57 protein-coding genes (1 of these 57 running past the window's edge) are annotated in these 57,671 nt (G+C 41.3%); 33 read left to right on the top strand and 24 right to left on the bottom strand.

Features of this window, described 5'->3' with window-relative positions; all coding sequences use genetic code 11:
* Nucleotides 1–512: the 3' portion of a gamma carbonic anhydrase family protein gene (locus tag PSH54_RS18955; protein ID WP_029773008.1), read on the top strand. Its footprint begins 25 nt before the window's first position; the window shows 512 of its 537 coding nt (coding positions 26–537); its start codon lies off the left edge, out of view; its stop codon occupies nucleotides 510–512.
* Here PSH54_RS18955 and PSH54_RS18950 read toward each other — a convergent pair.
* Together PSH54_RS18950 and aroE are read right to left on the bottom strand one after the other, a co-directional pair.
* Complete coding sequence (locus PSH54_RS18950) at nucleotides 495–755, bottom strand: DUF1488 domain-containing protein (RefSeq protein WP_024031321.1); 261 nt, start codon at nucleotides 753–755, stop codon at nucleotides 495–497. The two genes, PSH54_RS18955 and PSH54_RS18950, sit on opposite strands and share 18 nt — an antisense overlap.
* On the bottom strand, nucleotides 752–1,576 hold the full coding sequence (gene aroE / locus PSH54_RS18945; RefSeq protein WP_273588041.1) for a shikimate dehydrogenase: 825 nt from the start codon (nucleotides 1,574–1,576) through the stop codon (nucleotides 752–754). The genes PSH54_RS18950 and aroE overlap by 4 nt, the downstream gene beginning before the upstream one ends.
* A gap of 53 nt (nucleotides 1,577–1,629) precedes the next feature.
* Here aroE and PSH54_RS18940 point away from each other — a divergent pair, with 53 nt between their 5' ends.
* Nucleotides 1,630–2,088 (top strand): group II truncated hemoglobin, encoded by a 459-nt coding sequence (locus PSH54_RS18940; protein WP_273606836.1) that lies wholly within the window; start codon nucleotides 1,630–1,632, stop codon nucleotides 2,086–2,088.
* 93 nt (nucleotides 2,089–2,181) lie between these two features.
* Here the strand turns inward: PSH54_RS18940 and hemF are convergent, their stop codons facing one another.
* The 6 genes from hemF to PSH54_RS18910 form a co-directional block, all read right to left on the bottom strand.
* Entirely contained in the window at nucleotides 2,182–3,132 is a 951-nt protein-coding gene (gene hemF, locus PSH54_RS18935) for an oxygen-dependent coproporphyrinogen oxidase (protein WP_273606835.1), read from the bottom strand.
* A gap of 1 nt (nucleotide 3,133) precedes the next feature.
* Complete coding sequence (locus PSH54_RS18930; RefSeq protein WP_054983829.1) at nucleotides 3,134–3,697, bottom strand: L-threonylcarbamoyladenylate synthase; 564 nt, start codon at nucleotides 3,695–3,697, stop codon at nucleotides 3,134–3,136.
* Between the two features lie 21 nt (nucleotides 3,698–3,718).
* Nucleotides 3,719–4,294, bottom strand: a complete 576-nt coding sequence (locus PSH54_RS18925) for a DNA topoisomerase family protein (RefSeq protein ID WP_024032146.1) — start codon at nucleotides 4,292–4,294, stop codon at nucleotides 3,719–3,721.
* A gap of 97 nt (nucleotides 4,295–4,391) precedes the next feature.
* A complete protein-coding gene (locus PSH54_RS18920) occupies nucleotides 4,392–4,865 on the bottom strand; it encodes a DUF494 family protein (protein WP_029773004.1) in 474 nt (157 codons plus the stop codon).
* A gap of 1 nt (nucleotide 4,866) precedes the next feature.
* Entirely contained in the window at nucleotides 4,867–5,958 is a 1,092-nt protein-coding gene (gene dprA, locus PSH54_RS18915; RefSeq protein WP_004588035.1) for a DNA-processing protein DprA, read from the bottom strand.
* Nucleotides 5,959–5,989: 31 nt separating this feature from the next.
* The gene (locus PSH54_RS18910; RefSeq protein WP_004588036.1) at nucleotides 5,990–7,111 is read right to left on the bottom strand and encodes a LysM peptidoglycan-binding domain-containing protein; all 1,122 of its coding nucleotides are present in this window, start codon (nucleotides 7,109–7,111) and stop codon (nucleotides 5,990–5,992) included.
* A gap of 119 nt (nucleotides 7,112–7,230) precedes the next feature.
* Between PSH54_RS18910 and def the strand changes: the two genes are divergently transcribed.
* The 4 genes from def to trkA all read left to right on the top strand — a co-directional run bounded on the left by def (nucleotide 7,231) and on the right by trkA (nucleotide 11,452).
* Nucleotides 7,231–7,737 (top strand): peptide deformylase, encoded by a 507-nt coding sequence (gene def, locus PSH54_RS18905; RefSeq protein WP_004588037.1) that lies wholly within the window; start codon nucleotides 7,231–7,233, stop codon nucleotides 7,735–7,737.
* A 21-nt stretch (nucleotides 7,738–7,758) separates the two neighbouring features.
* The gene (gene fmt, locus PSH54_RS18900; RefSeq protein WP_273606834.1) at nucleotides 7,759–8,712 is read left to right on the top strand and encodes a methionyl-tRNA formyltransferase; all 954 of its coding nucleotides are present in this window, start codon (nucleotides 7,759–7,761) and stop codon (nucleotides 8,710–8,712) included.
* Entirely contained in the window at nucleotides 8,705–10,000 is a 1,296-nt protein-coding gene (rsmB, locus tag PSH54_RS18895; RefSeq protein ID WP_004588039.1) for a 16S rRNA (cytosine(967)-C(5))-methyltransferase RsmB, read from the top strand. The genes fmt and rsmB overlap by 8 nt, the downstream gene beginning before the upstream one ends.
* 75 nt (nucleotides 10,001–10,075) lie before the next feature.
* A complete protein-coding gene (gene trkA / locus PSH54_RS18890) occupies nucleotides 10,076–11,452 on the top strand; it encodes a Trk system potassium transporter TrkA (RefSeq protein ID WP_004588040.1) in 1,377 nt (458 codons plus the stop codon).
* 85 nt (nucleotides 11,453–11,537) lie between these two features.
* Here the strand turns inward: trkA and PSH54_RS18885 are convergent, their stop codons facing one another.
* The 8 genes from PSH54_RS18885 to PSH54_RS18850 form a co-directional block, all read right to left on the bottom strand.
* A complete protein-coding gene (locus PSH54_RS18885; RefSeq protein WP_004588041.1) occupies nucleotides 11,538–11,753 on the bottom strand; it encodes an EF-hand domain-containing protein in 216 nt (71 codons plus the stop codon).
* A 177-nt stretch (nucleotides 11,754–11,930) separates the two neighbouring features.
* Complete coding sequence (locus PSH54_RS18880) at nucleotides 11,931–12,143, bottom strand: calmodulin-like protein (RefSeq protein ID WP_004588042.1); 213 nt, start codon at nucleotides 12,141–12,143, stop codon at nucleotides 11,931–11,933.
* Between the two features lie 129 nt (nucleotides 12,144–12,272).
* Nucleotides 12,273–12,485, bottom strand: coding sequence for an EF-hand domain-containing protein (locus PSH54_RS18875; RefSeq protein WP_004588043.1), 213 nt, complete (start codon nucleotides 12,483–12,485; stop codon nucleotides 12,273–12,275).
* A gap of 463 nt (nucleotides 12,486–12,948) precedes the next feature.
* Nucleotides 12,949–13,611: a PilZ domain-containing protein gene (locus PSH54_RS18870; RefSeq protein WP_024032142.1), complete on the bottom strand. Its 663-nt coding sequence runs from the start codon at nucleotides 13,609–13,611 to the stop codon at nucleotides 12,949–12,951.
* Between the two features lie 29 nt (nucleotides 13,612–13,640).
* Entirely contained in the window at nucleotides 13,641–15,092 is a 1,452-nt protein-coding gene (locus tag PSH54_RS18865) for a TrkH family potassium uptake protein (protein WP_273606833.1), read from the bottom strand.
* Between the two features lie 50 nt (nucleotides 15,093–15,142).
* Nucleotides 15,143–15,757, bottom strand: a complete 615-nt coding sequence (locus PSH54_RS18860; protein WP_024032141.1) for a YigZ family protein — start codon at nucleotides 15,755–15,757, stop codon at nucleotides 15,143–15,145.
* Between the two features lie 86 nt (nucleotides 15,758–15,843).
* A complete protein-coding gene (gene pepQ, locus PSH54_RS18855) occupies nucleotides 15,844–17,166 on the bottom strand; it encodes a Xaa-Pro dipeptidase (RefSeq protein ID WP_273606832.1) in 1,323 nt (440 codons plus the stop codon).
* 184 nt (nucleotides 17,167–17,350) lie between these two features.
* On the bottom strand, nucleotides 17,351–19,237 hold the full coding sequence (locus PSH54_RS18850; RefSeq protein ID WP_273606831.1) for a transglycosylase SLT domain-containing protein: 1,887 nt from the start codon (nucleotides 19,235–19,237) through the stop codon (nucleotides 17,351–17,353).
* Between the two features lie 295 nt (nucleotides 19,238–19,532).
* Here PSH54_RS18850 and fadB point away from each other — a divergent pair, with 295 nt between their 5' ends.
* The 3 genes from fadB (at nucleotide 19,533) to tusA (ending at nucleotide 23,355) form a co-directional block, all read left to right on the top strand.
* Nucleotides 19,533–21,692 carry a fatty acid oxidation complex subunit alpha FadB gene (gene fadB, locus PSH54_RS18845; protein WP_273606830.1) on the top strand — a complete coding sequence of 720 codons (2,160 nt, stop codon included), beginning with the start codon at nucleotides 19,533–19,535 and terminating at the stop codon, nucleotides 21,690–21,692.
* A 4-nt stretch (nucleotides 21,693–21,696) separates the two neighbouring features.
* Nucleotides 21,697–22,866, top strand: coding sequence for an acetyl-CoA C-acyltransferase FadA (gene fadA / locus PSH54_RS18840; RefSeq protein ID WP_004588050.1), 1,170 nt, complete (start codon nucleotides 21,697–21,699; stop codon nucleotides 22,864–22,866).
* Between the two features lie 249 nt (nucleotides 22,867–23,115).
* Nucleotides 23,116–23,355, top strand: a complete 240-nt coding sequence (gene tusA, locus PSH54_RS18835) for a sulfurtransferase TusA (protein WP_273606829.1) — start codon at nucleotides 23,116–23,118, stop codon at nucleotides 23,353–23,355.
* 122 nt (nucleotides 23,356–23,477) lie between these two features.
* Here tusA and PSH54_RS18830 read toward each other — a convergent pair whose 3' ends face one another.
* From PSH54_RS18830 to dnaA, 8 genes are all read right to left on the bottom strand, one after another.
* The gene (locus PSH54_RS18830; protein WP_248452300.1) at nucleotides 23,478–24,002 is read right to left on the bottom strand and encodes an REP-associated tyrosine transposase; all 525 of its coding nucleotides are present in this window, start codon (nucleotides 24,000–24,002) and stop codon (nucleotides 23,478–23,480) included.
* A gap of 647 nt (nucleotides 24,003–24,649) precedes the next feature.
* Complete coding sequence (locus PSH54_RS18825; protein WP_273606828.1) at nucleotides 24,650–25,099, bottom strand: hypothetical protein; 450 nt, start codon at nucleotides 25,097–25,099, stop codon at nucleotides 24,650–24,652.
* Nucleotides 25,100–25,171: 72 nt separating this feature from the next.
* Nucleotides 25,172–27,241: a glycine--tRNA ligase subunit beta gene (glyS, locus tag PSH54_RS18820; protein ID WP_273606827.1), complete on the bottom strand. Its 2,070-nt coding sequence runs from the start codon at nucleotides 27,239–27,241 to the stop codon at nucleotides 25,172–25,174.
* A gap of 2 nt (nucleotides 27,242–27,243) precedes the next feature.
* Nucleotides 27,244–28,146, bottom strand: coding sequence for a glycine--tRNA ligase subunit alpha (gene glyQ, locus PSH54_RS18815; protein ID WP_273606826.1), 903 nt, complete (start codon nucleotides 28,144–28,146; stop codon nucleotides 27,244–27,246).
* Nucleotides 28,147–28,286: 140 nt separating this feature from the next.
* A complete protein-coding gene (gyrB, locus tag PSH54_RS18810; RefSeq protein ID WP_096040911.1) occupies nucleotides 28,287–30,713 on the bottom strand; it encodes a DNA topoisomerase (ATP-hydrolyzing) subunit B in 2,427 nt (808 codons plus the stop codon).
* Between the two features lie 12 nt (nucleotides 30,714–30,725).
* Entirely contained in the window at nucleotides 30,726–31,820 is a 1,095-nt protein-coding gene (gene recF / locus PSH54_RS18805) for a DNA replication/repair protein RecF (protein ID WP_024032132.1), read from the bottom strand.
* Nucleotides 31,821–31,834: 14 nt separating this feature from the next.
* The gene (gene dnaN / locus PSH54_RS18800; RefSeq protein WP_029772814.1) at nucleotides 31,835–32,938 is read right to left on the bottom strand and encodes a DNA polymerase III subunit beta; all 1,104 of its coding nucleotides are present in this window, start codon (nucleotides 32,936–32,938) and stop codon (nucleotides 31,835–31,837) included.
* Between the two features lie 13 nt (nucleotides 32,939–32,951).
* Nucleotides 32,952–34,343 (bottom strand): chromosomal replication initiator protein DnaA, encoded by a 1,392-nt coding sequence (gene dnaA / locus PSH54_RS18795; protein WP_004588059.1) that lies wholly within the window; start codon nucleotides 34,341–34,343, stop codon nucleotides 32,952–32,954.
* 616 nt (nucleotides 34,344–34,959) lie between these two features.
* Here dnaA and rpmH point away from each other — a divergent pair.
* The 24 genes from rpmH (at nucleotide 34,960) to PSH54_RS18675 (ending at nucleotide 57,395) form a co-directional block, all read left to right on the top strand.
* Nucleotides 34,960–35,094, top strand: coding sequence for a 50S ribosomal protein L34 (rpmH, locus tag PSH54_RS18790; protein ID WP_004335215.1), 135 nt, complete (start codon nucleotides 34,960–34,962; stop codon nucleotides 35,092–35,094).
* A gap of 7 nt (nucleotides 35,095–35,101) precedes the next feature.
* Nucleotides 35,102–35,527: a ribonuclease P protein component gene (gene rnpA / locus PSH54_RS18785; protein WP_029772813.1), complete on the top strand. Its 426-nt coding sequence runs from the start codon at nucleotides 35,102–35,104 to the stop codon at nucleotides 35,525–35,527.
* A 125-nt stretch (nucleotides 35,528–35,652) separates the two neighbouring features.
* Nucleotides 35,653–35,928 (top strand): membrane protein insertion efficiency factor YidD, encoded by a 276-nt coding sequence (gene yidD, locus PSH54_RS18780; RefSeq protein WP_004588061.1) that lies wholly within the window; start codon nucleotides 35,653–35,655, stop codon nucleotides 35,926–35,928.
* Between the two features lie 8 nt (nucleotides 35,929–35,936).
* A complete protein-coding gene (gene yidC / locus PSH54_RS18775; RefSeq protein WP_024032130.1) occupies nucleotides 35,937–37,571 on the top strand; it encodes a membrane protein insertase YidC in 1,635 nt (544 codons plus the stop codon).
* Nucleotides 37,572–37,706: 135 nt separating this feature from the next.
* Nucleotides 37,707–39,071: a tRNA uridine-5-carboxymethylaminomethyl(34) synthesis GTPase MnmE gene (gene mnmE / locus PSH54_RS18770; protein ID WP_004588063.1), complete on the top strand. Its 1,365-nt coding sequence runs from the start codon at nucleotides 37,707–37,709 to the stop codon at nucleotides 39,069–39,071.
* 901 nt (nucleotides 39,072–39,972) lie between these two features.
* Nucleotides 39,973–40,422, top strand: a complete 450-nt coding sequence (gene mioC / locus PSH54_RS18765; protein ID WP_024032128.1) for an FMN-binding protein MioC — start codon at nucleotides 39,973–39,975, stop codon at nucleotides 40,420–40,422.
* 426 nt (nucleotides 40,423–40,848) lie between these two features.
* Complete coding sequence (gene mnmG / locus PSH54_RS18760) at nucleotides 40,849–42,738, top strand: tRNA uridine-5-carboxymethylaminomethyl(34) synthesis enzyme MnmG (protein WP_054983815.1); 1,890 nt, start codon at nucleotides 40,849–40,851, stop codon at nucleotides 42,736–42,738.
* A 15-nt stretch (nucleotides 42,739–42,753) separates the two neighbouring features.
* Nucleotides 42,754–43,374: a 16S rRNA (guanine(527)-N(7))-methyltransferase RsmG gene (gene rsmG / locus PSH54_RS18755; RefSeq protein ID WP_004588066.1), complete on the top strand. Its 621-nt coding sequence runs from the start codon at nucleotides 42,754–42,756 to the stop codon at nucleotides 43,372–43,374.
* A gap of 14 nt (nucleotides 43,375–43,388) precedes the next feature.
* Entirely contained in the window at nucleotides 43,389–44,174 is a 786-nt protein-coding gene (locus tag PSH54_RS18750; RefSeq protein ID WP_004588067.1) for a ParA family protein, read from the top strand.
* Between the two features lie 20 nt (nucleotides 44,175–44,194).
* Nucleotides 44,195–45,121: a ParB/RepB/Spo0J family partition protein gene (locus tag PSH54_RS18745; RefSeq protein WP_004588068.1), complete on the top strand. Its 927-nt coding sequence runs from the start codon at nucleotides 44,195–44,197 to the stop codon at nucleotides 45,119–45,121.
* 142 nt (nucleotides 45,122–45,263) lie between these two features.
* Nucleotides 45,264–45,644, top strand: coding sequence for an ATP synthase subunit I (locus tag PSH54_RS18740; RefSeq protein ID WP_024032126.1), 381 nt, complete (start codon nucleotides 45,264–45,266; stop codon nucleotides 45,642–45,644).
* A gap of 15 nt (nucleotides 45,645–45,659) precedes the next feature.
* On the top strand, nucleotides 45,660–46,517 hold the full coding sequence (gene atpB / locus PSH54_RS18735; protein WP_004588070.1) for a F0F1 ATP synthase subunit A: 858 nt from the start codon (nucleotides 45,660–45,662) through the stop codon (nucleotides 46,515–46,517).
* Between the two features lie 51 nt (nucleotides 46,518–46,568).
* The gene (gene atpE, locus PSH54_RS18730) at nucleotides 46,569–46,802 is read left to right on the top strand and encodes a F0F1 ATP synthase subunit C (RefSeq protein WP_138683981.1); all 234 of its coding nucleotides are present in this window, start codon (nucleotides 46,569–46,571) and stop codon (nucleotides 46,800–46,802) included.
* Between the two features lie 42 nt (nucleotides 46,803–46,844).
* The gene (gene atpF / locus PSH54_RS18725) at nucleotides 46,845–47,315 is read left to right on the top strand and encodes a F0F1 ATP synthase subunit B (RefSeq protein WP_004588072.1); all 471 of its coding nucleotides are present in this window, start codon (nucleotides 46,845–46,847) and stop codon (nucleotides 47,313–47,315) included.
* Between the two features lie 16 nt (nucleotides 47,316–47,331).
* Complete coding sequence (gene atpH, locus PSH54_RS18720; RefSeq protein ID WP_004588073.1) at nucleotides 47,332–47,865, top strand: F0F1 ATP synthase subunit delta; 534 nt, start codon at nucleotides 47,332–47,334, stop codon at nucleotides 47,863–47,865.
* A 14-nt stretch (nucleotides 47,866–47,879) separates the two neighbouring features.
* On the top strand, nucleotides 47,880–49,421 hold the full coding sequence (gene atpA, locus PSH54_RS18715) for a F0F1 ATP synthase subunit alpha (protein ID WP_004588074.1): 1,542 nt from the start codon (nucleotides 47,880–47,882) through the stop codon (nucleotides 49,419–49,421).
* Nucleotides 49,422–49,481: 60 nt separating this feature from the next.
* Nucleotides 49,482–50,342 carry a F0F1 ATP synthase subunit gamma gene (gene atpG / locus PSH54_RS18710; RefSeq protein WP_004588075.1) on the top strand — a complete coding sequence of 287 codons (861 nt, stop codon included), beginning with the start codon at nucleotides 49,482–49,484 and terminating at the stop codon, nucleotides 50,340–50,342.
* Nucleotides 50,343–50,375: 33 nt separating this feature from the next.
* Nucleotides 50,376–51,761 (top strand): F0F1 ATP synthase subunit beta, encoded by a 1,386-nt coding sequence (gene atpD, locus PSH54_RS18705; RefSeq protein WP_004588076.1) that lies wholly within the window; start codon nucleotides 50,376–50,378, stop codon nucleotides 51,759–51,761.
* 13 nt (nucleotides 51,762–51,774) lie between these two features.
* Complete coding sequence (locus PSH54_RS18700; protein ID WP_004588077.1) at nucleotides 51,775–52,197, top strand: F0F1 ATP synthase subunit epsilon; 423 nt, start codon at nucleotides 51,775–51,777, stop codon at nucleotides 52,195–52,197.
* Nucleotides 52,198–52,445: 248 nt separating this feature from the next.
* Nucleotides 52,446–53,804 carry a bifunctional UDP-N-acetylglucosamine diphosphorylase/glucosamine-1-phosphate N-acetyltransferase GlmU gene (glmU, locus tag PSH54_RS18695; protein WP_273606825.1) on the top strand — a complete coding sequence of 453 codons (1,359 nt, stop codon included), beginning with the start codon at nucleotides 52,446–52,448 and terminating at the stop codon, nucleotides 53,802–53,804.
* Nucleotides 53,805–53,925: 121 nt separating this feature from the next.
* Nucleotides 53,926–54,375 carry a hypothetical protein gene (locus PSH54_RS18690; RefSeq protein ID WP_273606824.1) on the top strand — a complete coding sequence of 150 codons (450 nt, stop codon included), beginning with the start codon at nucleotides 53,926–53,928 and terminating at the stop codon, nucleotides 54,373–54,375.
* Nucleotides 54,281–54,856, top strand: coding sequence for a hypothetical protein (locus PSH54_RS18685; protein WP_273606823.1), 576 nt, complete (start codon nucleotides 54,281–54,283; stop codon nucleotides 54,854–54,856). The genes PSH54_RS18690 and PSH54_RS18685 overlap by 95 nt, the downstream gene beginning before the upstream one ends.
* The gene (locus PSH54_RS18680) at nucleotides 54,853–55,431 is read left to right on the top strand and encodes a DUF1240 domain-containing protein (protein WP_273606822.1); all 579 of its coding nucleotides are present in this window, start codon (nucleotides 54,853–54,855) and stop codon (nucleotides 55,429–55,431) included. The genes PSH54_RS18685 and PSH54_RS18680 overlap by 4 nt, the downstream gene beginning before the upstream one ends.
* 170 nt (nucleotides 55,432–55,601) lie before the next feature.
* Nucleotides 55,602–57,395, top strand: coding sequence for a choice-of-anchor I family protein (locus PSH54_RS18675; protein WP_273606821.1), 1,794 nt, complete (start codon nucleotides 55,602–55,604; stop codon nucleotides 57,393–57,395).
* The last annotated feature ends 276 nt before the right edge of the window (nucleotides 57,396–57,671 follow it).

Raw genomic sequence — 57,671 nt, 5'->3', positions numbered from 1 at the left:
TGACTCCTTCTTTTAATTCGTCTGTTTATGTTGATGAGTCGTCTGTTTTGGTAGGAGATATTACGATTGGTGACCACTGTAGCGTATGGCCTTTAGTGGCAGCGCGAGGAGATGTTAACTATATACGTATTGGTGAACGTACAAATATACAAGACGGTAGTGTTCTTCATTTATCACGCGCGACTAAAAGTAACCCAGATGGTTACCCACTTATTATTGGTGATGATGTGACAGTAGGACACAAGGTGATGCTGCATGGATGTACGCTTGGAAATCGTATACTTGTCGGTATGGGCGCTATTGTAATGGATAATGTAATAGTAGAGGACGACGTTATTATTGGTGGGGGTTCATTAGTGCCGCCAAATAAACGATTGGAGTCTGGTTATTTATATGTTGGTAGTCCAGTAAAGCAAGCCCGCCCATTAACAGAGCAAGAGCTTGCCTTTTTAAAAGTATCGGCAGATAACTATGTGCAATTAAAAGACGAGTATTTAGCAGAGATCAACTAGATTCACTTCTATCTGCCCTGCCGAGTTATAACTTTCATCTTCTATAAGTTGCTCGGCACATTCTTCGTAATCGAACCGATATTTATCAAAATGCTGCGTTGCGTGGCTTTCATCTTGAAGCCCTAGCTTTCGTAAATCTATAATACACTCCACCAGCATCCCTGTTACTTGTGCAAAAAAGACTAGTTGGTGGGAAGGTTCTCTAAACTCGAGTCTATCTATAAACTGTATGGCTTGATTCATTTAAGCATGCCTTGTTTTAGTGCTTTAACAACAGGAAGTATGGCGGGCATTTTATTACGCCATACATAATATGCCTGTGCGGCTTGGCCTACTAACATACCACTGCCATCTAACAGCTTAGCGTGGTTATTATGCTCTGCAACCCAGTTCATAAATACGGTATTTTGCTGGGAGTAAAACATATCGTATGCCACCGTGCACTGACTTAGGTGTTTTTCGTCAAGTGCTGGTAACTCGTTGTTCATACTGCTAGAGGTAGAATTTACAATAAGTGAGTAATTGCTTACTGGTAATGTATCAAACCCATAGCCTGTTACCTTGCCATATTCAGCAAATAGTTGCGCTAAGTCTTGCGCTTTTTTTGCCGTGCGATTAACAATCGTTATTTCAGCTGGGTTACGCTCAAGTAGCGGTAGTATTACTCCTCTTGCTGCGCCACCAGCACCAATAATTAAAATACGCTTATTGGTAATTGTCACTTCATTGGCAAGTAAATCATTAACAAAGCCCACGCCATCGGTGTTATCGCCTAATAAAGTGCCATCATCGCGTTTTTTAAGTGTATTAACTGCACCAACAATTTTAGCAAGTGGGGTGAGTTCATCAGCCATGGCATACGCTTGCTCTTTAAATGGCATAGTAACGTTGGCACCTATCCCGCCTTGCTCAAAAAAGGTGGTTACTGTTTTTTCAAAGTGATCGATAGGTGCTAATATTGCGCGGTAGTCGATTTGCTCGCCCAAAGATACAGCAAATTGTTTATGTATCGCGGGGGATTTTGAATGTTTGATTGGATTTCCAAAAACCGCATATTTGTCCATTTTAAAGCAACCTCTTTGCAGTTGTACACTGCCTATTAACGATGATAAGTAATATGATTAAACGACTTTTTTCAAAATCTAAACCAGCTCCTGAGCAACCAGCGCCCACTCCTGAGCAACCAGCGCCCACTCCTGAGAAAACACCGTATGAAATTATTGGTGGAGAAGCAGGTACCCGTGCTATTGCTAATAGATTCTACGACATAATGGCCAGCGATGAATACGCCAAACCATTATATGATATGCATCCTCTGCCATTAGATAGAATTCGCCAAGTATTTTTTGAGTTTTTATCAGGTTGGTTAGGCGGCCCTAACCTATTTACTGAAAAACATGGCCAACCTATGCTGCGCAAACGCCATATGCCTTTTACTATAAATAAAGACCTGCGCGATCAGTGGATGTATTGCATGAATAAAACCCTCGATATAGAAGTAGACAACCCCCTACTGCGCCAAGGGTTAAAGCAATCTTTTGGACAACTTGCCACCCATATGATTAATGAGCACTAATTGTAACTACTTAGTAAAAAGGCGCTGTTAAGCGCCTTTTGTTAGGGTTTGTTGACCTTTGCGGATTAAACAGCCCCTATCTTAATTTAATATTTATAACTGCCACTCTCTGGCTATCAAATCAGTAGGTTTAGTGCTTAGCCACTCTTGTGGACGTAAATAGTATTGATACAAATTAGCCTCTGCGCTGTCGGGCGCGGGCTTATAATTGTATTCCCAACGCGCCAGTGGCGGCATCGACATTAATATAGACTCTGTGCGCCCACCGCTTTGTAAGCCAAATAGAGTACCTCTATCCCACACAAGGTTAAATTCTACGTAACGACCGCGGCGATACAATTGAAAGTCGCGCTGCTGTTGCGTGTATTCGTCATTTTTACGACGCTCAATAATAGGTAAGTACGCATCTAAAAAGCCATTACCAACCGATTGCATAAATGCAAAGCTCTGCTCAAACCCTAGCTCGTTTAAGTCATCAAAAAATAAGCCGCCTACACCGCGTGTTTCGTCGCGATGCTTTAGGTAAAAATATTCATCACACCACGTTTTGTATTTTGGATACACTTGTTCACCAAATGGTGCACAAATGTCGTGTGCGACTTGGTGCCAATGCTGTACATCTTCAAAAACGGGGTAAAAAGGCGTTAAGTCAAACCCTCCGCCAAACCACCAAATAGGCTCTTCGCCTTTTTTTTCAGCTATAAAAAAGCGCACATTGGCATGACTTGTAGGAACATGTGGGTTTTTTGGATGAATAACTAATGAAACGCCACATGCATGGAAGCTTCGCCCTGCAAGCTCAGGCCTATGAGCGGTCGCAGAGCCCGGCATAGATGCACCAAACACATGCGAGTAGTTAACGCCGCCTTGCTCTATTACATTACCGTTAGTGGTAACACGCGTACGCCCGCCACCGCCTTCGGCACGTTGCCAGCTATCTTCTACAAATTTTGCATTGCCATCGGCCTGCTCTAAACCTTGGCAAATGGTGTCTTGCAAAGCCATAAAATACGCTTTTACTTGTTCTAATAATTCGCTTTGCATATTAACCTCTAAATACTTTGCCGGTCATGGCATCTTTAATTGTGCTTGGCTGCGTGTTGCCCCCTAAGGGCTCATCAATGTAACAGCCTACCTTATCTGCAAATTGCTGCTTGGCTTGTTCAATACTTGTTACGGTTGGCTGTCCGGTTAAATTAGCACTAGTGGAGACAAGAGGCTTGCCTAATTGCTGGCATAAGCGCTTAACACTTGGATGATCAGTAACCCGTACTGCAATCGTATCAAACTGCCCTGTTAACCATTTAGGCGTATTTTTAGCTGCAGGCATTACCCAGGTAATAGCACCGGGCCAACTAGAAAAAATATCAGCGCGCTTGTCCATTGGCAGCTTTACATCGTCAACATACTTTAATAACTGGCCGTAGTTATCGGCGATTAAAATAAGGCCCTTTTCAACGGGACGCTGTTTTATTTTTAGCAACTTCTCAACAGCTTGCTGATTATCTGGATCACACCCTAAACCATAGACAGCTTCAGTAGGATATAAAATAACTTCACCTTGCTCTAAGCAAGATATAGCCGTAGGCAATGTAGAAAGGTCTGACAAAATATGCTCCAGAAATTTATATTAATCAGTAGTGGTAAGTTTATGCAGGCAACTTTTTTGTGGGCACTGTAGCACAGTACCATTGGCCATTTTTTTCTCAATAACAAGCGGCCAATCGCACTTAGGGCATGGCTTGGCTATGGGTTTGTTATTTAGAGTATATTTACAGCTTGGGTAACAATCGCATGAGTAAAACGTTTTACCAAATTTATTGCTGCGTGCAACTAGCTGCCCTTTTTTGCATTTAGGACACCCAGGTAATACATCATCGTTATTATTAGGTTCGTCATCGTGGGCGATATAATGACACTCAGGGTACCCTGTACACCCAATAAACATACCATAACGGCCGTTTTTAACCACCAGCGGTTTTGTGCACTGTGGGCAGGCAGAATCTTCAAGCACCTTTATTTCGTTGCTGTCGTGATGCGCTAATGGGCGAATAAAGTCGCATTTAGGGTAACTCGCACAACCCAAAAAAGGACCTGTTTTAGAGTTACGGATCACTAATTCAGAACCACATTGCGGGCAGACTTCGTATTCTTTTTCTAAGGCGTGTTTATCCGCCGAGAAAAGCGAATGGTCGATTTTACTCATGAGGTTCCTAATGGGTTGCTGAATTTTCGCCTAATATACCCAAACCACTTAAAGATACAAGCTGTGCATATATGTTTAAGTGGTTTGGCATACAATTTTAATGTAGAAGTTCGGTGGGTTCGTCAAATATAAGGTCTTCCATCTGCTCGTAAGCCTCTTCTGAGCCAGGTACGTTAAATAACACCATAAGCACCACCCACTTTAAGTCGTCGAGCGAAATATAGGGTTTATCTAATGCGGCAAGGCGGTCCATAACCATTTCACGGGTTACACTGTTAACCACCCTTATTTGCTCTAAAAACATCAAAAAGCCACGGCATTCAACGTTTAACATTTTGCATTCGCTATCGGTAAAAATACGCATTGCTTGGTGAGGCTTTGTAATTAAGTAGGGCGACTCGTCGCTGCGTTGTAAATCGGCCAATTGTTCAAGCCAGTTTAACGCTTTATAAATTTCGGTCTTATTAAAGCCCGCGCGAAGTAATTCATCGGTAAGCTCGTTTTCTTCAATATAAATATCGGCTTCACTGTGAATGTAGTTTTCAAAAAGATACATGAGAATATCAAACATATTACCTTCCTGTGCTTAGCTTTATATACCCGTCTAACACTCGCTCTATTTCGTCGTCTAACTCTAAGTCGAGCAACCTTGCCAGCACTTTATCAATTGGCCACTTGGCGCGACGTACAATTTCATCAACACTGGTTACCTCATACCCTATACTATTTAACACCTCACACTGTGACTGTTTATTTACAGGCTCCTCTTTATTATATAGACCGCTTTGATAAGAAAAGCTCACCTCATCTAAAATATCTGTTACATTTTCGACTAACTTAGCGCCCTGCTTTATTAAAAAGTGACTCGCTTGCGATAATGGGTTTTTAATAGAGCCTGGTACTGCAAACACTTCTTTATTTTGTTCAATAGCGTAACGTACCGTGATCAATGAACCGCTTTTAATTTCAGCCTCTACAATAACCACGCCTAAAGACAGACCAGATATAATACGGTTTCTGCGTGGAAAGTTATGCGCATTAGCGGCGGTACCCGGTAAAAACTCGCTTATTAATAAGCCATGCTCTAATACTTGGTCTGTTAATAATTTATGGCGTTTGGGGTAGTAAATATCAACCCCTGTCCCTAATACACCAATTGTTTTGCCATTATTGGCCAATGCGCCCTTGTGCGCGGCACCATCAATTCCCCGCGCCATGCCCGAGGTAACGGTAATACCAGCTAAAGTAAGCTGATAAGCAAGCTCTGAGGCTATTTCGAGCCCCGTAGGGGTCGCGTTTCTACTGCCAACAATGGCCACTTGCGGGCTAGATAACAGCGATATATCACCTTTACAAAATAACAGTAAAGGGGCACTGGCTATGTGTTTTAGCTCGTTTGGGTATAGCGCATCAAAAATACACACCACTGTAATATTAAGCTGCTGTATTTGTTGCTCGTAATGGTTTACTTGCTGCCAATTGGTATTGAGTAAGTTGCAGGCTTGGTTTTGGGTAAGGCCAAGCTGTTGTAATTCACTTTGGTTTAAATCAAATAATGATTCGAGGGGGTGAGTATGTGATAAGGCTAACAGTGTTTTAATACCTAAGCCTTTACACATATAAAAGGCAAGCCAGTGGGCTAGCTTGCCAGATGACTGATCCATGCTCTCTCCTAGAGCACCGACTCGCTACAACTTAATGAATTACTACACTATCTCCAACGCGAATTGGGTGCTGATTTTTTGTTATTAATGCATAACTCACTTTGTCATACACTTTAAATACAATTAACTCACCCACTTTTTCGTGTGGCATTGTCCATGTTGTGGTGTCTTCATCTGGCTCGCTGCCAAATAATTCACCTGCATCAGATAAAAGCTTTTCAAATTTGCTCGAATCCTCTGGATAACGCGGTCCTCGAGGGCCATCAATAACGGTGGGTGATTGGCGTTCTAAATCGAGGATATGACCAACTTCAATTTGTTGCTCAGCACCTAAGTTTAGCACCACTACATCCATTGTGCTGAATTCTCTTACTTGGCGCGGCGAGTCAATAACACTGCCGGATACACTTTGCTTAGGACGATGCATATTAAAGTACGCTGGTAACATTTGCCCTTGCATAGCAGGGAGTAAAAAATCGCCTTGTTGTATTTCTTGTTTAACTGACTCAACCCGTAAAGACGATGGTACGCCATTGCTTTCATCGCCCGTTCTAAATGCACGAGCCATACCGACATAAGTAGCGCGAGTGGCTAGCTCTTCACCAGTTTGTGTGTCTATGTAAGGTTCGCCTTTGTGATAAATAGCATACGCTTTATGTACTTTTAAATCGCCCTTAACGTATAAAATATGCCCGAGAGTTTGCGTTTTAGTATTTTCGTTTGCCCCTAAAATATACGGCTTATCATCTATGTCATCGCTGTTAATTGCTTGCTCATAACTTAAATAAGGTTTAATTATTTCAAGTGGCAAAGTGGTGATGGCGTTATTACCTTTTGGTGTAATACGCCCTTGCGGCGATAACTTTCTGTACGCTTTATTAATCACCAAACGCGGGTTACCGTCGGCGTCGTACACTAACGCGAGTGCATCGCCTGGGTAAATTAGATGCGGGTTATCTATTTGCGGGTTCATTTGCCACAACTCTGGCCACAGCCATGGTTCTTCTAAATAAATGCCGGAAATATCCCAAAGGGTATCGCCTTTTTTTACAACATATTGTTTTGGAGCATCTTTTTTTATTTGTAAAACATCAGCGACTGCAGGAAAAGCAGTACTTAGTGCAAACATAATTGCAGCCAATTGAGATTTCATTGGGCTTCCTTGTATTGTTTTTTCATTATTATTGACCAAAACCTGTTAAAGGGGAACGCGAATGGCTAAAATAAGAGCATACAATACCCTAAATTAAGCACAAGTGTAAAAAGGTAACTATGGCTAGGTTAGAAGTTTTAAGATTTCCAGATGAGCGTTTACGTACGGTAGCAAAAGAAGTTGCACAGGTTGATGACAACGTTCGCCAAATTGTAAAAGACATGCTAGAGACAATGTACGATGAAAACGGCATTGGGCTAGCTGCTACACAGGTTGATATTCATCAACGTATAGTGGTGATCGACGTATCAGAAGAACGCGACGAACCACTGGTTTTAATTAACCCACAAATTATTAAAAAAGATGGTGCAACAATTAGCGAAGAAGGCTGTTTATCAGTGCCTAACTCTTACGCAAAAGTAGACCGTGCTGAAACCGTAACCGTTGCTGCTCTTAACGAAAATGGTGAAGAATTTGTACTAGATGCAGATGAGCTATTAGCTATTTGTATTCAACACGAACTAGATCACTTACAAGGTAAACTATTTATTGATTACCTATCACCATTAAAGCGTCAACGTATTCGCAAAAAGCTTGAAAAAGAAGCTAAATTTGCCGCGAAGTAATAAGCACCTTAGGAAAACTCAGTGACAAAACCACTACGCATTATATTTGCCGGTACGCCGGACTTTGCCGCTCGTCACCTACAAGCGTTAATTCAAAGCGAACACCAAATTGTTGGAGTTTACAGCCAACCAGATCGCCCTGCTGGGCGTGGTAAAAAGTTAAAAGCCAGTGAAGTAAAAGCGCTTGCGCTTGAACATGAGCTACCTGTTTTTCAGCCACAATCATTAAAAAATGAAGACGCACTCACTGAGCTTAAAAGCTTAAATGCCGATATCATGATAGTGGTGGCTTATGGCTTAATTTTACCAAAAGCCATTTTAGAGGCGCCACGCTTAGGGTGCTTAAATGTGCATGGCTCTATTTTACCGCGCTGGCGCGGTGCTGCCCCTATACAGCGCGCAATTTGGGCTGGCGATGAAGATACCGGCGTAACCATAATGCAAATGGATGAAGGGCTTGATACCGGCGACATGCTGCACATTAGCCGCTGCCCTATTGCTGCGGATGAAACCAGTGCCAGTTTATACACTAAACTGGCTGAACTTGGTCCAGGAGCACTTATTCAAACCATTAATAAGTTAGCCAATGGCGAGCTTATAGCAGAGCCGCAAAACGACGAGCTGGCAAATTACGCTAAAAAGCTTTCAAAAGAGGAAGCAAATATTGATTGGACGATGGATGCCGTACAAATTGAGCGTAATATTCGTGCATTTAATCCATGGCCAGTGTGTTTTACTCAAATGGGTGAGCACAGCGTAAAAATTTACCAAGCCTCAGTCGTTGAGCAAACAGGCCGTGCGGGCGTTGTTTTATCAAGCGATAAAAACGGCATTGTAGTGGCGTGTGGCAAGCAGGCATTAAGTATTACACAGCTGCAACCCCAAGGTAAAAAACCAATGGCAATTAGCGACTTTTTAAACGGTCGCAGTGACTGGGTAACTCCAGGCACCGTATTAGGCGAAAACAATGAGTAATGTTCAAAACGTACGTGCGCTTGCCGCTGAAACTTTATATAACGTGGTTGATAAAGGCGCTTCGCTAAATCAAGAGCTACCATTTGCCAGCCAAGGGCTGCCCCCTAAAGACAAAGCGCTATTACAGCAAATTTGTTACGGCGTGTTGCGCTACCTACCTAGCCTTGAAAACTACTGCCAACATTTAGTAGAACAGCCACTTAAAGGTAAGCGTCGTATTTTTCAGTTTTTGTTGTATGTCGGTATCTATCAGCTGCAGCATATGCGCGTGCCACCGCATGCCGCCATTTCTGAAACCGTTAATGCCCTTGGCCAAATGCGTGCATTAGGCTTAAAAGGCTTAATCAACGCTATTTTGCGTAGCTTTCAGCGCCAACAAAGCGAGCTTGAAGAAAAAGCCAAGCAAATACCAGTGTGTTTATATAACCATCCAAATTGGTTTATTAAACAAGTGCAAGCTGCCTACCCAGACAACTGGGAAGCGCTTCTTGAAGAAAACCAACAACAAGCCCCTATGTGGTTACGTGTCAATCAAGCCCAATACAGCACGCAACAATACAGCGAAATGTTAACGGCTAACGATATAGAGCACACGTTAAACCCTGAGTTTGTTGATGGTATTAAACTAGCTAAGCCGCGTGATGTATTTTCGTTGCCAGAATTTGATGTGGGCGCCTGCTCAGTTCAAGACGCCGCAGCACAATTAGCCGCACGCTTTTTAGCACCTCAAGCTGATGAATACATTTTAGATGCCTGTGCAGCACCTGGCGGTAAAACATGTCATATATTAGAGCTTGCTGATGCAGAAGTATTAGCGCTTGATAGTGACGCCACTCGCCTAGAACGTGTTAAACAAAATTTAACCCGTATCGGTTTAGGCGCAGACCTACAATGTGCAGACGCTTCGCAGCCACACACATGGTGGGATGAGCAACAGTTTGACCGCATTTTATTAGATGTCCCTTGTTCGGCAACCGGTGTTATACGCCGCCACCCAGATATAAAATGGCTTCGCCGCGCATCAGACATTGAAGATTTAGCTACACTACAGAGCGATATACTCAATAGCATTTGGCCGCTACTAAAACCAGGCGGCACAATGATATACGCAACCTGTTCGGTACTGCCGCAAGAGAACCAACAGCAAGTCGCTAAATTTTTAGCTAATAATAGTGACGTTGAGCATATACCACTGCACGACAACGACACAGTTACCAACCCTGGTTTACAATTACTACCAGGTGAAAGCGACGGATTTTATTACGCTAAGCTAGTTAAAAAAGCCTAATAGCCGTACACTCAATAGCCATTTATTAAACAGTAAATGGCTATTTTTTTAATTAAACAGTAATTCGGGTAAATAATGAAAATAATCATACTCGGTGCCGGACAAGTCGGTGGTACGCTTGCTGAAAACTTAGTTGGCGAACAAAACGAAATAACCGTTGTTGATATAGACGGCAACCGCTTACGAGAGCTACAAGATAAGTACGACTTACAAGGGGTCACGGGGCACAGTGCTCACCCAGATGTGCTCAGACGTGCAGGTGCTGAAGACGCCGACATGATTATTGCGGTAACCAGCTCAGATGAAGTCAATATGGTGGCGTGCCAAGTCGCGTATAGTATTTTTAATACGCCAACTAAAATAGCCCGTATCCGATCAGAGCAATATTTAAAATACCGCGAAAAGCTATTTCATAACGATGACCTCCCGGTTGATCACTATATTGCCCCCGAAGCACTTGTTACCAAATATATTCGCCGTTTAATAGATTACCCAGGCGCGTTGCAAGTGCTGCAATTTGCCGATGGCATGCTCTCTCTTGTGGCTGTAAAAGCTTACTACGGTGGCTTATTAGTGGGTTATGCGCTTTCTGCTTTAAAAGAGCATATTCCGAATGTAGAAACCCGTGTAGCAGCAATTTATCGCCAAGGTAAAGCTATAAAACCACTGGGCACCACGGTAATAGAAGCGGACGATGAAGTATTTTTCATTGCTGCCACTAAGCATATTCGTGCGGTTATGAACGAGCTACAAAAACTTGAGCGTTCTTACAAAAAAATTATGATAGCCGGTGGCGGTAACATTGGTGCAGGCCTTGCTCGCTCACTGGAAAAAAACCACAGCGTTAAGTTACTAGAGCGCAGTAAAGAGCGTGCTGAGCAACTCTCTGAAATGCTAGATAACACCGTCGTGTTTTGTGGAGACGCCTCAGACCAAGAACTACTATCTGAAGAGCACATAGAACAAGTTGATGTGTTTATTGCCGTAACCAACGACGATGAAGCAAATATAATGTCGGCCATGCTTGCAAAACGCATGGGCGCACAAAAAACCATGGTGCTTATTCAGCGTGGTGCTTATGTAGATTTAGTGCAAGGGGGTGAAATAGATATTGCTATATCACCACAACAAGCAACTATTTCGGCGCTACTTACACACGTACGCCGTGGCGATATTGTTAATGTGTACTCGTTACGTAAAGGCGCGGCAGAGGCCATTGAAGCCGTTGCCCATGGCGATGAAAACACATCAAAAGTAGTTGGCCGTGCGATTGCCGATATCAAGCTACCTGCAGGTACAACGATTGGCGCTATTGTACGTAATGACGACGTACTGATTGCCCACGACGACACGGTTATTATGTCTGGTGATCACGTTATTATGTTTTTAATCGATAAAAAGCATATAAACGTAGTAGAAAAGCTATTCCAAGTTAGCGCTATATTTTTATAGTTAAACACAAAAAAGCCGCTGACTAAGGCGGCTTTAGTGGAGTATGTTTTTTTAATGCTAGGCAACCCTGCTTAGCAGCTTCTAATTACTGTACTTTTGAAAACTCTTGCTCAGAAATTTCACCATTACCATCAGTATCTAGCTGGTCAAAAATTTTCACTAGCTGTGAATTTACCTGCGCTTCTTGCTTTGAAATTGCACCATCACCATCGGCATCAAACGAGGCAAAGTCGACTGCAGCATATGCCGCTGATGAAGAAGCTAATACGATAACGGCAAGTGCTGTATTTAATGTTTTCATAGTTGTGTCCTAATTAAGAGGAAATCCTTTTCTAAGATCCATGGGTTTAAAAATTAACTAAAAAGTGCTTTTGCCAATGTGCATTACTAAGTTTTAATGCACATTGGATTAGAGAAAATGACTCTTTGCTAAGTGAACATGCGCTGTCCTGCCTCAATTGGCAAAGATCATCACACCCTAGTATTTAGAGAACTCTTGCTTTGAAAGCTCACCATTTCCATCGGTATCAAGCTCAACAAACTCAGCCATTAAATCCGCATCAACCGATGCTTCAGCTTGGCTAATGGCGCCATTGCCATCTACATCTAGCGTGTCAAAATCAGTCCCTGCAAATGCAGCAGAAGAAGAGGCAATAGCCATAAATGCGAGTGCTTTATTTAAATGCTTCATAATTTAATCCTTCAATATAAACAAATTAGTTAAGTTCACTACGTGGTGTACGCAATCCTTGTAATCCTTTTTCGTAAGCTCCCTTGCCTACTTAGGTTCTCATTGGCAACTCAGGATTGTTACCACACTTTAAGCTTCTGAAAATTCTTCTTTTGATAGCTCACCATCTTGGTCAGTATCTAATTCTGAGAACATGCTCATCAGTTTTGCATCAATTGATGCCTCTGATTTGCTAATCGTGCCGCTGCCATCTACATCTAACGTATCAAAATCGGTTGCTGCAAATGCCGCTGATGATGAAGCAAGAGCGATAAGTGCTAAAGTTTTATTAATGCTTTTCATAATATAATTCCTTCAAGTATATGTGTGCGATTAAGTGTTTTACTTTAAATCACGTTATTGTTCAGTACAGCCAGACTATTACAACTTGAATGCCAAGTTTTAAAAACTCATTAATTTCAACTGGTTAAAAGAGCACTTGGCTATTTTTGATAAATTTTTGGGGGTTTTGTGTTGCAAACTAGCAACAAAGGGTAAAGCTAAGTTTTTAAATACAATAAAAACAGCTAGTTACATAAAAGAAAAAAGCTACAATTTTCGGCGTAAATTGTAAGGATGGAGATTTATCGAAAAAAGAGACTAAATTTTAGCCGTGAGGGGAGCTAACGTATTAAAATAACTCACTCGTAAAACTAATCTATACAGCTGATTTTTATAGAAAATAAAAATTATTTTGTGAAGTTTTAAAAAATATGACTGCCACTCAAATAAAAAATGGCCATTTGTTGCTATTAAGCGAAAGTGCTTATTCTAATGGCAACTCAAGCATTGCGGGATCGATAAAGTGCTCTTTCATAAATGCCTTCATTTCATCTTCACTGGCTAAAAGTTTAATACCACAATTAACTCCCGCGGCGTGTTCTTTTACACTGCATATTTCGCCAGTAAATGCTTTATTGTTGGTATCAACCGTCACCGTGCATTGCATATCTTTAATATTTTCATCGTTTTGATCGCCGCGGACATCAAACATCACCCCGGTAAGCGAGATGTCTTTAATCACCCCTTCAAGTACTCTATCGTCACTGAGAGTTAATTTTGCAGGTAATAAGGTAGGTATGCGTGTTTGCGCGCGCAGTGCAAATAACTGCACTTGCGTAGGGTAATTAATAAAAATGAGCCTAGCAGGGTGTGAGGCAACCGACATAAGTTGCTGCCTAAATGCTATTACTTGTCCGCCACTGCCTTCTATAACCGCTCTTACCACCACCATTACACCGTCACGTAGGTAATCACTTGCAGCAGGTAAACGCTTTGAACTTGGGTAATTTAAAATAATAAATTTATTTTCTAGCAAGCCAATAAACTCTGTTTTTATGCGTTTACTACTGGTAGGCGTAACAATTTCCAAGTCGACCAATCGCCCTGTTGTTAACTGCTGTAATTTATCTAAATTAGAATGTGGCATGCCTGTTCCTAAGCATCATTTTTATATTATTACCCACGCCAAAAGGTCGGCGTAAATAGCACGAGTAAGGTGAATATTTCTAAGCGACCAAATACCATGGCAATAGTTAATAGCCATTTGGCACCATCGCTCACCGCCCCATAATGCGAGGCAACATCACCTAAGCCTGGGCCTAAATTATTTAAACACGCCGCCGTAGCAGAGAACGCGGTAATGTTGTCCATGCCGGTTCCCATTAGTGCCAGCATTATAATAATAAACACCAATGCGTACGCTGAGAAAAACCCCCAAACCGCTTCAACTACTTTATCGGGCAGGGCTTTACGACCAAGCTTAATAGAGTATATAGCACGTGGGTGCACTAATCGGTTAAGCTCACGTATGCCTTGTAGGTAAAGTAAAAACACGCGTACAACTTTCATACCGCCACCGGTTGAACCTGCACAGCCACCTATAAAGCTCGAAAAAATAAGCAATATAGGTAAAAACAGCGGCCAAGCAGAAAAGTTATCGGTGGCAAAACCGGCTGTGGTACTCATAGACACCGCCTGAAATAAGGCCTGATCGAGGGTTTCATCGCCATCGGCAAATATTTCGTTAGATGAGAGCACCGTAAAACAAATCACCACCAGCGCTAACTGTATCAGTAAAAAAACTTTAAATTCAGGGTCACGAATGTATACCTGAATATTACGACTCGCTACCGCCGCGTAATGCAGTGAAAAGTTAACCGCAGCAATAATTAAAAAGAAAACACATATAAAGTTAATGACAGGGCTATCAAAGTGCCCTATTGAGGCATCGTAAGTAGAAAAACCGCCAATCGCCACTGTAGAAAACGCATGGCATATAGCATCAAACCACTCCATACCTGCCGCCCAATACGCCAACATACAGGTTACCGTTAACGACACATAAATGTACCAAAGGTGCTTTGCGGTATCGGCAATGCGGGGGGTCATTTTTGAATCTTTTACTGGGCCAGGGATCTCAGCTCGGTATAACTGCATGCCACCGACCCCAAGCATGGGCAGAATAGCAACAGCAAGTACAATGATACCCATACCGCCAAACCACTGTAATTGCTGGCGATAAAACAAAACAGACTTAGGCAGGTATTCAATTCCGGTAAGTACCGTGGCCCCAGTGGTTGTAAGGCCAGAGAAGGCCTCAAACACCGCATCGGCCATAGACAAATTAGGTTCTTGTAAAAAAATCAGCGGTAACGATGCAAACGCCCCTAGTACCAGCCAAAATAGTACAACAATTAAAAAGCCTTCGCGTGCTTTTAAGTCGCCGTTTTCATGCCTGTTTGGGTAATAAGCTGTTAAACCAATAACCACACTAAATATAAACGCTAATACAAAAGGAACACCACCACCATCTTTATAAAATAAAGACACCACCGCAGGCGGCACCATGGTAATACTAAACAGCGCAACAAGTTGGCCAAGGATTTTTATGATGGTACGAAATTGCATGTAGCTTATCGCTTTTATTATTAGTAAATATAAGTGTGTAAGTTATTGTCTTACTCTTTGATAGTTAACTCAACTGCGCCATGGCTTAAATCAAAAATATCTTTAATGGCCTGTTTTGCTTGGCGGCTATCAATAGTAATAACCCATTCAATATTAGCAGTAAATTGTTTTTCTATATTAAGTACTTGATAATTGGTTTTTAACAATTGCTCTATTGCGCCCTGCATGCTGTATTCACTCTGGCCTACAATCTCGATACTCGGTACTTTAGTCACCGTTTTTAGCTGCGAAAGTGCATTATTAAGCGACCCACCATAGGCACGCACTAACCCACCGGTGCCCAGCTTTATACCGCCAAAATAACGGGTGACAACCGCAGTAATTTCGCCAAGTCCAGAACCCACCAGCACATTAAGCATCGGCTTTCCTGCGGTACCATTTGGCTCGCCATCATCAGAAAAACCATAAACATGGCTTCCGCCTGGGTTACCCGCTACGTGCGCCCAACAATTATGACGAGCATCTGGGTACTTTTCTTCAATGCTTTTAATAAATGCTTTAGCAGCCTGTAGGTCTGGCGTATGCGCGATATGAACTATAAAGGTGCTTTTTTTAATTTCTTCTTGATGAAACACATCATCGGCGGGGTATTTATATTCAGACATAATTAAAGCTCAATTAAAAATGGGGCCAAAAGGCCCCTTTGCATTCGCGTATTTTAGCGCGTATTGGCGAGCTCGTCTTTATTAGCTTAGTCGAGCGCTAAATCACGAGTCATATTTTCTAGGCTGTCTTCGTGAACAATAATATTGTCTTCAATACGAATACCGCCGTATGGTTTTAACGACTCAATTTTTTCCCAGTTAATAAACTGCTTACTGTCGGTTTGCGCTAAATCACCTAATAATGAGTCTATAAAGTAAAGCCCTGGCTCAATAGTAAACACTTGGTTTTTCTCTATTTTACGAGTACAACGCAAGAATGGGTGCCCTTCTGGCGATGGCTGGTGGGTGCCTTTATCATCACGCATAAAGCCGCCCATATCGTGCACTTGTAGGCCAAGGTGATGGCCCAAGCCATGAGGGAAAAATGTTGAGGTAATTTTACGTTCCACAATTTCTGTTGCAGGTAAGTTTACAATATTGAAGTCGCTAAGAATTTGCGCAATACGGTTATGGCAATCAACGTGTAAATCGCCATATAACATGCCAGGCTTTAATGCGTTGCCTAGCTCAATTTGTATTGCCGTCATAGTTTGTACTAGCTCAGCAAATTCGCCCTGTTTTTTAAAATCGTACGTACGGGTTATATCTGCGGCATACCCATTAAAGTTTGCGCCAGCATCGATTAAAAACGAATTATGAGTAAGCGGTGCTTTTGGCTCAAAATGTGTGTAATGCAAAATAGCGCAGTTTTCGTTAAGCGCTACTATGTTGCCATACGGCATTTCGTTTTCGCTTTGGCGTGTAGCCATAAGGTACGCTTGCTGAATATCAAATTCGCTACCACCATTATAAAACGTATCGCGTGCTGCTTTATGTCCATCTACCGCAATGCGGTTGGCTTGGCGTAAACATTCAAGCTCGTACTGCGTTTTATAAGCGCGGTTATAATGAAAATAGTTAAGTACCGGCTCAGGATTCATAATACTAAAGCCAAGCGCTTGCGCTACCTCTAGGTATTCGCCTATGTAAGCGTATTTAGCTTTATCGTAAGGTAATAGTTTTTCAACTTGATCAGGCTGTAGCAATAATTCTATATCAAAGTACTCAGCCCAAAAATCACGCGGCTCATCTGGTACTTTGTGCCAAAAATCAACTGGGCGGTAAAAAATAAGCTTAGGTTTATCGCTACCATTTACCACAATCCAACAATGTGGGTTATCAATAACAGGAAGCCATGCTTTAAAGTGTGGATTAACTTTAAATGGGTAATACATGTCGTCTAAAAACTGGCGCTTAGCTTGGCCTGAGTGAATAACTAAACCCTCGAGCCCTTCACGGTCACAAATTGTACGCGTACGTTGTTGTAATGTGGCAATATGCTCTGCATATAAAACGGCTAATTTATCCATTGTTAATCCATCTGTTAAATTTAACTTGCTTTGAGTCTACCACTTAAACGTAAAGCGCTCAAAAAAGGGGGATATTTAACATGTAAATATCCCCCTAATACTTATACCCATCGTGTTACGTTATTAGCCCTTTATTTAGCACGCTAGAATGGCTAAATATTTTAGGTAATTGGTATTACATAATTTACCCGCCCATTTTCATTTTGAGTAACGGCGCGAGCACGTTTCCTTCTCGGCCCATCCGGGTGTGATAAACCTGGCGATAAGCAAACACATTTTTTACGTAATCTCGCGTTTCTCTATACGGGATCAGCTCAACCCATAGCTCTGCTGGTATGGCTTCGTCAGGTAACCAACGTTTAATACGATGATACCCTGCGTTATAAGATGCCGTAGCAAGTATTTCATTCCCTTTGTTTTTCTTTTTTAAGTACTGCAAGTAACTAGTACCTAAGCGTATATTGGTTTTAGGTTGGTACAAACGCGTACTCGATACCCTTGCTTTGTTAACGTATTCTGCCGTACTAGGGAGCAATTGCATTAAACCACGCGCATTTGCATGCGAACGCGCATCTGGTGCAAACGAGCTTTCGCGCCGTGCAATTGCAATACTCCACGCGGGGTCTATTTTGCTGCGTTTACTGTAGCGCTCAAATATATCTTGAAATGCAAACGGAAAACGCAGTTCAACATAATCCCATGCTTTAATTTTAGCTAACGTGAAAATAACGTTATCGTGCCAATTGTTTTGCGCTGCAACCTTTGAGGCAGCTAGTTTTTCTTCATCAGTAGAGGTGTTCGTTAAGTAATTCCATTCTCGGCGTGCAGAGGTAAAACGCTCGAGTTCGTAAAGTGCTTTTGCACGTTTAAAGCCCGGCGCATTCTTCACCTTCTCTACTAGTTTTTGATCAACCTGCAAAGGCTGATTATTTAAATCAACCGGCAGCCCTAATCGTGCCGCCGCTAAAAAACCATAGTAATCGCGGTTAGCGGCCACTTTAGTCCAAATTTCGTCTGCTTTTTGTTGCTCGCCTCGCTTAGCATAGCTATAAGCAAGCCAATATTGCTGGCCTAAACTTAAATCGTCTTTACCTGTAAAAAAAGCCGCTATGCCTTCCCAGTCTTGGGTTTTAAGCATATTACCAAGTTGCCACTGAATTAGCTTTCTGTCTTGTCGCGCTTTAGGCACTTTATTAAGCCAAAAGCTGGCCTGCTTATGCCCACTTGAAGCAAGCGATAAAGCAAACGTGTAATATAGATCTGCTTTTTCTTCATCGCTGTAAGTAAACATTTTTTCTAGCTTTTGCCAGGCTCTTAAAGCCAACGCTTTATCGCGCCAAATTAAACGCTTAACACCATAAATGGCTATTTGCGCTTCTTTTGCTGACTTAGTTTTATAACGATACAAGCCTGCTGCCGCACTAGGGTCGCGGCGTACTTTTAAGTATAAATCGGCTAAGTAACGCTCGTTTTTAGGTAACAACGTTTTTAAATAAGGGAGTAAACTTTGCGTACCGCCCTGCGCTGCAAGCGTTATGCGCTTCCATATAAGTTCATTATTTAAATAGCCTTTTTTGCGCCAAAGCGAAAATAGCGGGTCGCATTCATTCGGTTGCGACTTACCCACCGTCCATAAATCGGTAACCTGATTAAAAATGGCTTTTTCTGGCGCCCCTAAATCAAGCTGAAAATCTAAAAACGTGCATGTTAGCGCTGCGTTAGACGTTTCTCGGTAGTTTTTTATATAAGCTGCTTTTTTATTGTTTTTTTCAAGATACTCTAACCACGCTTTGCGTACCGGCCACTCAAGCGGGGTATGTTCATAAATGGTTAGGTAATCTTCTATTTCGCTTTGGTATTTAAAATTGGGATGGCGTTGCCAATATGTTTTTTCGACATACGGCTTTAGCGGGTGGTCTAACCCGTTTATTGCTTCTTTAAAGTCTTGGTAGCTTCCATAGCGCACTTTTTTTTCAGCATCTAAAAACGCGTCATTATCGATACTCGCTTGGGCAGAACTAAAAGGAAGAATAAAGGCAGCTGCCACAGCGCTTAATAAAATTTTTTTCATAATATCCTTTAGGTTTAACGACCTGTCAGGGTTAATAATTTCCAGTTTGAGACACTAAAACAATAATGAGAGTGCCTTTAATAAAGTATGAACAACATTTAATTTACGCACTCATAATAATTAATGAGTACCTTTAGCATATTCCAGTACACCTTAGCACCAAACCAGCTATATTTTAACCAACCGTTTGTAACCGAGTTAAATTTTTCGTTGCATTTTAATTTTAAAGCAAGCACACTGGTCGAAATGCAAACTCATCGTACCAGTCTTAGTTCGTCAACTAGGGAGAATAATAATGTTATATAAAAGCGATTCCTTTGAAGTTAGCTTCCTAAAGGAAAACATCGCCGAGTTTAAGTTTTGTGTTGCAGGTTCTGTAAACACACTATCTCAGCAAACTCTTTCAGATTGTGCAGCAGCATTAAAAGAATTAGCGTCTAATTCTGATATCAAAGGCATGATTTTTACCAGTGATAAAGATCACTTTATTATTGGTGCAGATATCTTCGAATTTTTACCAACATTTACTAAACCAGAAGAAGAATTAGTAACGTGGATCAAAAACGCAACCGACGTTTTTGACACAATCGAAGACTTACCATTCCCAACTCTTAGCGCTATAAATGGCTTGGCACTTGGCGGCGGCTGTGAGTGGGCACTTGCTACCGATTATCGCGTTGCAAGCGAAACCGCTAAAATGGGCTTACCAGAAGTTAAACTAGGTATAATGCCTGGTTTTGGTGGCACAGTGCGCTTACCACGCATTATTGGCGCAGATAACGCCATGCTTTGGATCACCTCAGGCAAAGAAAACCGTGCCGCTGACGCCCTAAAAGTAGGTGCGTTTGACGCGGTAGTTAGTGCTGACAAACTTTTAGAGTCAAGCCTAGCAACACTTGAATTAGCAATTGCCGGCAAGCTAGATTGGCAGGCAAAGCGCGATGTTAAACTTCAGCCACTTAAATTAAACCGTGTTGAGCAAGGCATGAGCTTTGCAATGGCAGAAGGTATGGTAATGGGTAAAACCAAAGGCCACTATCCTGCTCCGGTTATGGCAGTTCGCACTATTAAAGCAGCGGCCAACTGTACTCGCGATGAAGCAATGGCAATCGAAAATGCTAACTTTGCAAAACTTGCGCGCACTAACGAAGCAGCTGCACAAACCGGTATTTTCTTAAATGACCAGTTTATTAAAGGCAAAGCACGTAAACTTGCTAAGCACAGCGATGTTGAAATTAAACAAGCGGCTGTATTAGGCGCTGGTATTATGGGCGGCGGTATTGCATACCAGTCTGCTTATAAAGGTACCCCAATTGTAATGAAAGACATCCAACAGGACGCGCTTGATTTAGGTATGGGTGAAGCATCTAAACTACTGGGTGCAAAAGTTAAACGCGGCCACATGCCTATGGAAAAAATGCTGGCAACGCTTAGCAAAATTAAGCCAACGCTTAACGATGCAGACCTACAAAACGCCAACATTATTGTTGAAGCCGTAGTAGAAAATCCTAAAGTTAAGCAAGCGGTATTAGCTGACCTTGAAAAGAACATGCCTGAAGGCACGGTACTTACATCAAACACATCGACTATTTGTATCGACTTACTTGCAGAAGCGTTAGAAAAGCCAGAAAACTTCTGTGGTATGCACTTTTTCAACCCAGTGCCAAAAATGCCATTAGTAGAAATTATCCGTGGTGCAAAAACCTCTGATAAAACAATTAATGCAGTTGTTGATTACGCTCTTAAACTTGGCAAGTCTCCAATTGTTGTAAACGATTGCCCAGGCTTTTTTGTAAACCGTGTTTTATTCCCTTACTTTGCAGGCTTTAGCAAATTAGTTGTTGAAGGCGCTAACTTTGCAAAAGTAGATAAAGTAATGGAAAACGTATTTGGCTGGCCAATGGGCCCGGCTTACCTGCTTGATGTTGTAGGTATTGATACGGCGTATCACTGTACTGGCGTAATGGCTGACGGATTCCCTGAGCGTATGGCACGCGCAGAAAAAGATCCGGTGACTGTTTTTGCTAACGAAAAACGTTTTGGTCAAAAGAACAAAGCTGGTTTTTACAAGTACGAAACAGACCGTCGTGGTCGTCTTAAAAAATCAACCGATGCAACAGCAGTTGAGCTACTAGCGCCAATTACTGATGCACCGAAAGAATTTGATAAACAAGAAATTATCGACCGTTGTATGATCCCAATGATCAACGAAGTGCTTCTTTGTTTACAAGAAGGCATTGTTGCTTCTCCTCAAGAAGCTGATATGGCCCTTGTATACGGCGTTGGCTTCCCTCCATTTAGAGGCGGCGCGTTCCGTTACTTAGATCAAACAGGTTTAGCTAACTTTGTTGCAGCAGCAGACAAATATGCTCACCTAGGTGCGATTTACCAAGTATCAGAGCAAACTCGCAAATGGGCCGAAGAAGGTCGTGTTTTCTATAAGGTGGAAGGTTAATATCATGAATAATCCAGTAATTGTAGATTGTATCCGCACACCAATGGGTCGCTCAAAAGGCGGCGTATTTAAAAACAAGCGTGCGGAAGATTTAAGTGCTCACCTTATGAAAGGGTTATTAGAGCGCAACCCAGCAGTTGATCCTGCATCAATTGACGATATTTATTGGGGCTGTGTACAGCAAACATTAGAGCAAGGCTTTAACGTTGCACGTAACGCATCGTTACTTGCAGGTATTCCACACTCAGTACCTGCTACAACCGTTAACCGTTTATGTGGCTCGTCAATGCAAGCATTGCATGACGCTGCACGCGCAATTATGACAGGCGCTGGTGACACTTACCTAATTGGTGGTGTTGAGCACATGGGTCACGTTCCTATGACTCACGGTAACGATTTTCACCCAGGCTTAGCTACATCAATTGCACAAGCATCTGGTTCTATGGGCTTAACAGCTGAATACCTTGCTACTATTCACGGTATTAGCCGTCAACAGCAAGATGAGTTTGCTTATCGCTCACATCAACGTGCACATGCTGCAACAGTTGAAGGGCGTTTCCGCCGCGAAATTTTAGCAATGGAAGGTCACGCAGCTGATGGCTCTTTAATTTTAGTTGAAGATGATGAAGTAATTCGCCCTGAAACAACGGTTGAAGGTTTATCTCAGCTTCGCCCAGTATTTAACCCAGCTTCTGGCTCGGTTACTGCGGGTACGTCTTCTGCACTTTCTGATGGCGCATCAGCCATGTTAGTAATGAGCGAAGAAAAAGCAAAAGAGCTTGGTTTACCAATTCGTGCACGCGTTAAAGCAATGGCTGTTGCCGGTTGCGATCCATCAATCATGGGTTACGGCCCAGTACCAGCAAGTAAAAAAGCACTTGCACAAGCAGGTATTACTATTGATGACATTGACGTAGCAGAGCTTAATGAAGCATTTGCAGCACAATCACTGCCTGTACTTAAAGACTTAGGTTTAGCAGACGTGGTTGATGAAAAAGTGAATTTAAACGGCGGCGCAATCGCACTTGGTCACCCACTAGGTTGTTCAGGTTCGCGTATTAGCACCTCGCTTATTCACTTAATGGAAGACAAAAATGCAAAATATGGTCTAGCTACTATGTGTATTGGTTTAGGCCAAGGCATTGCGACTGTATTTGAACGTGTTCAAGACTAATTATTAGCTTAAACATGTAAACCATCTTGGTGATTAAAAAGGCGAACTAGCGCAAGTTAGTTCGCCTTTTTTTATGCCACCAGCTTATTGCTGATATGAATAATGTGATCGGGTGTATTAAATTTAAACCAGATTATTTTTTACTGTATTACGCTTACCCGTTATATGCAAAACAGTTAACCAAACAGATTAATTGCGCTAAACTACCCGACCAAACCAAGCCGCGACTATTTTTACAGGTAACTTTTTATGAGCTTTGATAATCCCGATCACCAATTAGACGCCATGGGCCTACGCTGCCCAGAACCTGTAATGATGTTACGCGCTGCAATTCGTAAGATGAACGAAGGTGAAACGTTATTAATTACCGCTGATGACCCATCAACCACTCGCGATATTCCAAGTTTTTGTACGTTTATGGATCACACGCTGGTGGCCACAGACGCCGATGAAGCACCGTATAGGTATGTGGTGAAGAAAGGGTTATAGGTTTGAAAGTTGGTTTAGTAAGTTGGGTTATTTTTGAATATTTAACGCATCGTTAAGAACTTAAACCAGATGTAGGTTGGGTAGAGTTTACGAAACCCAACTTGTTTTATAACACCGAAATTTTATTCATCATACAAAGTGGTTGAATCATTATTGCACTCCCAATCTTGGCTTAGTTTTGATTTTTTAACGTATTGATGAAAGCTTGAAAATGGCCAATCACTCACTTTAATAACATGGTTATGTTTCACCGGGTTGTAGTGAATATAATTAATATGATTATTTAAGTCTTCTTCATCTCTAATTTTATGTTCCCAATAGCGACGCTGCCAAATCCCGCGCTCTCCTTTCGCTATTCGACTTTTATTACAAAACTCTGTTGCTGGCAGCTCTCGAGAAAAACCTGATTTTATAAGTCGCCAACGCATTGCGTAATTACTATCACCTTTAGGTAATTGCCAAATAGCATGAAGGTGATCGGGCATGATAACAATTGCAATCGTCTTTATTGGATGCTTTTTTGCCACCTTTGAATATACACGGCGTAATAACTCTATATTTTCCACAAGCAAAGGCTGAGATCTATCTTCTAAATTTACCGTAAAAAAATAACATGCGCCCGCCTCTAACATACGTTTATAACGCATATTTTTATCCATAAAATAAACAGATAAATAAGAGTATAGATTAGTTTTGTTAATTATAATCAAGACAAGTTTACGTAACTCAACGTATTTGATAACCACCAGCACAGTTTTATTCGCCGCATATGTTGGGTTTCGTTTCACTTTACCCAACCTACTTAAAATCTACTTATCCATTATCGCGCTTTTGATTTACGACTGTAATTAATACTAACTAAGCTCATTAATTTGATTGTATATTTATAGCAATCAATAAAAATTATTATTGATGTAGGTTGGGTTGAGTTTTACGAAACCCAACGTATTTGATAACCAGCAGAACTGTTTTACTCACAGCACATGTTGGATTTCGTTTCACTCTACCCAACCTACTTAAAATCTACTTATCTGTTACCGCGCTTTTGGTTTACAACTGTAATTAGACTAACTAAGCTCATTAATTTGATTGCAAGTTTATAGCAATCAATAAAATTATTATTGATGTAGGTTGGGTTGAGTTTTACGAAACCCAACGTATTTGATAACCAGAAGAACAGTTTTATTCGCCGCACATGTTGGGCTTCGTTTCACTCTACCCAACCTACAACGTCCTTGTCACAAATCTCTAAGCCCACTCGGGCAGCTAAAAGCTGACAGCTCCCAACTAACAGCTATTTCTTAGTAATCGTCACTTTCGGCTTATCGTAGTCACTGTAATCAATGCTGACTATGTATGTGCCTTTTATTGCAGGTGAGTAACTAAAGTAATTATAAATAGTATTACAGTCTGCAAGTACGGGTTGGCCGAGCGTTAGTTTTTGCCCTGCAGGTTGTGCGTCGCTATAGCCGCAGTTGTAGCCTTCACTAAAATCGGCGTCGGCTATTTTAAATTCGTACACTTTACCTGGGGTACTAAATTTAACTTCTGCTTGGTAAAGCGCGCCGCCTACTGGCATAAACTGGTACTGAGGCTCTGCATCCCAAAGCGTAAAATCGCCTCTTAGGTAAACTGTTTTATCCAGCTCTTGCTGCGGCAGTACGTCGTTAATAGACACTTGGCTAGTACACGCTGTGAGTAAGCCGGCAATGGCAAGCGTTAAAATTCGTTTCATTGGTATCATTAATGGGTTTCCTTCGTTCTGTTAAAACTAAAAAGCCAGCAATACGCTGGCTTTTTATTGGCTTAAGCGGTGTTATTTTTGTAGTACAGATATATCTGCAATATCTAAAAATAAGCGGCTTAACTGGCTTAATAGTGCGAGGCGATTTTGCTTTACAGCTTCATCGTCGGCCATAACCATGACGTTGTCAAAAAAGTTATCAACACTTTGGCGAATACCAGCCAATTGGCTTAATGCCTCTTGGTAGTTTCCATCGGCGTAAAGTGGTGCAAGCTCAGTCGCAAATTTTGCTACTTGTGATGCTAATACTTTTTCAGCGTCGTCGCTTAATAGGCTCTCATCAACATCACCTTCGGTGGTAATGTTATTTTTAGCTAGTATGTTACCTACACGCTTATTCGCTGCTGCAAGCGCTTCTGCGGCGTCTAACGTACGGAAGTGGTTTACGGCTTTAACACGACGGTCAAAGTCAGTAGGCTTAGTAGGACGACGTGCCAGTACTGCCTGAATAACATCTACTTCAATACCTTCGTCTTGATACCATGCGCGGAAGCGCCCTAGCATAAAGTCAAATACATCGGTTGATACATTTAGGTTAGTAAGCTTTTCGCCAAACAGTGTTTGTGCTTTTGCTACTAGGTCTAAAATATCAAGCGGTAGCTCTTTTTCTACCATGATACGCAGTGCACCAATGGCAGCACGACGAAGTGCAAATGGGTCTTTGTCACCTTTTGGTGCTTGGCCTATACCAAAAATACCCACCAGCGTATCAAACTTATCTGCAATTGCTACTGCACAGCTGATTAGGTTTGTAGGTAAATTGTCGCCCGCAAAACGCGGCATGTATTGCTCGTTTTGTGCAATAGCTACATCTTCTGCTTCGCCATCAAAGCGTGCATAGTGCATACCCATTACACCTTGCACGTCGGTAAATTCCATTACCATTTCGGTCATTAAGTCTGTTTTACTTAATAGGCCAGCACGTTTTGCAAGGTCTTTGTCGGCACCTAGTTGCTCTGCAATGTAGCCGGCAAGTTCGCTAATACGTACAGATTTATCTTTAAGCGTACCTAACTGCTTTTGGAATAAAACAGTATCAAGTGATTCTAGGCGGCTTTCTAGGGTTTTCTTTTTATCTGTTTCAAAGAAGAACTGCGCATCGGCTAAACGTGGGCGCACTACTTTTTCGTTACCAGATATGACCACACTTGGATCTTTACTTTCGATGTTAGATACAAACAAAAACTTATTTAAAAGTTTGCCGTTTTGATCTAATAGCGGGAAGTATTTTTGATCGTCCTTCATGGTGTAAATTAGTGCTTCGGCAGGTACATCTAAAAATGCTTCTTCAAATGTTGCCGTTAACGTTACTGGCCACTCTACTAGAGAAGTAACTTCTTCTAATAAGTCTTCATCCATCGCAACAACCGCATTCACTGCGTTTGCCGCTTTTTCTATTTGTGCACGGATTTGCGCTTTACGTTGTTCGTAATCAGCAATAACGTAGGCTGATTTTAATACGTCGAACACGTCATCTGCATGGTTAATGGTGATTTTTTCTGGATGATGAAAACGGTGGCCTTGTAACTGATTAGTTACTTGCTTACCTAAAATTTCGCCTTCAATAAGTTCATCACCAAATAAAATAGTTACGGTATGAACTGGGCGAATAAATTGTGTTTTATTCGCGCCCCAACGCATTGGCTTAGGTATTGGCAGCTTTGCTAACGACTTTGTAATGGCATCGCTCATCAGCGTTTTGGTTTCTTGTCCTGCTACTTTAGCAATATGTAAAAGCCAAGCGCCTTTATCGGTCTCAAGAGTTTGTGCTTCACTTACGTCAATACCACAACCACGTGCCCAACCCATTGCTGCTTTAGTTGGGTTACCTTCGCTATCGAACGCTGCTTTAGTTGCAGGGCCACGCTTTTCTACTTCTTTATCTTGCTGCTTTGCTTCAAGCGCTTTTACTTGTAAACCTAAACGACGAGGCGATGCATACCAGCTTACGCCTTCATGCCCAAGCTCTAGTGTTTCAAGCTCTGCAGTTAAGTTTGCGGCAAAGGCTTCTGCTAATTTGCGCAGTGCTTTTGGTGGCAGCTCTTCGGTGCCAATTTCTACTAATAAATTTTGTGCTGACATGCTTACTTATCCTTACACAGCGGGAAACCAAGCGCTTCACGTGCATCGTAATAGCTTTGTGCACACGCTTTTGATAACGCTCGAACGCGTAAAATATAACGCTGACGTTCGGTTACTGAGATTGCATGGCGCGCATCGAGTAAGTTAAACGCGTGCGATGCTTTCATTACTTGCTCGTAAGCAGGTAGTGGTAAATTTGCTTCAATTAGCTTTTGGCTCTCAGCTTCACACTTATCAAACTGTGCAAATAAGTCATCTACGTTTGCGTGTTCAAAGTTGTAAGTAGATTGTTCTACTTCATTTTGATGGAATACATCGCCGTAAGTTACACGCCCTAATGGACCGTCTGCCCATACTAGGTCGTAAATACTGTCTACGCCTTGAATGTACATTGCTAAACGCTCTAGGCCGTAGGTAATTTCACCGGTTACAGGAGAGCACTCTAAGCCCCCTACTTGCTGAAAGTAAGTAAACTGCGTTACTTCCATACCGTTTAGCCAAATCTCCCAACCTAAGCCCCATGCGCCTAGTGTTGGCGATTCCCAGTTATCTTCTACAAAGCGTACTTCGTGCGTTAGGGTATCAATACCCATTGCTTCTAATGAGCCTAGGTAAAGATCTTGAATGTTATCTGGTGATGGCTTTAAAACTACCTGAAATTGGTAGTAATGCTGTAAGCGGTTTGGGTTTTCACCATAGCGGCCATCAGTAGGACGGCGACACGGTTGTACGTATGCGCTCGACATTGGCTCAGGGCCAATAGATTTTAAGAATGTTTGCGGGTGAAATGTCCCTGCGCCCACTTCCATATCAAGTGGTTGAATAATGACACAGCCTTGCTGCGCCCAATAATCCTGTAAAGCCAGGATCAAACCTTGAAAGGTTTTAACGTCATATTTTTGCATATTTGGCTTTTTACTATCTGAAAGTAGCGTGAAAATTACCCTCAGTATACCTTGTGCACACGCAGGTTTTAAGCAGTTTGTGCGGTTGTTAAAATAAAAAAGGAGCCATTAGGCTCCTTTTAAGATGTAAGTATAATTTTTTACACGTCTAAGTTAACTACGCGAAGTGCGTTGGTTTCTATAAACTCACGACGTGGCTCAACTTGATCGCCCATTAATGTTGCAAACAATTGATCTGCCGCTACAGCATCTTCAATTGTTACTTGTAACATACGACGAGCTGAAGGATCCATTGTGGTTTCCCACAGTTGGCTAGGGTTCATTTCGCCTAATCCTTTATAGCGCTGAATGTAGATCCCGCGCTTAGATTCAGCGATCAACCATTCCAAAGCATCCACAAAGTTATCAACAGGTTTTGTTTTCTCACCACGTTGAACATATGCGCCTTCTTTTAAGATGTTTGCGATCTTCGTGCCAGTAACAGCAATGCGTTGGTAGTCACGAGATGCAATAAAGTCGTAATGTAATACGTGTGCTTTATCCACACCGTGCTGACGAATATTCACAACCGGGAAGTACAAGTTGCGCTCTGCATCATGCTCTGTTCCAGCGTGGAAAATTGTCGCATCTTCATCACGTTCAACTAAGTCGTCAACTAGCTCTTTAGTCCACTCAATTACTTTAGCTTCGTTAGATAAGTCTTCTACTTTTAACTCGCTTTGGTAAATCAAACGTTCCATTACCGTGTTAGGGTATTTACGTTTTAAGCGCTCAATGACTTTTACTGTGTTTTGGTAATCTTGTACTATTTGCTCAAGCGCTTCACCTTCAATTGCACTTGCATCTTCGCTTGTGTAAAGCGCGGCATTATTTAGTGCAAGTGATGTTAGGTACTCTACAAGTGCAGGATCGTCTTTAATATAACGCTCTTGCTTACCTTTTTTCACTTTATAAAGTGGCGGTTGTGCAATGTAAATATAACCACGCTCAACAATTTCTGGCATTTGGCGATAGAAGAACGTTAGTAGCAATGTACGAATGTGAGAACCATCCACGTCCGCATCGGTCATGATAATGATGCTGTGGTAACGTAGTTTTTCTGGGTCATATTCATCACGGCCAATACCACAACCTAGAGCTGTTATTAGAGTTGCTACTTCTTGTGAAGAAAGCATCTTATCAAAGCGTGCTTTCTCTACGTTCAAGATTTTACCTTTAAGTGGCAAAATTGCTTGGTTTTTACGATTACGACCCTGCTTGGCTGAACCGCCAGCTGAGTCACCCTCCACTATGTATAGTTCAGATAATGATGGGTCTTTTTCTTGGCAGTCTGCTAATTTACCAGGTAAACCTGCTAAATCCATAGCGCCTTTACGACGAGTCATTTCACGGGCTTTGCGCGCCGCTTCACGTGCTCGTGCTGCATCAATAATTTTACCAACAACAATTTTGGCATCCATTGGGTTTTCTAATAAGAAATCAGAAAACTTTTCAGCCATTGCTTGCTCAACCGCAGATTTAACTTCGCTTGATACGAGCTTGTCTTTAGTTTGTGATGAGAACTTAGGATCAGGTACTTTAACACTTACAACCGCTGTTAAGCCTTCACGCGCATCATCGCCCGTTGCATTACTGGTTGTTTTAGCTTTTTTGTTAAAGCCTTCTTTTTCCATGTAGTTATTAAGTGTACGTGTTAGCGCAGACCTAAAACCGGCTAAGTGAGTACCACCATCACGTTGTGGAATGTTATTAGTAAAACAGTAAATGTTTTCTTGGAAGCCATCGTTCCACTGCATTGAAACTTCAACGCTAATACCATCTTCTTCACGCTCGTGAGTAAAATGGAATACACCTTTATGTACAGGTGTTTTATTGCGGTTTAAGTATTCAACAAACGCTTGAATACCGCCATCATATTTAAAGTGGTCGGTTTTATTTTCTTCGCGTTCATCAGATAAGATGATGCTTACACCAGAGTTCAAAAACGATAGCTCGCGTAAACGCTTAGCTAAAATATCATAATGAAAATCAAGGTTTGTAAATGTTTCGCCACTTGGCCAAAAACGCAGTTCAGTACCCGTAGTGTCAGCATCGCCAATAACAGTTAATGGAGCGTTAGGTACGCCCATGCTGTAAGTTTGCTCGTGCAATTTGCCTTCACGACGAATAGTAAGAGTTAGTTTTTCTGATAATGCATTTACTACCGATACACCAACACCGTGTAAGCCACCTGATACTTTATAAGAGTTATCATCAAACTTACCACCGGCATGAAGTACCGTCATGATAACCTCGGCAGCAGACACACCTTCTTCTTCATGGATAGAAGTTGGGATGCCACGACCGTTATCTCTTACAGAGACTGAACCGTCTAAGTGAATCGTTACATAAATATCATCACAATGACCTGCTAAGGCTTCATCGATAGAGTTATCAACGACCTCAAACACCATGTGGTGTAAGCCTGTGCCATCATCGGTGTCCCCTATATACATTCCAGGACGCTTTCTTACTGCGTCTAATCCTTTAAGTACTTTAATACTCGACGAATCATAATTCTCAGACATGGTTAATCCCACTTATCTTGTTATTAGGTTGCCATGTTTCACGTGGAACATTTGTAGTTCTCGTTGCATGGGTTCCACCACAGCAGAAATACTTTCAGACAAAATTGAAGAAATAAAAATTTGAGAACTGCAGTGAGCCAATAATTGTCCCACTTTCTCTTTTGTATCCTCGCCTAACTCTGAAGGTAGATCATCTATTAGCAATATAGATTGCTTATCTGTCTCTGACTCAATTAAACTATTTTGCGTTACTTTTAACGCATAAAGCAATAACTTCAATTGACCGCGTGAAAACGTATTCTCTACGCTGTTGCCAGCGACACTAAAACTAAAATCGGCCTTATGAGGGCCTTTACTTGTAAAACCTTGGCGAGCGTCTCGCTCAAAGTTTTGCTCTAATGCATCACTTAAAGACTCACTGTCTTTCCAACCTGCATTAAAGTTGATTTCTAAATCGCGTATAAGCGTTAATTCTGCACACATTTTATCAAAAAACTGCTGCTTAAACCTACTTATATACGCCATTCTTAATTTATTTATTTGTTCTGCCAGTCTAACAAATTCTTTGTCCCAAAACCTAATTTGGTCAAAATAATTCTTTGGCTTACTTTTTAATAATGCATTGCGTTGTTTAAGCACTTTATTAAACGACTGCCATAAGTAAAAAAACTCATGTTCCACGTGGAACAAACCCAAATCTAAAAACTTACGTCGCTCTTTTGGACCACCAAAAAACAATGAATAGCTTTCGGGTGTAATAATTTGCACAGGCATTAACTGTGCAAGTTCAGAGATTTTTCTACTGGCTTTGCCTTGTATTTTTAAATTGGTTTCACCACTTTGGGTTTTACTAATCCCAATAGGAATAGACAAGTCGTGTAGCGCTTTGCGGCCGTGTATTACAAACTGATCTTGCTGATGTTGAATAATACTTTTATGTTTAGGTGTTCGAAAAGATTTGCCGTGAGAAAGGTAATAAATAGCCTCTAAAAGGCTGGTTTTTCCGCTGCCGTTTTCACCATAAATTATATTAACGCCGTTGACTGGTTCTAGCGTCAGTGCCTCAATATTACGAAAATACTTGAGGCTCAAGTGACTTAAACTCATTTATAATGGGTATCTTATAATCGCATAGGCATAACCACGTACATTGCTTCTTCATCGCCCGCACCTTCAATAAGTGCACTGCTGTTTGAATCTGCTAATGTAAATAGTACATCTTCTGTTTTTAATGTATTTAGTACATCTAATACATACGATACATTAAAACCAATTTCTAGCTCATCACCCTCATACATTACTTCTACTATTTCCTCAGCCTCTTCTTGCTCAGGGTTATTAGCCGTAATTTTAAGTAAGCCATTGGCAAGGTTTAAACGCACACCTCTAAATTTTTCGTTAGATAAAATAGACACACGTTGAAACGCATTACGTAACCATTCACGGTTAGCGGTAATTACTTTATCTCCACCACGAGGTAATACGCGGCGATAATCAGGGAAGCGGCCATCCACTAACTTACTTGTAAAAGTAAATTCCACATCGATAATACGAATATGGTTAGCGCCAAATTGAATAGTAACTAATTCTTCGTCGGCAACCATAAGGCGCATAATTTCTTGCACACCTTTGCGCGGTATTATTAATTGGCGCTGCGTATTTAACGATTGGCCTAATTCTTTTTGCGCTATTGCCAAACGGTGGCCATCGGTGGCTACTGTTTTTATGTCGCTATTATCTACTTCAAACGACATGCCATTTAAGTAATAACGAACGTCTTGGTTAGCCATTGAAAAATGTGTGCTTTCAAGTAACTTACGTAACTCTAAACGCGTTAGCTGAAACTCAACCTCGCCATCCCACTGCTCTAAATTAGGGAAGTCTTCCGCGGCAAGCGTAGTAAGTGAAAAGCGGCTTTTACCACTGGTTAAAAGCAGTTGGTGCTCTTGTAAGCTCAATGTAAGCTCAGAACCATCAGGCAGGCTTTTACAAATATCGAGTAATTTTTTAGCAGGTAGCGTTAACTTTGTATCGGCAATATCATCACCAACAAAAACACCTGCAACTAGTTCAATTTCAAGGTCTGTGCCTGTCATTGAAAGTTGCCCGTTTTCTACCACTAACAATACATTAGATAATATAGGTAACGTATGTTTACGTTCAATCGCACCCGATACTTGCACTAATGGCTTTAAAAATTGTTCTCTTGAAATGGTTATTTGCATAATAAAGTCAGCCCTAAGATGACAACGTTCTTATTAAATTTTGATAATCTTCTTTTATTTCGTGGCTTTCATCACGAAGTGATTTAACCTTTCTACACGCATGTAATACCGTGGTGTGGTCACGTCCACCAAATGCGTCACCAATCTCAGGTAAGCTGTGATTAGTTAATTCTTTAGATAATGCCATAGCTACCTGACGCGGCCTCGCGATAGAGCGGCTGCGACGCTTAGATAACAGATCTGACACACGTATTCTGTAATACTCAGCCACGGTGCGCTGTATGTTGTCTATAGTGACAAGTTTATCTTGTAGTGCCAATAAATCGCGCAGCGCTTCTTTTACAAAGTCGATAGAAATTGGACGCCCGGTAAAATTAGCATTAGCTATTACACGGTTAAGCGCACCTTCTAATTCACGTACGTTTGAGCGTAATTTTTTAGCGATAAAAAAAGCGACTTCGTGCGGTAAATTAATTTTACTCTGCTGCGCTTTTTTCATCAAAATGGCAACGCGCGTTTCAAGCTCTGGCGGCTCTATAGCAATCGTTAAACCCCAACCAAATCGTGATTTAAGCCTGTCTTCTACGCCCTCAATTTCTTTTGGGTAGCGGTCAGAGGTTAAAATAATTTGCTGATTACCTTCTAATAATGCATTAAAGGTATGAAAAAATTCTTCTTGTGAGCGCTCTTTATTAGCAAAAAATTGAATATCATCAATCATTAGCGCATCTACACTACGGTAATAACGTTTAAATTCTTCAATGGCATTATTTTGTAGTGCTTTTACCATGTCTTGCACAAAACGCTCAGAATGCATGTAAACAATTTTAGCATCGGGCTTGTTAGCCATAATGCCATTACCTACTGCATGTAATAAGTGAGTTTTACCTAAGCCTGTACCACCGTAAATAAATACTGGGTTAAAGGCAGAGCCAGGGTTATCTGCAACTTGTGTTGCAGCCGCTTTTGCTAGCTGGTTAGATTTACCCTCAACAAAGCTGTCAAAGGTATAGTTATCTTTTATATTAGATTTATAGCCTGATTTAGGCGCAGGCTCTACTGCTGCTTTTTGTTCTACAGGTTGCTGTTTAGCAGGTGCCTGTGAACTAGGTGATGCAGGGGCTTCAACACTTGGCGCCGCCGCTTGAGTATTTAGTAGTGGTTTACTACCTACATCAAAACGCAATTCGGGCGCTTCATCACCACAAATTTCTACCAGTAACTCATTAATACGGTTTAAATACTTTTCTCTTACCCAATCAAGAACAAAGCGATTAGGTGCGTAAATCGTTAAGGTATCTTCGGTACTTTCTGCTTGTAGTGGTCTTACCCACATACTGAATTGTTGCGAAGGCAACTCATCTTGCAATACATATAAACAACTTTGCCAAACCGACAGATACACAGTTAAACTCCCAGAGGTATAATTTTTATTCCCGCACATCAATAATGATTAAAAATCATGCATTTATTGCGTTCAATTGGCCAGCTACCCGACCCAAGACCGGGTATTATGAAGGCACTTTATCCACAAGTAAAAGATTGATTTTTATAAAATTGTTGATATCAGTGTATAAATATCTTAACAGACTGATTTATAGCGACTTTTATTTTAAAGCCTGATAACAGATCATAACAAAAACACACTGAGATCGCGAACCAATTTTACGATCTAAATGAGTTTTCCCATGCTTTTATTCACTTTTTAAACACCAGCTGTGGAAAACTTCTTAATTATGATGATCCTAGTTGATCACCCTACTTTATTACGATCCACATTCTTTTAGTCAGTCTCGGCCATTAATTCGCCTTTTTGCGTAAAAGCAGACCATTTTGCTTTAAAATTAATCCATAAATATCAAGCCAGCGTACAAAAAATGTAATAAACACGGTGTTTACAGCGCAATTATGATTGACTTTAAAGTGCTTAATCTATAATATCTCGCGCTCGCAATGGCACCTGTGCCAGGATCGCGACCTGCATAGGATGTTTTAACTTTAACCGATCGGATGAGATTGTTATGAAAAGAACTTTTCAACCTAGCGTTTTAAAACGCAAACGTGCACACGGCTTCCGTGCTCGCATGGCAACTGTAAATGGCCGTAAAGTATTAGCACGTCGCCGCGCTAAAGGCCGCAAAGTTCTTTCTGCTTAATATATAAGTGGAAGACTTTAGCTTTGGCAGGGAGTTACGTCTGTTAACTCCCTCGCATTACTCTCGCATATTTAACGAACCCGCTCGGGCTGCAACTCCTTTATTTACTCTTTTAGCTAAACCTAATGACCAAGATAAACCTAGGTTAGGACTCACTGTTGCAAAAAAACGTGTAAAAAAGGCATGCCAACGAAACCGTATTAAACGACTCGCTCGCGAAAGTTTTCGTTTAAATCAACACACCATCGATAATATCGATATTGTGCTTATGGTAAAAAGTGGTATTGATGAGCAGTCTAACGAAGAAATAACTAAACAACTTACAAAGCTGTGGCGTAAAATAAATGAACGCTGCAAACCTGGTGCACCTAAACCACCACCTTTTAAAAAACGCCCAAACAAATCAGCTAAATCTAATAAACAAACCCGATAGCAATAGAATTGCAGGGTTAATTAGGGTATCTTTAGCTCACCTTTTAATCATGCGTTTAAAATCTCTAATTGAGCCTTTAAATACATGGTATCTATTCACTAAATATACGCAGGGGTATAAACACCATGAGGTTACTTAAACCACTTGTTGCTATTCCAAAGCGTTGTTTAGTGTTATTTATCCGCGGTTATCAAATGTGGATAAGCCCACTACTAGGCCCGCATTGTCGTTTTAATCCAAGCTGCTCTCATTACGCTATTCAAGCAATTAATTTGCATGGATTTGTAAAAGGGAGTTGGTTAGCACTTAAACGCATATTAAAATGCCATCCTTTACATTCAGGCGGAGAAGACCCCGTTCCTGAAAAATTAACCCGTATTAACCACCAACACGAGAAATAAGAGCTGTTATGGAATCGCAACGCACGTTTTTATTAATCGGTTTAATGTTAGTGTCGTTTTTATTATTTCAAGAATGGAATAATGACTACAACACACCTAAAGCCGATCCTAGTGCCACTACACAAACACTAAACACAACGTCACCAGAGTCAGATGATTATATACCGTCATCGTCAGATTCAGGTTTACCTGCTTCGGCTACCGCTGCTAAGCGTTCAGTTATTGACATTACGACTGACGTTTTCAAAGTAAAAATAGACACCAAAGGCGGTGACATTGTTGAAGCAGACTTACTCCAATATGAAGAAGTAAAAGGTGAAGAAACACCATTTATGCTTCTAGGCGAGTTTGATGGCAATCAATACTTCTCACAAAGTGGTTTAATTGGTTTAAATGGCCCAGACGCATCAGCGAATGGTCGCCCTACTTACCAAGCAACGCAAAAAGCCTACACGCTAAGCGGTGATGAGCTACGTGTACCACTTACCTATGTTGATAGTAATGGCGTTAGCTTCACTAAAACATACGTATTTAAAAAAGGTCAATACGATGTAGGCCTAGAGTACACAGTAAATAATGCTACAAGTGCGCCAGTGCAAGTACAGCTATACACGCAAATTAAGCGTACCGTACAAGAAAAAGGCAGCTTAGTAGATCAAAACTATTTAGGTGCAGCTTACGGTACTGATGAAGAGTCGTACGAAAAATACAGCTTTTCAGATATGGCTGACAAAAACCTAAATAAAAACACCCAAGGCGGTTACGTTGCATTTATTCAGCATTACTTTGTAAGTGCATGGGTACCTAAGCAAGACGAAACACACACGCTTTACAGCTTAATTACTAAAAGTAATGCCGCTATTATTGGTACAAAAGCAGCGCCTATAAATGTACAAGCCGGCAGCGAGCAAACTCTTAATGCGACTTACTACATGGGTCCTAAAGAGTCAGATATTCTTGAAGCGATTCACCCAGATTTAGACTTAACTGTAGATTACGGTTGGTTATGGTTTATTTCGCAGCCTTTATTTGTACTTCTTAAATGGTTACACAGCATTTTAGGTAACTGGGGTGTCGCTATTATTGCCATCACTATTATCGTTAAATCGTTAATGTACCCACTGACTAAAGCGCAATACACGTCAATGGCTAAAATGCGTGCCCTTCAGCCTAAAATGGCTGCACTAAAAGAAAAATATGGTGATGACCGTCAAAAGTTCGGCCAAGCTACTATGGAAATGTACAAAAAAGAAAAAGTTAACCCTATGGGTGGCTGTTTCCCTATTTTGCTACAAATGCCAATTTTCTTAGCACTATTTTACGTATTCTTAGAATCAACAGAGCTGCGCCATGCAGAGTTCATTCTTTGGCTAACAGACCTATCTACAAAAGACCCATACTACGTATTACCAATATTATTTGGTGCAAGTATGTTTGTGACGCAAAAACTACAACCAATGACGGTTACCGATCCTATGCAGCAAAAAATGATGACCTTTATGCCGGTTATCTTCTCTGTATTCTTCTTATGGTTCCCATCTGGTTTAGTACTTTACTGGTTAGTGTCTAACCTTATTTCTATTGTCCAGATGCTTATCATCTACCGTGGCATGGAAAAGCAAGGTATAAAAGTAAGAGGCTAGCTCAACGGCTACTCATATAAAGGCGACTTAGGTCGCCTTTTTTATTGCCTATTTTTTACCACAGCTATTCGCTACCAATAAATGCATAGGTTACAATAGCGCCATTAAAGTTACTCTCGTTGGCAAATAAATAGCATGATCAATCAAGACACAATTGCAGCACAAGCGACCGCTCCTGGGCGTGGTGGCGTAGGTATAATTCGGGTTTCTGGCAGCCTTGCTAAAAGCGTGGCCGAAAAAATAATAGGTAAAGTACCTAAGCTTCGCTATGCCGACTACGTTCCTTTTAAAAGTTTAAGCGGCGAGCAACTCGACCAAGGCATCGCTATTTATTTTGCAGGGCCAAATTCATTTACCGGCGAAGACGTACTTGAACTGCAAGGTCACGGCGGCCCTGTTGTACTCGACATGCTATTAAAAGAAATTAGCCAAATAGAAGGCGTTCGCTTAGCTAAGCCTGGTGAGTTTTCTGAGCGCGCCTTTATGAACGACAAGCTTGATTTAACCCAAGCAGAGGCTATTAGCGATTTAATTAATGCAACCTCAGAGCAAGCAGCTAAAAGCGCCCTACAGTCGCTACAAGGTGAGTTTTCTAAACACATTGAAACCCTAGTAGAAAAAGTTATTCATTTACGTATGTATGTAGAGGCAGCCATTGACTTCCCTGATGAGGAAATTGATTTTTTATCCGATGGCAAAGTATCGGGCGATTTAGATGCCATTATCAGTCAATTACACACAGTAACGAGCCAAGCTAAGCAAGGCAGTATTATGCGCGAAGGTATGCGCGTTGTTATCGCAGGGCGCCCTAATGCGGGTAAATCAAGCCTACTTAATGCCCTAGCAGGACGCGAAGCCGCTATAGTAACCGAAATAGCCGGTACTACTCGCGACGTACTACGTGAGCACATTCATATTGATGGCATGCCACTGCATATTATCGATACCGCAGGCCTACGTGAAAGCCCTGACCGCGTTGAACAAATAGGTATAGAGCGCGCGTGGGATGAAATAAACCAAGCTGATCGCGTGTTGTTTATGCTTGATGGCACCGACACCACCGATACCGACCCACACGCAATTTGGCCTGAGTTTATGGCAAAATTACCGCAAGGTATGGGTGTTACCGTTATCAGAAATAAAGCCGATTTATCGGGCGATGCAGTAGGTATGGATGAAAACCAACAATACCCAGTAATTAGTTTAAGCGCTAAAAATGCGCAAGGTATTGAGCTTGTACGCGACCACTTAAAAGCTTGTATTGGCTTTCAGGGCGCAACAGAAGGTGGATTTATGGCGCGTCGCCGCCATTTAGATGCACTTGAACATGCCGCCTATCACTTAGATACTGGTAAAACGCAGTTAGAAATGCACGTCGCCGGCGAAATATTAGCCGAAGAGCTACGCCTAACGCAGCAGTACTTAAACGAAATAACCGGTGAATTTACCTCAGACGACCTACTAGGCAAAATATTTAGCTCGTTCTGTATTGGTAAATAACTCGCTAAAGCAGCATAAAATAACACTTACTTTAGGGCACATTAGTGCCCTTTTTTATGCCCGGTATAAAAATTTAAAAAGCTAAAATGGGGCTAAAATTAAATAAAAACGCGCCTGATTTTATCGTATACAACTCACCAGTTTAATCTCTCACAGTATAAAAACACACCACGTTAAGCGCGTAATTGGCGCTCTACATAGCTTAAAAAAGTACCAATATGCCGCTAAAAAGTATCCTTAAGTAGATCGTTTTAACTACGGTTTGTGAATTTATAAGCAAAAGTAACCGGTACTATTAAGGCAACTCCCACGTTTTTAATTGATCCACCAGCAAAACTCCTCGCTGAACTTGAAAAATAATAAGACTAATTAAAAAAGGTTATCCACAATCGCCTACTTTATGGCTAATAAAACAAAAATAGCGGCATATTTATAAGCTTAAACCATCACGATCTATAAAAAAGCGTGGTTTATTACACTTATTTTCACTTTTTTAGGGCAGATCCGCTTAATCGGATCGTTTTTAAAAATTATTTTTGATCGCCTTTTTAAGTTATCAACAAGATTACTATCCACATTATGATCAACAACAGCTTAGCTATATAAAAACGTGGGCTGGTGGCCTCACTTATAATAAAAAATCAATGACTTAGCTATATTTAGTTCTACAAAACATACTAGTTAAGCAGAGCTTTCCCCAACCTTATCAACAACTTGATCAGAAGATTACATTTAAATAGTTTTTGTTAATTCATTTATATTCAGTAACTTATATAAGCAATTACAACAAAGAGCAAAAACAACTCAAAAATAGTTATACAAAATTACAAAGGTTTCCTTTACTGCAAGCCTAACTCAGTTATCATAGCGGGCAAATAAGTAAAGTGTGATCAGTTTAAATATGAGTTCTGTAAATATAATCGTTGGTAGTCAAATGGGATCTGCAGAATATGTAGCAGAGCAACTATGTGATGAGTTAAATAACCAAGGTATAAGTGCTGAACTACATGATCAACCTAATTTATCTGATATTGATCAACACAATACAATCTGGCTTATATGCACATCGACCTATGGCGCGGGCGATTACCCCGACAACCTTTTACCATTTATTGAGCAGCTAAATCAGCAAAGTGACTTATCTGCAATTAAATATTCAGTCATTGGTTTAGGCGATACCAGCTACGACACCTATAACCTTGCTGGGCGTAATATAAATAGTTTAATGGCAAGCCTTGGCGCAACATGCATAGCGCCAAGGCTTGAATTAAATATTCTTGATGAGGCATTACCCGAAGATACCGCCCTAGAGTGGTTAGATTCGTGGATAGAGAAAACACAATTAAAGTAATGTGATCGAATAAAATGCATAAACAAAGTTACCCACAATTTACTAATAATTTAATAGCTTTTGTGGATAACCGCTGATCAAACTGCGTTTTTAAGCATGCTTATCCATGGGATAAGATCCAATTGATATTGGGCTGTGTATAAACCCCCTTTTTGATCAGAGCTTATTTGCCTGATGATCCGATCATATTAACACCTTTAGATCTGATCTAATTTTATGTTTTAAATGAATAAATAGAGCTTATCAACAGAAAACCCGATCACTAGTAGTAATAGTATTAAAAGATCTCTTTAAAAGATCCTTTATATTATAAGTGATCAGTGACTTAGATCTTGCCCACTGTTTAATCATTTATCTTCTGCTAATTTCTAGGTAGAATACGCTCCCTTTTGAAGTTTACTGGTTTGATTAAGTAGGATCCCATTAATGATTTTTCACGAAAAGTTTGACGTTATCGTAGTAGGTGGTGGACATGCAGGCACTGAAGCCTCATTGGCTGCTGCACGTATGGGGATGAATACCCTGCTGCTAACTCATAATATGGATACACTTGGTCAAATGTCTTGCAACCCTGCAATTGGTGGTATAGGCAAAGGCCATTTGGTTAAAGAAATTGATGCGCTAGGCGGTGCTATGGCACAAGCTATTGATAAAGGCGGTATTCAATTTCGTACCTTAAATTCTTCAAAGGGACCTGCTGTTCGTGCAACTCGAGCACAAGCTGATCGCGCTTTGTACAAAGCTGCAATTCAAAACACATTACAAAACCAAGAAAACCTAAAAATATTCCAACAATCGTGTGATGATCTTATCGTTGAGAACGACAAAGTTGTTGGCGTAGTAACCCAAATGGGATTACGTTTTAGCGCACCTAGTGTTGTATTAACCGTAGGTACTTTCTTAGGTGGCCAAATACATATTGGTTTAGAGAATTTTAAAGGTGGTCGTGCAGGCGATCCCCCTTCAATTGCACTTGCTGATCGTTTACGTGAATTACCTTTTAGAGTAGACCGTTTAAAAACCGGTACTCCACCACGTATTGATGCCCGTACAGTTGATTTTAGCAAGATGCAAGAACAACCAGGTGATGCGCCTACACCGGTATTTTCGTTTATCGGTAAACAAAGCGATCACCCACAGCAAATACCGTGTTATATCACCTACACAAACGAAAAAACCCATGAGGTTATTCGTAACAATTTACATCGCTCGCCTATGTACTCTGGCGTAATTGAAGGTATAGGACCACGTTACTGCCCTTCAATAGAAGATAAAATTGTGCGCTTTGCTGATAAAGACAAGCACCAAATATTTGTAGAGCCTGAAGGTTTAACATCGTACGAGCTTTACCCTAACGGTATTTCAACCAGCTTACCTTTTGATGTGCAGTTACAAATTGTGCAATCGATAGATGGTTTTGAAAACGCACATATTTGTCGCCCTGGTTATGCTATTGAATATGATTTCTTTGACCCACGTGATTTAAAACAGTCATTAGAAACCAAGTTTATAGACGGGTTATTTTTTGCAGGCCAAATAAATGGTACTACTGGTTACGAAGAAGCCGGTGCACAAGGTTTAATAGCCGGCATGAACGCCGCTTTACAAGTGCAAGGCAAAGATGCATGGACTCCACGTCGTGATGAAGCGTATGTGGGCGTACTAATAGATGACTTAGCAACGCTTGGTACAAAAGAACCGTACCGTATGTTTACTAGCCGTGCGGAATACCGTTTATTATTGCGTGAAGATAACGCTGATATTCGCTTAACAGAAAAAGGCCGTGAACTTGGTTTAGTTAACGATGAGCGCTGGCAGGCATTTAACGAAAAAATGGAAGTGATCGAAAAAGAGAAACAGCGTATTAAAGAAACCTGGATCCACAAAGATCATGCTGTGGTTGATCAAGTAAACGCCTTATTAAAAACACCGCTTACTCGTGAAGCAAGTTTAGAGGATCTACTTCGTCGTCCAGAAATTCGTTACGACGATTTAATGGCTATTGATGGGCTTGGATCTGAGTTCACAAACCAAGCTGCACTTGAACAAGTTGAGATCCATACTAAATACGCAGGCTACATTGCGCGCCAGCAAGATGAGATCAATAAACAGCTTCGTCATGAAGAAACCATTTTGCCTAAAGAGTTCGATTACTCAACGGTATCGGGTTTATCAAACGAGGTAGTTGCTAAGCTAACGGATGCGCGTCCAGACACTATTGGCCAAGCTTCTCGTATTTCTGGTATCACCCCAGCGGCGATTTCGCTATTATTAGTGTATCTGAAGAAGCAAGGCTTATTACGCAAAACTGCGTAATGGTAAAGGTAAACTGTGTTACAGCAACAATTAACAACATTGTTAGCGCAAACTGATATTGCGCTAACTGAAAAACAACAACAGCAATTAGTTAAATACGTTGAGTTACTAAACAAATGGAACAAAGCGTATAATTTAACGTCTGTACGCTTACCAGAAGAAATGATGATTAAGCACATTATGGATAGCTTAGTTGTTGCACCTCATTTACCCGGTCATCATTATATTGATGTAGGCACAGGTCCTGGCTTACCAGGTATTGTATTAGCTATTGCACTACCTGATACGCAATTTGTATTGCTTGATAGCTTAGGCAAACGTGTTCGCTTTTTAATGCAAGTTAAACACGAGCTCGGGCTAAATAATGTCACCCCTGTGCAGTCAAGAGTTGAAGAATATCAACCAAGTGTTAAATTAGATGGCGTACTAAGTCGTGCGTTTGCTTCACTGCAAGATATGGTTGATTGGTGTTCACACTTAATTGATCACTCAGGCAAATTTATAGCGCTTAAAGGTGTGTTTCCTAGTGAAGAGCTAGAGTCGCTACCTGAGGGTGTAAAATTTGAAGATAAAATCTCGCTAGTAGTGCCTGAGCTTGATGCACAACGACATTTAATTATTCTTTCTAAAGACTAGGGATCAGAGACATAGTGGCAAAAGTCATCGCATTAGCAAATCAAAAAGGCGGCGTTGGTAAAACAACAACGGCTGTTAATCTCGCTGCATCTATGGCTGCAACGAAGCGTAAAGTGCTGTTAATAGATCTCGACCCCCAAGGCAACGCTACGATGGGTAGCGGTGTAGACAAATATGGCGATGTCGCCACCATTTACGATTTACTCATTGAAGAAAAACCAATGGATGAGGTGATAATCACTGAAACCTCGGGTGAGTATCATATGATAGCGGCCAACGGCGATGTAACCGCAGCCGAAGTAAAGTTAATGGAATTGTTTGCACGCGAAGTACGCCTTCGTAATGCGCTTGAAAAAATACAAGATAAATACGAATTTATTTTTATCGACTGCCCGCCTTCACTAAATATGTTAACAGTAAACGCCATGGCTGCTGCTGATTCTATTTTAGTACCTATGCAATGTGAATATTATGCGCTTGAAGGGTTAACCGCATTAATGGACACTATTACGCAACTTGCAAAGTTAGTTAACCCTAACTTACAAATTGAAGGCATTCTTCGTACTATGTACGATCCGCGCAATCGATTAGCAAATGATGTATCAGAACAATTAAAACAACATTTTGGCGATAAAGTATACCGCACCGTGATCCCACGTAATGTGCGTCTTGCCGAGGCACCTAGTTTTGGTGCACCAGCAATGTACTACGACCGCGCATCAAGTGGCGCAAAAGCCTACTTAGCACTTGCGGGCGAAATGCTACGCAGAAAAGAAAAAACAGCGCCGGTAGTCGCCTAACTTTAAGGTAAAAAAATAACATGTCTGCTAAAAAACGAGGTTTAGGCCGAGGACTCGATGCCCTTTTAAGTTCATCAAAACCAGCGCCGAGCTCAAGCAAGGAACAAGACACAGTAAATGTGACTGAAGCTGTACAAACTGCAGCACAGCCCGTTGCGAATGAGTTGCAAAAGCTGCCTATTGAGTTTTTACACTCAGGAAAATACCAGCCTCGTAAAGATATGTCTGAAGAAGCGCTTGAGGAGTTAGCAAGCTCTATCCGCTCTCAAGGCATTATTCAGCCAATTGTGGTGCGCCCTGTTGCAGAAAATAGCTTTGAAATAATTGCCGGTGAGCGCCGTTGGCGTGCTGCACAAATAGCAAAGCTTGAAAGCGTACCTTGTATTGTAAAAGATGTGCCAGATGAAGCCGCCGTTGCTATTGCGCTGATAGAAAATATTCAGCGTGAAGATTTAAACGCAATGGAAGAAGCTATCGCTTTAAACAGATTATTGAATGAATTTGAATTAACGCACCAGCAAGTTGCCGATGCGGTGGGTAAATCGCGCACTACCGTGACCAATTTACTACGATTAAACAATTTAAATAGTGATGTTAAAATTCTGTTAGAGCATGGCGACATAGAAATGGGCCACGCACGCTGTTTATTAGCACTTGAAGGTGAAGCACAATCTGACGCTGCAAGATTAGCCGTAGCTAAAGCGCTAACTGTTCGCGAAACCGAAAAGTTAGTACGCTCAATTTTAGAGCCGGTTGCTGCTAAAGAAGCACCAGAAAAAGACCCAGATGTTAAGCGTTTAGAGCAAAAATTAGCCGACAACTTAGGGGCTAAAGTAGAAATAAATTATAACGCGAAAGGCAAAGGTAAGTTGGTTATTTCTTACACCAATTTAGATGAGCTTGATGGCATTTTAAATCGTATAAATCACAGCAATACCGACCATTAAAATTTTACATGTCCGATAAGAGACATTTGTAGCTATTTTGTGTTACAAAGCGTCTACTCAAGTTGCAAAACTGGTAGGATTAAGTATAATTTCGCCAGTTTTCACACCCTAACAATTAGAACGCCATAAAGGTTAACTAAACGTGACTAATAAGTTAGCAAGACCTTATAGGCTTGCCGCATTTAAATTAATTTGTCTTCAGGGTATCGTAGCACTTGTAGCTGCAGTAATTATTTTTGTTGGTTGGGGAGTAAACGCCAGCGTATCAGCACTTGCCGGTAGCAGCGTAGCAATACTTCCCCACCTAGTATTTGCGCTTTATGCATTCAGATATATGGGTGCAAGCAAAGCAAATCAAGCGTATACCTCGTTAAAACGCGGTAACGGATTAAAATTTATGCTAACAATCGTATTGTTTGCACTGATACTCAAGTCAACCACGGTCGTTTTAGTGCCGTTTTTTTGTGTTTACGTATTTGTGCTCTTTACTGGATTGTTTGCACCCGTTTTTTTTAAACATTAACTTTTGGGATATAACATGGCTGCAGAAGAAGTTACTATATCAAGCCATATCCAGCATCACTTAACAAACGCTAAGATGTGTATGACCGACTCAGGTCTTGCCTTCAACAAAGCGTGTGCAGACAGTGGTTTCTGGACATGGAATATAGATACCCTCGCATGGTCAATCGGACTTGGTCTATTATTTTTATGGACCTTCCGAAGCGCCGCAAAGAAAGCTCACACCGGAGTACCGGGTAAATTTCAATGTTTTATTGAAATGATTGTTGAGTTCGTTGGTGACAACGTACGTGACACTTACCACGGTAAAAGCAAATTAATTGCTCCATTAGCCTTAACAATTTTTGTTTGGGTGTTCTTAATGAACTTAATGGATTTAATCCCAGTTGATTTCTTACCTGCACTTGCTGGTTTTGTTGGTGAACAAGCCTTTGGCATGGACTCACACGACGTTTACATGAAAATTGTACCTACCACAGACATAAACTTAACCGCTGCGTTAGCACTGGGTGTGTTTATTCTGATGATTGGTTACTCTATTAAAATTAAAGGGGTTGGTGGCTTCATTAAAGAGCTTACACTTCACCCGTTTAGCTCTAATAGCAAAGTGGCTATGATTTTCTTAATTCCTTGTAATTTATTACTAGAAACAATCGCTCTAGTGTCTAAGCCTTTCTCGTTAGCACTGCGTTTATTCGGTAACTTATACGCTGGTGAATTGATATTCATACTTATCGGCGCAGTTGGTTTAATGCAACTTCCGTTGCACTTTGTTTGGGCTGTATTCCATATCTTAGTAATCGTGTTACAAGCATTCGTATTTATGATGCTAACCATTGTTTACCTAAGCATGGCAAGTTCAGACAATCACTAATTTATACACTTTTTATATTTAACTTTAACAATTGAAACTTTGGAGAAAAAAATGGAACTAATGATCGGTCTTAAGTACATCGCAGTTGCTTTACTTATCGGCTTCGGTGCAATCGGTACTGCTATCGGCTTCGGTAACATGGGTGGTAAATTCCTAGAAGCATGTGCGCGTCAGCCTGAACTTGCACCTTCATTACAAGTTAAGATGTTCATCCTAGCTGGTCTAATCGATGCGGTAGCAATGATCGGTGTTGGTATCGCAATGGTAATCCTGTTCGTACTTTAATTTTATTTTTTGAACAGCTTACTATTTTAAGGAGGAGCGGTCGTGAACATAACAGCCACTCTTATCGGTGAATTAATTGCGTTTACGGTGTTTGTACTATTTTGTATGAAATATGTATGGCCACCACTTAATGATGCAATTGAGTCTCGCCAGAAGAAAATTGAAGATGGTTTAGCTGCCTCTGATAGAGCCGAAAAAGACTTAGAACTTGCGCAACAAAAAGCTGCAGAACAGCTTAAAGATGCAAAAGCTCAAGCGGCTGATATCATTGAACAAGCTAAAAAGCGTGCCGTGCTTATTGTTGACGAAGAAACTGTTCGTGGACAAGAAGAGCGTGAAAAAATTATTGCTCAAGGGCACTCTGAAATTGAATCAGAGCGTAACCGTGTAACAGAAGAGCTACGTAAGCAAGTAGCGACTCTGGCAGTGGTTGGCGCTGAAAGAATTTTAGAGCGTGAAATCAATCAAGCCGCACATAGTGACATCGTTGAAAAACTTGTCGCTGAGCTGTAATTAGGAGGGTATGAGCATGTCTGAATTGACTACTATCGCTCGCCCATACGCTAAAGCGGCTTTTGAACTTGCCGTTGAAAAAGGCACGATTGAAAGCTGGAATGACATGTTGTTTTTTGCAGGCGAAGTTGCCAGCAATGAACAAGCATCAGCCATTCTAGCTGGATTGCCTACTGCTACTGCACAAGCTGAGTTATTTATTAACTTATGTGCTGAGCAGCTCAACGAACAAGGTCAGAACCTAGTTAAGGTGATGGCTGAAAATGGACGTTTGATTGCACTGCCAGAGGTTGCTCAGTTATTCGCTGCGTTTAAAGCAGAGTATGACAAAGAAATCGACGTAGATGTGATTTCGGCAACCCCTCTTGCTGCAGCGCAGCAAGAGTCATTGGTAGCGACACTTGAAAAACGTTTCGCACGCAAAGTTAAGCTGAATTGTAGTGAAGACGCTGCAGTTGTTGGCGGCCTTATTATTAAGGCGGGTGACACTGTAATCGACGGCTCAGTACGCGGTAAATTAAACCGCTTAGCCACAACACTACAATCGTAATTGGGAAAAAGAGCATGCAACTTAATTCCACTGAAATTTCAGATCTGATCAAACAACGTATTGAGCAGTTCGAAGTTGTAAGTGAAGCTCGTAACGAAGGTACTATCGTATCTGTTACTGACGGTATCATCCGCATCCACGGTCTAGCTGACTGTATGCAAGGTGAGATGATTGAGCTTCCAGGCAACCGTTATGCTATCGCACTAAACCTTGAGCGTGACTCAATTGGTGCAGTAGTTATGGGTCCTTACGCTGACCTTACTGAAGGCGTAAAAGTATACACAACTGGTCGTATCTTAGAAGTTCCTGTTGGTGCTGGCTTACTTGGTCGTGTTGTAAACACACTAGGTGCTCCTATCGACGGTAAAGGCGCTTTAGATAACGACGGTTTTGAACCTGTAGAAAAAATTGCACCAGGTGTAATCGAGCGTCAATCTGTAGATGAGCCAGTTCAAACTGGTTACAAATCTATTGATGCGATGATTCCAGTTGGTCGTGGTCAGCGTGAGCTTGTAATCGGTGACCGCCAAACAGGTAAAACTGCACTAGCAATCGATGCAATCATCAACCAAAAGAACACAGGCGTTAAGTGTGTGTACGTAGCGGTTGGCCAAAAAGCATCTACTATTGCTAACGTAGTACGTAAATTAGAAGAGCACGGTGCACTTGCAAATACTATCGTAGTTGTAGCATCTGCTTCTGAGTCTGCGGCACTTCAGTACTTAGCACCGTTCTCGGGCTGTACTATGGGTGAATACTTCCGTGACCGTGGTGAAAACGCATTAATCGTATATGATGATTTATCTAAGCAAGCTGTTGCTTACCGTCAAATCTCATTACTACTTAAGCGTCCACCAGGTCGTGAAGCATACCCTGGTGACGTATTCTACCTTCACTCGCGTCTTTTAGAGCGTGCATCGCGTGTAAACGCTGATTACGTTGAAAAGTTCACTAACGGTGAAGTGAAAGGACAAACTGGTTCATTGACGGCATTGCCAATCATTGAAACTCAAGGCGGCGACGTTTCTGCGTTCGTACCGACAAACGTTATCTCTATCACCGATGGTCAGATCTTCTTAGAAACTGACTTATTCAACTCAGGTATCCGTCCGGCAGTAAATGCTGGTATCTCGGTATCGCGTGTTGGTGGTGCTGCACAAACTAAAATCGTTAAGAAACTAGGTGGCGGTATCCGTCTAGCCCTAGCTCAGTACCGTGAATTAGCTGCGTTCTCGCAGTTCGCGTCTGACCTTGATGATGCAACTCGTGCTCAACTTGAGCATGGTGAGCGTGTAACAGAGCTAATGAAGCAGAAACAGTACGCACCAATGTCTGTTGCTGAAATGTCTTTGTCGTTATTTGCAGCTGAGAAAGGTTATCTTAAAGATATCGAAATCTCTAAAATTATGGATTTCGAAGCAGCTTTACTTTCTTATGCAAGTAGCACATACGCAGAGCTTGTGGCTCAAATCAATGAAACTGGTAACTACAACGCCGAGATCGAAGCGCAGCTTAAAGAACTTCTTGAGAAGTTCAAGTCTACGCAAACTTGGTAATTTAGTTATTAATGGTGCGCTTTAGTTTACTAAAGCACACCTTGATTCGGAGAGAGAGTCATGGCCAGCGGAAAAGAGATTAAAAGCAAGATCGGGAGTATTAAAAATACTCAAAAGATCACTAGCGCAATGGAAATGGTTGCTGCGTCTAAAATGAAAAAGGCGCAAGAACGAGTGGCTTCAAGCCGTCCATACGCTGACAAATTACGCAAAGTAATTGGTCGTGTTGCTCAAGCAAATCTTGATTTTACTCACCCGTTCTTAGAAGAACGTGAAGTAAAACGAGTTGGTTATATTGTTATCTCTACAGACCGTGGTCTATGTGGCGGCTTAAACTCAAATGAGTTTAAAAAAGTTGCATTAGACATTAAAGCGTGGAAAGAAAAAGGTGTGGACGCTGAGTTTGCAACTTTAGGTAGCAAAGCTGCTAGCTTCTTTCAACGTTTTGGCGGTCAAGTGCTTGCTAAAAAAGCAGGCCTTGGAGATAAGCCTTCAGTACAAGACGTAATTGGTCCTGTAAAAATTATGCTAGATGCATTCTCAGAAGGTAAAATTGACCGTTTATTCCTGGTATATAACAACTTCGTTAATACCATGAAGCAAGAACCAACAATTGACCAGTTACTCCCTTTGCCAAAAGCTGAAGAAGAAGTATCTGCCCACACATGGGACTACTTATACGAGCCAGGCCCAGACGCTATATTAGAGTCTTTGCTTGTACGCTTTGTTGAGTCTCAGGTATACCAAGGTGTGGTTGAGAACGCTGCCTCTGAACAGGCTGCCCGTATGGTTGCAATGAAAGCTGCAACAGATAATGCCGGCGACCTTATGGATGAGTTACAGCTTGTTTATAACAAGGCCCGCCAAGCGGCAATCACACAAGAAATTAGTGAGATTGTTTCTGGTTCAGCCGCAGTTTAATGCTTCAGGCAAAGATTAACGAGAGGAATAGACATGAGTTTAGGTAAGGTCGTCCAAATTATCGGTGCCGTTGTGGATATTGAGTTTTCTCAAGACAACGTGCCAGCCGTATATGACGCGCTAAAAGTAACAGATGGCGATTTAGCTGGTTTGACTTTAGAAGTTCAACAACAGCTAGGTGGCGGTGTTGTTCGTACTATCGCACTAGGTACTACTGACGGTTTACGTCGTGGCGCAGCGGTAGAAAATACAGGTGAAGCGATTCAAGTTCCAGTTGGTAAAGCAACGCTTGGTCGTATCATGAACGTACTTGGTGAGCCAATCGATGAAGCTGGCCCAATCGGCGAAGAAGACCGTATGTCTATTCACCGTGCAGCGCCTTCATACGAAGAGCAATCAAGTTCAGTAGAACTTTTAGAAACTGGTATCAAGGTAATCGACCTTGTATGTCCATTTGCTAAAGGTGGTAAAGTTGGTTTATTCGGTGGTGCCGGTGTAGGTAAAACCGTAAACATGATGGAACTTATCCGTAACATCGCAATCGAGCACAGCGGCTACTCAGTATTCGCAGGTGTTGGTGAGCGTACTCGTGAGGGTAACGATTTCTACCATGAGATGAACGATTCAAACGTACTTGATAAAGTATCGCTTGTATATGGTCAGATGAACGAGCCTCCTGGTAACCGTTTACGCGTAGCGTTAACTGGTCTTACTATGGCTGAGAAGTTCCGTGACGAAGGTCGCGATGTACTTTTCTTCGTAGATAACATCTACCGTTACACGCTTGCTGGTACAGAAGTATCTGCACTTCTTGGTCGTATGCCATCAGCGGTAGGTTACCAGCCTACACTTGCTGAAGAAATGGGTGTACTTCAAGAGCGTATCGCTTCAACGAAGACAGGTTCAATTACATCAATCCAAGCGGTATACGTACCTGCGGATGATTTAACGGATCCATCTCCAGCAACTACCTTTGCTCACTTAGATGCAACAGTAGTACTTTCACGTGATATCGCATCACTTGGTATCTACCCAGCGGTAGACCCACTTGATTCATCTTCACGTCAACTTGACCCATTAGTAATTGGTCAAGAGCACTACGATACAGCACGTGGCGTTCAAACAGTTCTTCAGCGTTACAAAGAACTTAAAGACATCATTGCTATCCTAGGTATGGACGAGCTTTCTGACGAAGATAAGCAACTTGTATCTCGTGCACGTAAAATCCAGCGTTTCCTATCTCAGCCATTCTTCGTGGCAGAGGTATTTACAGGTGCGCCAGGTAAATACGTTTCACTAAAAGACACAATTGCTGGCTTTAAAGGCATTCTAAGCGGTGAATTTGATGACCTTCCAGAGCAAGCGTTCTACATGGTTGGCTCTATCGAAGAAGCTCAAGAAAAAGCTAAAAGCATGTAATTAGGAGGGTAGTATGGCAGCTATGACTGTACATCTTGACGTAGTAAGCGCAGAGCAGAGCTTGTTCTCTGGTCTAGTTGAATCGATTCAAGTATCTGGTAGTGAAGGTGAGCTTGGTGTTAATGCCGGTCACGCCCCACTACTAACTGCCCTTAAACCTGGTATGGTACGTTTAGTTAAGCAACATGGTGAAGAAGAACTGATCTATATTGCTGGCGGTACACTAGAAGTTCAACCGAACATAGTAACCGTACTTGCTGATACAGCTGTTCGTGGTGAAGACCTAGACGAGCAAGCCGCAGAGCAAGCTAAGCGTGACGCAGAAAGCCAAATGGCTAATGCGTCAGCTGCTGAATTTGATTATCAAAAAGCAGCTATGCAACTAGCAGAAGCTATTGCACAACTTCGCGTAATTCAGCAATTACGTAAAAAGTAAGCCTATCCGGTTTTTAAAAGCCCACGTTATGTGGGCTTTTTTGTGCCTGTAATTTGGCTTTACACTTATATCGGTTAGCAAAGCTGGTTACAATAAGTGTAATTATTATGAATAGTTTGTTTATCATAGATTCAGTCATTATTTTTTATAATACGGCTGAGTATGTATACATGGAGTGACATGCGTAATCTAGTTAAGCTACTTTCATTAACTCCTCACTAAAACAACGGAAAAAGGAAATTGTTTTAATGGCTCTAACAACAGTAATTCTTGCTGCGGGTAAAGGTACTCGTATGCGCTCTGCTCTACCTAAAGTTCTGCACAACGTTGCAGGTAAACCAATGGTGCAGCATGTTATAGATAACGCAAAGGCACTTGGTGCAACCACCACTAACTTAGTTTACGGGCACGGCGGCGAACTATTACAACAACAACTTGCCGATAACGACGTAAACTGGGTACTGCAAGCAGAACAACTTGGTACTGGCCACGCAGTAGCACAAGCAAACCCTCATATTAATGATGACGACACTGTACTTGTTTTATACGGCGATGTACCTCTTACAAAGCAATCAACACTTGAGCGCTTACTAGCTGCAACACCTAAAAATGGTTTGGCGGTATTAACAGTTAATTTGGTTAACCCAAATGGCTATGGCCGTATGCTACGAGAAGATGGCAAGCTTGTAGGTATTATTGAGCAAAAAGATGCAAGCGCTGAGCAGCTACTTATCAGCGAAGTAAACACCGGCATTATGGCGGTTAACGGCAAGCTTTTAAAAACATGGTTAGGCAATCTATCTAACAATAATGCGCAGGGTGAATACTACCTTACAGATATTGTTGCTATGGCGCACAGTGAAGGTGTAGAAATCACCTCAGCACAGCCCGATCATGCAATGGAAGTTGAAGGCGCAAACAACCGCGTACAACTTGCAGGCCTAGAGCGTGCTTATCAAGCATGGCAAGCAGAAGAGTTAATGTTAAATGGTGCCACCCTAGCCGACCCTGCTCGTATTGATGTACGTGGCAATGTTAAAACAGGCGAAGACGTATTAATTGATATAAACGTTATTTTTGAAGGTAATGTAACCCTAGGCAATAACGTACAAATTGGCCCTAACTGCGTACTTAAAAACTGTACTATAGGCGATAACGTTGTAATAAAAGCGAATACCCTAATTGAAGATGCAAGCGTAGCGGCTAAATGTACGCTAGGCCCATATGCTCGCCTGCGCCCTGGTGCGGTAATGGAAGAAGACTCGCACATTGGTAATTTTGTAGAGATGAAAAAAACCCGCTTAGGTAAAGGCTCTAAAGCAAACCACTTAAGTTACTTAGGCGATGCTGAAATTGGTGAAAAAGTGAATATAGGCGCTGGTACTATTACCTGTAACTACGATGGAGTTAATAAAGCAAAAACCATTATTGGTGATAACGCCTTTATTGGTTCTAACTCATCGCTTGTTGCCCCAGTACACATTGGTACAACAGCAACTGTAGGTGCAGGCTCTGTGATCACCAGTACCGTTGAAGATGAACAACTTGCAATAGCACGCTCTAAACAGCGTAATTTAACGGGCTGGAAACGCCCGGTTAAAAAATAGCAACGATCATTACTTATTAAATAATTACAGCGAGTTTAACACTCGCTTTTTTATTGCTTAAATTTTGACTATTATTTAAACTTATAGTTAACGGATTAAAAATTACACTCAAGGAAGTCTTATGTCTGCATATGCTCGTCGTGCTGTCGCCGAAAGGCAGCGCCAAAATCAAATCAAAAACATACTATCAGGTAATAATCACACGCTTATCCAAATGAACTCAGCAGAGTTTGTAGACTACATTATTTCTGTAAAGATGAAGCAAGGTAAATCTCGTTCAGAAGTGGTTGATTGGCTTGATGAGTTACTGGAAGAGCATAATTCACTATCAAGTAAATGGAAACGAATTAAAGATCAGTTAAAGACTGGAGGTGGACTCTATCCTTTATTTAATGATGTGAAGGCATTAGCCATTATAGCGGTTGCAATGCACCGCCAAGGTAATGTTTTCGGTAAGTTTAAAATTAAAGTTTATAATGGTTCCCCCGCTTTACCCCGGTATCAAAGCTCATTTAACGGGTACTCGTTATTTAGCAAGCAACCCCAAACTTTTTACTATCGGTGTCGGTAAATTAGAAGCTGCAAAAGCTATGAAGGGTGGGTTTGTGCTTACTCTAGTAATTTCAGTGACATTTCATGCTACAGACTATTTTTTAAACGATCAAAAAACATGGCATGACTTAGTAGCAGGTGTAGCCGTAGACATGGCTGTAGTTGGAGCTGCTATTGTGACTACTAGTACAATATTAGGTGTTGCATCATCAGCATCAGCAGGTTTAGCAACAATAATTGCTGGTACAGTATTAGTGCCCTTGTTGGTTGTTGTAGTCGTTGGGGTGGCTTTTTCAATTGCATTTTCGGATACCAGTGGTTATGTAAAAGTACTTTCTGAAGAGTTAAGAAATATTGAAAATAAGATACAAAGTGGTGTAGTTAAAATTAGGGCTGGAGCGCAGAAAATTAATAACGAATATAAAGAAAATCCAAATGAATTTTTACATGAGGTTTTTGGGGTTCCTATGTTTAAAAAAAATAGGTCTTATAACTTTTGAAGTTTTTAGAATGGAAAAAAGCAGATAAGAAGTTATCTTTTGCAAATATGAAGGAATTAGCATCTGTTTTTTTCTTGTTAATTATTAGTGGAGGACTGTGCTACAAAATAGCCTTAAACTTTTTTTCCGAAGTGGAAACTATATTTTTAGTTAGTCAGCCTCAATTTTTTATCAAAGAGCAGGCCACCATACTATTATCTTTTTTATTATTGCCTTGCTTATTTCTAACGTTTTTATCGACTTTACAGCGCTTTTTGGGGTTTGATATAAAGTTAACTTTAATTAATGCATTTAAAAGTGCAGTTGTAGGCTTAATTGTTTTATTAATTCTATCAATCCCGACGAATCTTGTTATAGAGTCTAATTTAAAAAGCAAAGGTTACACTTATTGTAGTTGGTATACTGAACCCTCAATTCGATCGCCTGATGTTTGGCTAAAAAACGATGAGTTATGCTTACAAGATGGCTCTGTCATAATCAGTGATCTAGCCGATTGGTTCGAGCAAAAAAACCAACAAGGTATTGAGCCTTCGGTTGATGAGCTAAAAGAGTTTATAAAAGAAACTCGAAATTAATAGCTTTTAGCTACAAAGCTGCTTTCATGGGTAATAAGCTACTCCTTAGCTGCAAGCGAGTTTTATAACTCGCTTTTTTATTGCCGAAAGCTAATCAAAATAAAAGTGCCATAGCTTTGTCATACCTGTGTGTTGTTATTTTGTTCAATACCACACGAAGGAAAATAACAATGTTAAAAAGGTCACTTATAGCACTTTCACTCATATCAATATTAACGGGTTGCTCACTAGATGGAGATGACGGCCAAGACGGCACGCAAGGTATCCAAGGGGAGCAAGGCACAGCGGGTCTAAATGGTACTAACGGCACTAATGCAAACTCTGCGTTAAATATAAGTTTAGTAGGCCGCGCTGTACTTAATGCCCAAAGCCCCGAAGGTGCAGCCGAAATAGTCGCTTATCAAGCATCTAAAAAGTGGATTTACGCCATTAACAGCTCTGGTGATGAAGCCGTTTTTAATATTATACCCGCCGACACCTTTGATACGGCGGCCCTTGTTCAAGATAACGAAGGGATAGTGAGTGCAACTAACCTAACATCAACCATTACCCTTACCTTAAACGACAACACCCCAGGCGATGCAAACAGCATAGCAATAGATGAAAACAACCAAATGCTAGCTGTGGCTATGGCTGCTAAAAATGTGGGCGAAGCGGGTCAAATTGCATTTTACGACATAAGCGGCGATACACCCGCATTCATAAAAAATGTACCAGCAGGCTTTTTACCAGACATGGTGACTTTTAACCACGACGGTACAAAAGTAGTTGTAGCCAATGAAGGTGAACCTAATGGCGATTACAGTATCGACCCAAAAGGCTCTGTAAGCATAATTAATATAGTAGAAGGTGTAGTAGCTGATACGGCAACTAATATTGACTTTACTACTTACAATAGTCAGCAAGCTGAACTTGAATCTGATGGATTTGTGTTTGCTAACCCTACAGGGCGTACTATCAACGGAAATGTAATAAATACGACAGTAGCTATGGATTTAGAGCCTGAGTACGTCAGCATTTCTAAAGATAACAAATATGCCTACGTATCAATTCAAGAAAATAACGGTCTCGCTATTATTAACCTAGAAGATAATAGCGTAGAGCTAAAATCGCTAGGCTTTAAAGACTGGTCAAATTTACAAATAGATGCATCAGATAAAGACGGCGGTGTTAATTTTAAATCGTACCCAGGGCTTTATGGTATGTATCAGCCAGATACAATTTCAAGCTTTAGCTGGAAAGGCGCAAACTTTATAGTATCGGCAAATGAAGGTGATGCACGCGAGTACTTCTTTGATGTAACAGATGAAGCAGACTGCGCAGCAAAGGGCGGTCTAGATTACGATGAAGATGATGGCTGTCTTGCCTATATAGATGAAAGCCGTGTTGAAGATTTAACGCTTGCAGCTAATTTTGACTACTTAAATAACGACGATGACGATATAGGCCGCTTGAAGGTAAGCACTGTAAAAGGTGATACGAATGACGACGGTCAATACGAATCGCTTTATGCCTATGGTGCACGCTCATTTACTATTTGGGACAGTAATGGGCTGGTGGTATTTGACTCAGGCGATGACATAGGTCGTATTACCGCATCGGTTCATGGTGAAGCCTTTAATAACAATGAAGATGAAAACGAAGGTGACACACGCTCAGATGATAAAGGCGCAGAACCCGAAGCGCTAACAATAGGTACGATAGACGAACGCACTTTTGCCTTTATAGGTCTTGAGCGCATGGGCGGGATTATGGTTTACGATATTACCAACCCTTACGATGTGCAATTTGAAGATTACTTTTATAACCGTGGTGTAATAGAAGGGGCAGATATAACCGGCGACCTTGCACCCGAAGGCATGGTGTTTGTACCTGCCGAACAAAGTGCGACAGGCGAGCCACTGCTTATAATCGGTAATGAGATCTCAGGTTCTATAGCTGTATGGCAAATTGCAGCAAATTAAAACCAACAAAGCAGTACAGCGATTACTAAATGTACTGCTTTTTCTAACGCGCAAATATTAGCTGTAAAATAGCGACTTAACATGCGCGTTTTTTAATCTAAAATCAGCCTGTAGGCCTTTATTTGTATGCGTTTCATACTAAATTCATTTATTTGTCAAAAAGCTGAAATAAAACATTGACCCCCGCTCGAATCTCCCTATAATGCGACCCCACTGAGACGGGAAACGCTGAAGCATAGCAAGGCACAACGGCTCAGAGAGTTAAGTAAAACTTCG

Origin of the sequence: Pseudoalteromonas sp. Angola-30 (assembly GCF_028599215.1) — a bacterium.
GTDB lineage: Bacteria > Pseudomonadota > Gammaproteobacteria > Enterobacterales > Alteromonadaceae > Pseudoalteromonas > Pseudoalteromonas atlantica.
The sequence above is the reverse complement of the archived record's forward strand: the minus strand, read 5'-3'. Positions and strand labels throughout refer to the sequence as shown.

What these genes read in the sequence shown, in the direction of transcription:
- PSH54_RS18865 (WP_273606833.1), bottom strand. Translation starts at nt 15,092, where the DNA reads ATGCAATTTCGTACCATCATAAAAATCCTTGGCCAACTTGTTGCGCTG.
- atpB (WP_004588070.1), top strand. Translation starts at nt 45,660, where the DNA reads ATGGCTGCAGAAGAAGTTACTATATCAAGCCATATCCAGCATCACTTA.
- dnaN (WP_029772814.1), bottom strand. Translation starts at nt 32,938, where the DNA reads ATGCAAATAACCATTTCAAGAGAACAATTTTTAAAGCCATTAGTGCAA.
- fadA (WP_004588050.1), top strand. Translation starts at nt 21,697, where the DNA reads ATGAATAATCCAGTAATTGTAGATTGTATCCGCACACCAATGGGTCGC.
- dprA (WP_004588035.1), bottom strand. Translation starts at nt 5,958, where the DNA reads ATGGATCAGTCATCTGGCAAGCTAGCCCACTGGCTTGCCTTTTATATG.
- glyS (WP_273606827.1), bottom strand. Translation starts at nt 27,241, where the DNA reads ATGTCAGCACAAAATTTATTAGTAGAAATTGGCACCGAAGAGCTGCCA.
- atpG (WP_004588075.1), top strand. Translation starts at nt 49,482, where the DNA reads ATGGCCAGCGGAAAAGAGATTAAAAGCAAGATCGGGAGTATTAAAAAT.
- yidD (WP_004588061.1), top strand. Translation starts at nt 35,653, where the DNA reads ATGAGGTTACTTAAACCACTTGTTGCTATTCCAAAGCGTTGTTTAGTG.
- mioC (WP_024032128.1), top strand. Translation starts at nt 39,973, where the DNA reads ATGAGTTCTGTAAATATAATCGTTGGTAGTCAAATGGGATCTGCAGAA.
- gyrB (WP_096040911.1), bottom strand. Translation starts at nt 30,713, where the DNA reads ATGTCTGAGAATTATGATTCGTCGAGTATTAAAGTACTTAAAGGATTA.
- PSH54_RS18925 (WP_024032146.1), bottom strand. Translation starts at nt 4,294, where the DNA reads ATGAGTAAAATCGACCATTCGCTTTTCTCGGCGGATAAACACGCCTTA.
- PSH54_RS18870 (WP_024032142.1), bottom strand. Translation starts at nt 13,611, where the DNA reads ATGCCACATTCTAATTTAGATAAATTACAGCAGTTAACAACAGGGCGA.
- pepQ (WP_273606832.1), bottom strand. Translation starts at nt 17,166, where the DNA reads ATGGATAAATTAGCCGTTTTATATGCAGAGCATATTGCCACATTACAA.
- trkA (WP_004588040.1), top strand. Translation starts at nt 10,076, where the DNA reads ATGAAAATAATCATACTCGGTGCCGGACAAGTCGGTGGTACGCTTGCT.
- hemF (WP_273606835.1), bottom strand. Translation starts at nt 3,132, where the DNA reads ATGCAAAGCGAATTATTAGAACAAGTAAAAGCGTATTTTATGGCTTTG.
- PSH54_RS18940 (WP_273606836.1), top strand. Translation starts at nt 1,630, where the DNA reads ATGATTAAACGACTTTTTTCAAAATCTAAACCAGCTCCTGAGCAACCA.
- PSH54_RS18860 (WP_024032141.1), bottom strand. Translation starts at nt 15,757, where the DNA reads ATGTCTGAATATAAATACCCCGCCGATGATGTGTTTCATCAAGAAGAA.
- aroE (WP_273588041.1), bottom strand. Translation starts at nt 1,576, where the DNA reads ATGGACAAATATGCGGTTTTTGGAAATCCAATCAAACATTCAAAATCC.
- PSH54_RS18850 (WP_273606831.1), bottom strand. Translation starts at nt 19,237, where the DNA reads ATGAAAAAAATTTTATTAAGCGCTGTGGCAGCTGCCTTTATTCTTCCT.
- rsmB (WP_004588039.1), top strand. Translation starts at nt 8,705, where the DNA reads ATGAGTAATGTTCAAAACGTACGTGCGCTTGCCGCTGAAACTTTATAT.
- atpA (WP_004588074.1), top strand. Translation starts at nt 47,880, where the DNA reads ATGCAACTTAATTCCACTGAAATTTCAGATCTGATCAAACAACGTATT.
- PSH54_RS18880 (WP_004588042.1), bottom strand. Translation starts at nt 12,143, where the DNA reads ATGAAGCATTTAAATAAAGCACTCGCATTTATGGCTATTGCCTCTTCT.
- PSH54_RS18685 (WP_273606823.1), top strand. Translation starts at nt 54,281, where the DNA reads ATGGTTCCCCCGCTTTACCCCGGTATCAAAGCTCATTTAACGGGTACT.
- mnmG (WP_054983815.1), top strand. Translation starts at nt 40,849, where the DNA reads ATGATTTTTCACGAAAAGTTTGACGTTATCGTAGTAGGTGGTGGACAT.
- glyQ (WP_273606826.1), bottom strand. Translation starts at nt 28,146, where the DNA reads ATGCAAAAATATGACGTTAAAACCTTTCAAGGTTTGATCCTGGCTTTA.
- glmU (WP_273606825.1), top strand. Translation starts at nt 52,446, where the DNA reads ATGGCTCTAACAACAGTAATTCTTGCTGCGGGTAAAGGTACTCGTATG.
- tusA (WP_273606829.1), top strand. Translation starts at nt 23,116, where the DNA reads ATGAGCTTTGATAATCCCGATCACCAATTAGACGCCATGGGCCTACGC.
- def (WP_004588037.1), top strand. Translation starts at nt 7,231, where the DNA reads ATGGCTAGGTTAGAAGTTTTAAGATTTCCAGATGAGCGTTTACGTACG.
- PSH54_RS18700 (WP_004588077.1), top strand. Translation starts at nt 51,775, where the DNA reads ATGGCAGCTATGACTGTACATCTTGACGTAGTAAGCGCAGAGCAGAGC.
- PSH54_RS18920 (WP_029773004.1), bottom strand. Translation starts at nt 4,865, where the DNA reads ATGTTTGATATTCTCATGTATCTTTTTGAAAACTACATTCACAGTGAA.
- mnmE (WP_004588063.1), top strand. Translation starts at nt 37,707, where the DNA reads ATGATCAATCAAGACACAATTGCAGCACAAGCGACCGCTCCTGGGCGT.
- atpH (WP_004588073.1), top strand. Translation starts at nt 47,332, where the DNA reads ATGTCTGAATTGACTACTATCGCTCGCCCATACGCTAAAGCGGCTTTT.
- PSH54_RS18875 (WP_004588043.1), bottom strand. Translation starts at nt 12,485, where the DNA reads ATGAAAAGCATTAATAAAACTTTAGCACTTATCGCTCTTGCTTCATCA.
- yidC (WP_024032130.1), top strand. Translation starts at nt 35,937, where the DNA reads ATGGAATCGCAACGCACGTTTTTATTAATCGGTTTAATGTTAGTGTCG.
- PSH54_RS18830 (WP_248452300.1), bottom strand. Translation starts at nt 24,002, where the DNA reads ATGCGTTATAAACGTATGTTAGAGGCGGGCGCATGTTATTTTTTTACG.
- PSH54_RS18885 (WP_004588041.1), bottom strand. Translation starts at nt 11,753, where the DNA reads ATGAAAACATTAAATACAGCACTTGCCGTTATCGTATTAGCTTCTTCA.
- fadB (WP_273606830.1), top strand. Translation starts at nt 19,533, where the DNA reads ATGTTATATAAAAGCGATTCCTTTGAAGTTAGCTTCCTAAAGGAAAAC.
- PSH54_RS18950 (WP_024031321.1), bottom strand. Translation starts at nt 755, where the DNA reads ATGAATCAAGCCATACAGTTTATAGATAGACTCGAGTTTAGAGAACCT.
- atpE (WP_138683981.1), top strand. Translation starts at nt 46,569, where the DNA reads ATGGAACTAATGATCGGTCTTAAGTACATCGCAGTTGCTTTACTTATC.
- rpmH (WP_004335215.1), top strand. Translation starts at nt 34,960, where the DNA reads ATGAAAAGAACTTTTCAACCTAGCGTTTTAAAACGCAAACGTGCACAC.
- recF (WP_024032132.1), bottom strand. Translation starts at nt 31,820, where the DNA reads ATGAGTTTAAGTCACTTGAGCCTCAAGTATTTTCGTAATATTGAGGCA.
- PSH54_RS18910 (WP_004588036.1), bottom strand. Translation starts at nt 7,111, where the DNA reads ATGAAATCTCAATTGGCTGCAATTATGTTTGCACTAAGTACTGCTTTT.
- PSH54_RS18675 (WP_273606821.1), top strand. Translation starts at nt 55,602, where the DNA reads ATGTTAAAAAGGTCACTTATAGCACTTTCACTCATATCAATATTAACG.
- atpD (WP_004588076.1), top strand. Translation starts at nt 50,376, where the DNA reads ATGAGTTTAGGTAAGGTCGTCCAAATTATCGGTGCCGTTGTGGATATT.
- PSH54_RS18690 (WP_273606824.1), top strand. Translation starts at nt 53,926, where the DNA reads ATGTCTGCATATGCTCGTCGTGCTGTCGCCGAAAGGCAGCGCCAAAAT.
- PSH54_RS18825 (WP_273606828.1), bottom strand. Translation starts at nt 25,099, where the DNA reads ATGATACCAATGAAACGAATTTTAACGCTTGCCATTGCCGGCTTACTC.
- PSH54_RS18745 (WP_004588068.1), top strand. Translation starts at nt 44,195, where the DNA reads ATGTCTGCTAAAAAACGAGGTTTAGGCCGAGGACTCGATGCCCTTTTA.